This window comes from Phenylobacterium sp. (assembly GCF_036677185.1).
Classification (GTDB): Bacteria; Pseudomonadota; Alphaproteobacteria; order Caulobacterales; family Caulobacteraceae; genus Phenylobacterium.
On record NZ_JAKFEN010000040.1, the window covers coordinates 1 to 55,232 of the forward strand.

Here is a 55,232-nt window from a genome sequence, read left to right on the forward strand (position 1 = left end):
CCCGGCCGCATGGCCGGGTGAGGGGGACTAAAATGCCCTTCAGCGGAGGTTCGACGGCTCCGAACAGGAGTCAAAGTCCCCCTCAGGCCCTTCGGGCCAGCTCCCCCAGAGGGGGAGCATCTTGTCGCATCGCGGCCCGCGGGACGGGGTGGAACCTCAGCCGCGCCGGGCCGCCTCGATCGCGGCGACGTCGATTTTCTTCATGGTCATCATGGCGTCGAAGGCGCGCTTGGCCTCGGCGCCGCCCGCCGCCATCGCCTCGGTCAAGACGCGCGGCGTGATCTGCCAGGAGATCCCCCACCGATCCTTGCACCAGCCGCATGCGCTCTCCTGGCCGCCATTGCCGACGATGGCGTTCCAGTAGCGGTCGGTCTCGGCCTGATCGTCGGTGGCGATCTGAAACGAGAAGGCTTCGTCGGGCTTGAACGCCGGACCGCCGTTCAGGCCGATGCAGGCGACGCCCGCGACGGTGAACTCCACGACCAGCACATCGCCCGCCTTGCCGGACGGGAAATCTCCGGGCGCCCGGCGTACGGCGGTCACCGCGCTGTCGGGAAAGGTCTCGGCGTAGAAGCGGGCGGCCGCCTCGGCGTCCTTATCGTACCAGAGACAAATCGTGTTCTTCGCCATTGGATGGTCCCTTCCCTTCGAAGTCTTCCTAACGAGATGGCCAGCCACTTTGCTCCGCGCGGAAGCATCTCCGTGGAGCCGACCTACTGCGACGCGATCTCCGCGAGGCGCCGGGCGTCCGCCTCGGTCAGACCCCGCGGCCTGTAGCTGGAATGGGCGGCGCTTCGGCCGGTGAAGAAACGATAGAAGCTGGCGGCGGAGAGGTAGGCGCCCGACACGCTGGGGTGATGCCGATCGGCGGCGAACAGGTCCTGAGAAAGCGCGTTCTGGGCGCGGAAGAAGCGCTGGCCCACCGCCACGACGGACATGGATTGCACCCGCGCGAGGTCGGCCGTCTCTTCGGATATCTTCGTCTGGCACATGGCCGGCGTGACATTCTGCAACACGCCGCCCGCGGCATAGACGGAACTGCCGACGCCGTCGGACCAGGTCTCGTACAGGACGGGCTGCGCGCCGTTGCGCCGGATCAATTCGGCCCAGTAGGCGACGTCCGCGCTGGTTTCGGCGACCCAATCCGGGCTGTAGGCCCAGAAGCTCTGCTGGTTGAGCACCACATAGTCGAAGGATCGCGACGCAAGCACCTTCGCGGCCCTGCCGTCCGCGCGATGATCGGCCAGCGAGGTCCCGCCGCGGGTCACGGTCCAAACCCTCAGCCGCACGGGGTTGGCGGGATCGGTCGAGGCCAGGTTGACCAGCATGGCGGGCATCGCGTGGCTGGAGGTGAAGCTGTTGCCGATGAAGAGGACATCGACCGTCCGCTCCGTCGCCGAAACCGGTCGCGACACCAGCCCCAGCGAATGGTCCCAGGGTTCAAGCCGATAGATCCCGGTCAAGCTGGGATAGGCGAGCCACCCCACAAGCGCCGCGAGCACGAGGCTGAGAAAAACGATTCTCGGGCGCATCAGGCTGGGCGGGCCAGCGCGAAGTTCCGTTTCATGAACGCGGTCATTCTCAAGGTCGGGATTTCGGGGGGATTTCGGGGACACTATACTAATTACGGCCCCTCTCTGTCTCGATCGCCACGGCGGCCCAGGCGTCGGGCTCGGAGCCAAATAAGTATAGCGTCCCCAAATTTCCCGGGGATTGTCGCCGCCGACGCGACTGAACGGGCGGACCAACGTCCCAGGCAAGGAGAAGCCCATGATCAAGGCGGCCTGTCACTGCACCGCGGTCCGTTTCGAGATCGCCAAGGCGCCGGACTGGGTGCTGGACTGCAACTGCACGCTCTGCCGGCGCTATGGCGCCCTGTGGAGCTACTATCACCGCGATGGGGGCCAGGCCCTGCTGGTTCGCAAGCCGGATTCCGGGACGACCGAGACCTATCTCTGGCTGGACGAGGATCTCGCCTTTCACCGGTGCCGGAGCTGCGGCTGCGTCACACATACGGAGGCGGTGAAGCTGGATCCCCCGCTGATCTATGGGGTCAATGCGCGCATGATGGTCGGGCTGGATCCCTCCGGCGTGAGGGTGATTCAGGTGGACAACGGCCACACCGGCCATTTCTGGACCCGGTCCGACGAGCCGAGGCGCGAGAGCCGCCATCCGCCCATGCCGCCCCCCGGGCCCGACGACTGGCGCTAGACGAGAATCCGCCGCTCGGCCGCCCGCAGACCCGCGTTATCCCTAAGATTGACAGGCCCGGGTTGCGGCGCCCGTATGGCGATGGACGGGGTTCCAGAGCCCCGCGGAAGGGGAGGCATCGATGCCCAGGATCGCAAAGGCGCTGGTTGTGCTCGCGGGCGCGGGCCTGATCGCCACTCAGGCGCGTGGCCAGGCAGTGACCGTCATTGGCGAAGGTCTCGCGCGGCAATGCTCGCAGGCCGCGCTCGCCGGCGAGTCCGACCACCGATCCGAACAGCTTTGCTCTAACGCCTTGACGTTTGAGCCCCTGGACCGCCTCGACCGCGCCGGCACCCTGGTCAATCGCGGGGTCATGAAGCTGCGGCGCAAAGAGTTCGCCTCGGCCCAACTCGACTTCGACAGCGCCATCCGCGCCATGCCCGAGTTCGGCGAGGCCTATATGAACCGCGGAGCGGCGCGCCTCGGGGCGCGGAAATTCACCGACAGCCTGGTCGATATCAACCGGGCGCTCGAGCTGGGGGTGAGGGAGCCGGAGAAGGCCTTCTACAACCGCGCCCTGGCCTATGAGGGGCTCGGCCTGCAGGAAATCGCCCGGCAGGACTACCAGCAGGCCCTCACCCTGAAGCCCGAATGGGAGCAGCCGCGGCGCGAGCTCACCCGCTTCACGCCGGACCCCCGCTAGCCCTTGCCGCGGAGCAAACCCGCCGAACGAACCTCGGTTCGCAAGCTGTGGAGAGCGAATGACGGTTCTGACAGGCAGCTGCCTCTGTGGTGCGAGGGCCTATGAGATCGACGGCGAGATCGATGGCGTCTGGGTCTGCCACTGTTCGCTGTGCCGCAAGGTCTCCGGCTCCAACGGCAACGCGATCCTGATTGTGCCCAAGGACCGCTTTCGCTGGGTCCGGGGCGAGGACCACGGCGTCACCTTCGCCCTGCGCGAGACCTACACCATCACTCGCTGCAAGACCTGCGGCACGCCGCTTCCGGCCGAAACCGACGCGCGGAATGTCTATGTCACGGCGGGGACGCTCGATGCGCCGCTCGGCAGCGGCGTCCGCACCCACCTGTTCTGCGCCTCGAGGGCGGACTGGGATCGTGACGAACCCGACACGCGCTTCTTCGATGAGCGTTCGAGTTGACGACAGGGTCCGCTACGGTCCCTCAGTCACACAAGGAAAGGGCCGGCGCATGATCACCGTTTGGGGCGGACAGACCTCGCGATCGATCCGGGTCGTCTGGGTGCTGGAGGAGATGGGCCTTCCCTACCGCGTGCGGCAGGTGGACATGCTGGCCGCCGAGCAGGATCCCGAGTTCCTGGCGCTCAACCCCGCCGACTACATCCCGGCGATCCAGGACGGCGACGTTGTCATGGTCGAGTCGATCGCGATCATGGAGTACCTGATGGCCCGCTACGGGCCGACGCCGCTGGCGCCCGCGCCACACGATCCGACCTTCCCCGCCTACCAGCAGTTTCTGCACCTGGGCGAAGCCGGCCTCGCGACCCTGATGATGCCCGTCGTCGTCAGCCGCTTCATCGCGCCCGAGGCCGAGCGGGAGAACTGGGGCGCGACCTGGTGTCTGCGGTCGTTCCAGAAGCGGCTGAAGCTGGTCAGCCAACGGCTTGCCAGCTCGCCCTACCTCGCCGGCGAGGCCTTCACTGCCGCTGACATCTCGGTGACTTACGCTCTGAACCTGGGCCAACGGAACTGCGGCATCACCCTCGGCGACGCCGAACAGGCCTACCTCGCCCGCACCACCGGCCGCGACGCCTACAAGCGCGCCATGGAGCGTTCGCACGAGGGGGTGAACGCCTAAACCCCCGTCTCCTCCGTGAATCGAGATAGGAGAGGGCGGCACTCAACATCCGGAACGGGTCGGAAGGCGACGCGCCCGATCTCCACGCTCGCAAGCCAATTGGATAGGGTGGCGCGCCCCTCATCCGACGTTGCTCCGCAAGGCCACCTTCTCCCGCAGGGGGAGAAGGATCATGACGTCATGCTGCTGGTTCTGACCTAGCTGCGCACGGCCAACTGCCCATCGCCAGACCCGGCTGTTCGACGAAGGCCGAGCTCAGCGGGCGCCAGGTCGCACCGCCTCCTAGAACGAATACCGCAACGTCACCCGGGCGTTCCGCGGCTCGCCGAAGACGTAGCCCGCGAACCAGGCGTTGTTGTTGAAGTAGGTCTTGTCGAACAGGTTGTTGACGTTGACCTGGGCCGACACCCGCTCATTGAGCTGGTACTCCGCCATCAGGTTGACGACCGTGTAGGCCGGCTGTCCCACGCGCTCGGTGACGCCGGAGCCAGGGTTGACCGCCGTCTGCGGCGGCCGGCTCTCCCAGCGCAGCGACCCGCCGACGCGCAGGCCCTCGACCCAGTCGTGCAGGTCGTAGACCGTGGCCAGCTTCAGCATCCGCCGGGGGTGGTGCGCCACCACGTCGGCGCCCTGGGCGTCGCGGGCCGAGTAGTCGGTCCAGCCGAGGTTCACGTCCCAGTTCGGCGTGATCTTGCCGGACACTTCGAGCTCGTAGCCCTTGGCGACCGTGCCCTTGGCGGGGCGGGACGCCGGATCCAGCGTGCCGGGGACGAGGAAGCCGGGATCGGGCTCGGCGACATTGTCCTGCTCGACGCGGAACACGGCCAGGGACGCGAACAGCCGCCCGTCCAGGAAGTCGGCCTTCAGACCGGCCTCGTAGGCGTCGCCGGTGACCGGATCCAGATAGTCGCCGTTCCGGTCGCGCGCGGTCTGCGGCTGGAAGATGCTGGTGTAGCTGGCATAGGCCGACAGATTGCCGGTGATGTCGTAGATCGCGCCGGCGTAGGGCGTGAAGATCCCGTCGTGCCTTATGGTGTAGGCGGCGGGCGTATAGGTCGCGACCTGCTCGTTGCGTTCCCAATAGCTCAGGCGCCCGCCCAGGATCACGTTCAGATTGTCGGCGAGGTTCAGCCGCGCCGCCGCATAGCCCGCATATTGCTCCGTCACGCCCTGGTCCGACAGGTCGTAGCGCGGACCCCAGGTCGGCTCAGGGTAGGAGCCGTCCCAGTCGAAGAAGTCGCCCACGGCCGCCACGGGCGAGATGGGGTCCCTGTTGGTCCAGCCGCCTTTCAGGTGGTTGTACATCGCCCCCGCCACCAGTTCGTGCTCGCGTCCGAACAGGTTGACCGGCCCCTGAGCCATCAGGCCGGCGTTCCACTGCCGGGGCCGGGAGTCATACCAATAGGGATAGGCGGACATGCCCTGGCCGGTGACCGGGTCGGGCAGGTCGTAGGTCCAGATCAGCTTCGAGTTCTCGATCTGTCGGTGATAGCCGACGTCGCCCCGCAGCTTCCAACCGCTCTCGAACTCATGATTGAGCATGACGAAGGCGGTCTGGTCGGAGGTGTCCCACTGATTCCACCTGGCCGCGGTGGTCGTCGACCGGTCCCAGTTCGTGCGGCTGCCGTCGCTGAACCAGTAGGGCAGCTGGCCCCAAAGCACGCCGCTGCGCTCGTCCTTCTGGTACGCGCCGCCGACGCTCAGCCGCGTCCGCTCTCCCAGGTCGGCATCGACGATGCCGTAAAGGACATAGCCCTGGGTCTCTTCCAGGGCGACGAAGGCGTCCTGGCGGTAGGCCTGGGCGACCACACGGCCGCGGACCGAACCGTCCGCATTGAGCGGGGTCGATACATCCAGGGTCCCGGCCAGACGGTTCCAAGTTCCGCCTTCCAGGCTCAGTTCGCCGCGTCTCGCCATGCTGTCCGCGTGCTTGCGGATCAGGTTGACCGAGGCCGACGGTTGGCCCGCGCCGTTGAGCAGCCCCGTCGAGCCGCGCACGATCTCGACCCGCTCGTAGATCGCGGTCGAGGTCTCGTCGAAGCCGATGTTCCCAGTCTGGAACGGGGCGCCGTCGATCTGGAAGTTGGTGATCTCGAATCCGCGCGCCGAGAGCGTGTTGCGTCCCCGATCCACCGCCTTGGCCGAAATGCCCGTGGCGAAGGCCAGCACGTCGGAGACGTTGGACAGCGCCTGGTCCTCGATCTGCTGTTCGGTGATGGCGGTGATCGACTGCGGCGTCTCGCGCGGGGTCAGGTCGAAGCCGATGGCCGCGTTGGTCGGCTTGTCCGCGTGGCCATAGATGACCAGCTCCGCAACCGCGGCGGCCTGCTGGTCCGTCTCGGACTGCTGCGCCGTTTGGGCGGCGGATGGCGAAACCAGAGCCAAACCGACGCCGCTCGCAAGCAGCCATGCCTTGAATGTCATAGCGGTATCCCCCAACGCCGAACCCATCGCTTTCCGGCCATCACCGACGCGGCGATCACGCGCCTCGACACCCGGCAAGGTGGGCGGATAACAACCCCTCCGGTTATTTGCAAATCATTTTCAATCGCATTAAAAGCGCGTGGCCGCCTGGAAATCGAGGGTCGGCGCCGTCTCGCAACACCTTGAGGCCCGACGCATGAGCCTGCGCCCCTTCCTCGGCTTCCTTCACCGTTGGGTCGGCCTGACCATTGCGGGGTTCCTGGTCATGTCGGGGCTGACGGGGGCGGTGATCTCGTGGGACCACGAGCTCGACGACCTGCTCAACCCGCACCTGATGCAAGCGACGTCGCAGCGGCCCGCCCTGCCGCCTTTGGAGTTGGCGCGGAAGGTGGAGGCGCGGGATCCCAGGGTGCAGGTCACCTTCGTCCCGCTGGTGACCGAGCCCGGCGAATCCGCCGCGCTCGGCGTCACGGGGCGCGTGGATTCAAGGACCGCGCGGCAGATCGAACCCGGCTACAATCAGGTCTTCCTCGATCCGGCGACGGGCGAGGAGCTTGGCCGGCGCGACTGGGGGGCGGTCTGGCCGATCACCACAGAGAACTTCGTCTCGTTCCTCTATGTGCTGCACTACAGCCTGCATATCCCGGAGATGTGGGGCATTGACCGGTGGGGGGTCTGGCTGATGGGCGTCATCGCCCTGGCCTGGACCATCGACTGCTTCGTCGGCTTCTACCTCACCCTGCCCTCGCGCGGCGCGGCCGGCGCCAAGGGCAAGGGACTCGGCGGCTTCTGGACCCGCTGGAAGCCGGCCTGGAAGATCAAGACCAAGGGCAGCCCCTACCGGATCAACTTCGACATCCACCGCGCCTTCAGCCTGTGGCTCTGGGGCGTGCTGTTCACCGTGGCCTTCACGGCCTTCTCGCTGAACCTCTACAGCGAGGTCTTCTTCCCGGCGATGTCGAAGGTCAGCCAGGTCACGCCCAACCCCTTCGACCAGCGAACGCCGCGGAGCGACGACGAGCCGGTGATCGCCAGGGTCGGCTACGCTCAGGTCATCGAGACAGCCACGGCCGAGGCGCAGCGGCGCGGCTGGACGGACCCTGCCGGCGGAGTCTTCTACTCGCCCGCGTTCGGCATCTACGGCGTGGCCTTCCATCAGCCGGGCGGCGACCATGGCGCGGGCGGCGTGGGCGTTCCCGAGCTCTACTATGATGGCCTGGACGGCCGGCTGCTCGGCGATCGCCAGCCCTGGAAGGGCACGGCGGCGGACATCTTCGTCCAGGCCCAGTTCCCGCTGCACTCCGGCCGCATCCTCGGCATTCCCGGGCGCATCCTGATGTCCCTCACGGGGCTCGTGGTCGCAACGCTCAGCGTCACCGGCGTCGTCATCTGGCTGAAGAAGCGCAAGGCCCGGGTCTATCGCCGGCGTCGCGCCGTCGGCTCGCCCCCTCCCGGCTCCCGTACGCCCCTGCCCGCCGAATAGCGTTCCCGCGCGATCCCGAACGCCGGCCTCAGACGCCGGCGTCCAGCTGCCCGATCAGCAGGCCCATGTTCTTGATGAAGGCCGAGGTCGAGATGCCCATGACGGGCCTGTCCGTCGGATAGGGCGAGGTGTCGTAGGCGTCGCCGACGTGGGTGGTCGCATAGTCGCCCGGCGTCGGCGTGGCGAGTCCCGGGCCCTTGTAGCGATGACTGGTCGCCACCAGCGGCGTCGGCCACCAGCCCTGCGCGTTCAGGCTCGCCACCAGCCGCGCCGCCTCGTCGGGCGAGGCCTTCAGCGGGGCCAGGGACTGGCCGCCATTGAGATCTGACGTCGCCAGGTCCTGGTTGGCGAAATAGCGCGGCAGCGGGCCCTTGTGGACCAGGGGCGAGCTGGCGGCGACCTTCTCCGGCGGCGTGGCCTTGAGTGTCTCGTAGCGCCGGCGCAGGGCGTCGACCTTCACCGCCCGGAAGGCGCCGTAGTGGCCCAGCGTCTTCTCCGGGCCGCCGTCCACATAGTAGGCGCCGTTGACGACATTGGACCCGCGGCGGTGGACATAGAGCGGCCGGTCGGTCCCGATCTCGATGAAGGTCGGATGGGTGCGGCCGTTCCGGGGTTCCGGCAGGGCGACCCTGGCCAGCCAGTCCAGGGCCTCGGGGACGCGGGCCAGGTATTTCGGATCGCCGGTCAGCTCGTAGAAATTCATCAGCTGCTCGACATTGGTCGCCGTGGTGTGGGTGGCGAGCGCCCTCGGCTCATAGCTGCGCGCGGCGACGGGCTTGAGGTCGGGCAGGCTGTGCTGCAGGCCCCAGCCGGCCTGGGGCGCGGGCTGCTGGGTGATCAGGAACACGTCCATGGCCCGGCGGATGGCGTCGGCGGCGCGCGGGTCGCCCAGGGTCTGGTTCAGCATGACCAGGAACTTGATGTTCTCCCCGGCCACGTCGTCATTGAAGGTGATGTGGCCGGTATAGTCCGCGCCGTGGACGGTGAACGGCCGCCCCGCCGGCCAGCGCTGCGGCCAGCCGCCGTTGGGATATTGGCTGTTCAGGACGAAACCGACCGCCCGGTCCAGGGCCGGCTTGAAGCGGGGATCGCGCTTCTCGAGATAGAGCCGCAGCAGGAACTGCATGGCCTCCGAGGTCCCAGCGTCGTCGAAGGTGCCGTTGCCCCAGTCGTGCTGGAATTCCTCCATCCGCCAGGCGTTGGCGCCCGTGGTGGCGTACCAGTCGGCCTTGGAGGCCTCGCCACCGAAATCGATCAGGTAGTTCCAGCCGCCGGAGGGAAGCTGGCCGTCCATCAGGGCCTGGGCCGCCTGGGTCGCGGCGGCGTAGTAAAATTCGTCGCCGGTGGCGTGATAGGCGTCGAGGAACAGGTGGCCCATGGTCCCGGTCCCTGGCGGCTGGACCCAGACCATGGTCGGCTTGGCCTCCAGTTCGCCCCAGCGGCGCGAGAAGTCCGGCAGGTAGGACCAGACATAGCCGCCGTGGACGGCGGCCTTCTCCGTCATGAAGGCGGTCGCGCGCTTCATGGTCGCCAGCACCTCGGCTCGGGAAGGACCGTCCGCCGCCCGCGCCGGCAGGGCCAGGCCGGCGGCCAGGGACGCGAGGATGAGCCGTCTGGTCGCGTGCATGGACCCTCCCTGGCCTTTTGGTTGGCCGCATAATGACACCGGTGTCAGTCCTGGCAAGCGCGGCAACTTGATTTACCCGTGGGAATTATAGGCTCTCTCCTCGAGAGAGTTCGTCAGGGAGGCGGCCAATGATCGATCCGCAGGCGCGCGAGCGCTTCGAGGACCAGGCCGTCCGAGGCGACGACGCCGCCGAGGCCCAGCGCCTGGCCATGTCCCTGAGGGCCGGCGAAGGCCCGGCCGGCCTGCAGCTTGCCGCCTTGTGCCTGCATGTGGCCGCCATCGCGCCGGAACGGCTCGCCGCAGTCTACGACGGGGCGGCCGAGGGCTGGCTGGGCTGGCAGCCCCGCGGCCCGATCGTCGAGGCGCCGGCCGGGACCGAAACGCCGGCCCCTGAATTCTGGACAGAGTTCTGGGCGCTCGCCCTGGAACCCGCGACCGGCCAGGACGCGCTGGAGATCACCGCCCGCACCGCCGCCCTGTCGGGCCGGCTCGCGCCGGCGTTCAAGCTGCGCGTCGCCGCCATGGCCCGCGCCTATCCGGGCGTCGCCCAGGCCGCGGCGGCGGGCTATCCCAGCAAGTTCAGCCTGGAGCGCCTGGCGCTCTGCCCGACGGAGTCGCTTGGCGGGGCGTTCCATTCGCTGATCGTCGACAACGGCTTCGACCTGGAGGTGCTGGACCGCGAGGCCCTGGGCCTGGCCGACCTGCCGCCCCCGCTCGACTACCTCAACGCCCGCATCCTGCAGTGCCACGACCTCTGGCACCTGCTGGCCGGCTACCAAACCACCGCCCTGCATGAGGTGGCGATCTCGGCCTTCCAGATGGCCCAGTTCGGGCACCACTATTCCTCGATGTTCCTGGCCATGGTCCTGACCAAGACAGCCGTGACCCAGGCGGAGGCCCTGCCCCTGTTCCTCGACACCATCCTCACCGCCTGGATCCACGGCCGCGAGACCCCGCCGCTGATCGGGCTGGACTGGGAGTCGATCTGGGACCGGCCGCTGGACGTCCTGCGCACGGAACTGGGCGTCACAGCCTATAGCTCGCCCTACCCCGCCGACCTGTTCGAGCAGTTGCGCGCGGCGTGAGCGCTCACCAGCGCCTCAGCTCTCCGGCGTCCCCAGGAACTCGGTGATCGCCTCGATCGTCTCGACCAGACCCAGGCGATCCACCCGCACGCCCTCGGGCAGGCCGGTGAACAGGCGGCTCGGAGACGAGGCGTCCAGCATCACGAACACGCCCTTGTCGTCGGCGCGGCGGATCAGGCGGCCGAAGGCCTGGCTGATGCGGTTGCGGGCCACGCTGTCGTCATAGGTCTTGCCGCCGAACCGCACGCGGCGGGCCTTGTGCAGGATGTCGGGCCGGGGCCACGGCACCCGGTCGAAGACCAGCAGGCGCAGGGAGCGGCCCGGCACGTCGACACCATCCCTGACGGCGTCCGTGCCCAGCAGGCAGGAGTCCTGCTCGGCCCGGAAGATGTCGACCAGGGCGCCGACCTCCAGCGGGTCCACATGCTGGGCGTAGAGGGCCAGGCCCTTGTCGGCCAGGGGGGCTGCGATCCGCTCATGCACCGCGCGCAGGCGGCGGATGGCGGTGAACAGGCCCACGCCCCCGCCCCCGGCCGCCAGGAACAGCTCGCGCATGGCCGCGGCCACCTGGCGCGGGTCGTCGCGACCGACATCGGTGACCACATAGGCCCGGCTGTTGGCGGCATAGTCGAAGGGCGAGGCGAGCTTGAGCGTCTTGGGCCGGTCGGGCAGGCGCGCGGCGCCGGTGCGCATCTCGGCGAGCGCGAAGGGGTCGTCCAGGGCGGAGTCCGACAGGGTGGCGCTGGTCACCAGCACCCCGTGGGCCGGGGCGATGACGGCGTTGGTCAGGGGCTCGGTGGGGTCGACCCAGTGGCGGCGGCAGGCGGCGTCCACCACCCGGCCATAGAGGAAGGTGGCGTCGAACCAGTCGACGAAGTCGGGGTCGTCCTCACTGTTCTCGTCGATGGCCTGCAGCATGGAGCGCCAGGCCGGCAGGGTCATGCGGCACCGGCGGTCGAGGCCGCGCAGGGCGCCCTCGATCCGGCCCCGGTCACTGGTGACGATCTGGGCGGCCTCGTCGTCCAGCAGGTCTTCAAGGCAGCGGGCCAGGGCCAGAAGCGGCGCCTCGATCTTGGCGAGCGCGACGGCGGCGTCGCGGGCCGTGACCCGCACCAGGTCGAGCGCCGGGCGCGCGGCGCATTCCATGCCGATCTCCGAGGCCGCCGAGCGGGCGCGGAGCTGTTCGATCATCGCCACCAGGAAGGACTCGATCGGCCCGATGGGATTGACCTCGCCATTGGGCGGGGCGATGCGGCCCGACCAGCCCTCGCCCGGCAGGGCGGCGGCGGCGTTGAGCGTGTCGGTGAGCGCCCGGCGCGCGTCCTCGCGGTCGCCCAGCATGTCCATCAGCCGCGCCTCGAGCCCCCGGCCCCGGCGGCCCCGACCTTCGGGGCCACGGATCCAACGCCGCATCTCGGCGGACTCCGCCCCGGAGAGCGCGGCGGAGAAGGCCGCGTCGGCGGCGTCGAACAGGTGGTGGCCCTCGTCGAAGACGATGCGCTTGAGCTGGGTGGTCTCCTCGTCGCCCTTTGAGCCCCGCGCCGCGCGGGCGCCGTCGAAGGCCGCCTGGGTCAGGACCAGGGCGTGGTTGGCGATCACCAGGTCGGCCTTGCGCGAGCCGCGGATCGCCTTCTCCACGAAGCAGGTGCGGTAGTGGGAGCAGCCGGCGTGGATGCACTCGCCGCGGCGGTCCACCAGGTTGGCGGCGCTGGCCTGGGCGGCGGGCGGCACGGCGAACAGGGTCGGCAGCCAGGCCGGGAAGTCGCCGCCGGTCATGTCGCCGTCGCGGGTGGCCCGCGCCCAGCGGGCGGCCAGGCCCATGCCGATCAGGTCGGCCCCGCCCATCTGGGCGGTGTTGGCCACGTCCTGGAAGTTCAGCAGGCAGAGATAGTTCTCACGCCCCTTGCGGACCACGGCCTTCTTCGCCCGCACCTTGGGATCCGGATAGATGGCGTGGCTCTCGCGCTCGATCTGCCGCTGTAGGGCCCGCGTATAGGTCGAGACCCAGACCGCCGGCCCATTGGCCTCGGCCCAGAGCGAGGCCGGCGCCAGGTAGCCCAGGGTCTTGCCGATCCCAGTGCCCGCCTCGGCCAGCATCATCCGCGGCTCTCCCTCCCGCTCGCGGGGCTGGAAGGCGAAGGCGGCCTCGGCGGCGAACTCGGATTGGGCGGGACGCGCCTCGTCCAAGCCGGCGCGCTGCAGCAGCTCGGCCAGGCGGGCGGACGATTGCTCGGGGGTGAAGGGCTTGGAGGTGGCCTCGCCGGGCGGGGCGGAGTCCTCCCACTCGGCGATCCGGCTCCAGACGTCGAGGCCAGAGGTGCGGAACTGGTTGCCCACCGGCGCCGAGCGCAGGGCCGCGACCACCGCCGGCCCCCAGGCCCAGCCGGCTCGCGCCAGGGTCTCGGCCACCGCCAGGGCCTCCTCGCGGCTGGGCTCGGGCGAGGCGGCGAGCTCGGCCAGCAGCAGGCGACAGGTCTCCAGCAGGGCGCCGGCCTGGGCCGCCGCGCCCTTGGGCTCGGGGAGGCCAAGCGCCAGGGCCATGCCCGCCGCCGAGGGCGCGCAGAACCTGGCCGGTCGGGTGAAGGCGAACAGCTCCAGGGCGTCGAACAAGCCCGGCGAACGCCCCGGCGCGTGCAGCCCAAGCCGCTTGGCGGTCATCGAGGCGTGGGCCACCAGCACCGGCCCGTGCTCGAAGAGGTCGCGGGCCTCCGGCGCCCGGATCATCTCGGCCCGCGTCGCGTCGGCCGCCGCGGCGCGCGGGCCGGGCAGGACCACGAGGGCCGGCGCCAGGTCGAGACTCGGGGAGAGAGCGTTCACCCGCCAGGATTAGCCGGTTTGGGCGGGGGAGTCAGCGGCCCGTTCTGGTTTTGATCCCACATGTCGCGCCAACCGTCGCGCCATGGTCCTGGCCAGTTCGTCCGGCGCCTCGTCGGGGATGGGGAACACCGAGCTGACATTGATCTCGCACAGCACATAGGTGTCCTCGCCGGCCGCGTCCTGCGGCCCGTAGAGGAAGTCGGCGTCCCAGATCACCGGCAGGGCGTCGATCCCCAGCAGCCGGGCCATGGCCGGTGTCCAGTCGCCCTCCATCTTGGCGCGCAGGGCCTGGAACGGCGGATGGTCGGGGCCTGACATGATGCGTGGCCCGGGAGGACCGGCGTCGGCGGGCATCAGGCCCCGGATGATCTGGCGTCCGAAACCGACCACGCGCCCTTCCGACATGTAACAGCGGATCATCCCCTCCGGCAGGCGGGGCTGGAAGGCCTGGTCGATCAGCTTCCCACCACCGTCGAAATAGGTCCGGCATTCGTAGAGGAAGGCGCGGAGCGGCAGGACCCGTGGCTCGGCGTCGCCCCTGCCCTCCTGCACGCGGACCATCCCCGCGTCGAGGGATTCGACCTTCCACACCCCGATGCCGCCATTGCCGCGGTTCTGCTTCAGCACCCGCGGACCGGAGGCGTCCAATCGCCCGGGGAACTCGGCCTCGAAGGCGGCGCGGCTCGCATAGAGATGGGTGTCGGCGCCCCAGCCCAGGTCGCGGGTCGCGTAGAGCACCTCCTTGACCCCCATCTTGAGGACGAGGTCGGGATGGGTGCTGACCACAACGCCGGCTGCGGCGACCGCGCGAAGGATCTCATCCAGCACGTCGCGCCGCAGACCTCCTGAGATCGGATCGACCCAGACCAGGACGCCGTCCATCCGCAGTAATTGCTCGCGGACCTCGTGCGCCAACTCTTCGCAGAAGACGCAGGGTTCGGCGGCCACGCCTTGGCGGGCCAGGGCCTCGAACACCGCCTTCTGGCGGCTGGTCTCGGGCGTGGCGTCGCGCCGGGCCTGGGCGTCGCCGCGCCAGACGATCGCCACCTTGGGGGCCATATCAGGGGATTGGGCCTTCGCCATCTCACACGCTCCCGCCCGGCGCGGAGCCGGGCCTTCAGGAGCGGGTCTTGGACGGCGAGCCGTCTGCCCGGGCGCCCGCGTCGGCCCGGAGCGCTCAGGATAGTCCTCCGGCCGGCCGGTTCAAGCCTTGCGACGGTCAGCGATGCCGTCCGCGACGGTCCAGGCCGCCCCGGTCAGGCTCAGCGCGATGGCGAGCATGGTCCATTCCAGCCGGCTGTCGGGATCTGCGAACACCCGGGGCGCGTGCAACAGAATCACGAAGCCGGCGAACATCACACTGAGCAGCCGCGCGGCGAGCCTGGCTTGGACGCCGGAGAGGATGCCGAGCCCCGCCGCCACATGGAAGGTTCCCGTGGCGTAGGCCCAGAACAGCTGGTTCGGCGGGATCCAGGCCGGCACCATCGAGGCGGTGAAATCGGCATAGGTGAAGTGGGCCAGGCCGAACACCAGAGGACACAGGCCGAAAATCAGTTGTCCGGCCCGGGAAAGCCCGGCGGCGCGCGCGCCGTTCCAGAGCGAGGCGAAGCCCACCAGCCCAGCCGCGGCGAGCGCCGAGATCTCTGCGATGCCGTTCCAGGCGCCGATATTGGTGGGATGGCCCGCCACCCGCGGCCCATGCAGCAGGACCACCCAGGCCAGGTACATCATCGCCAGCGCCGCTGCGCCGAACACGGCCGAGCGGCGCGCCTGGACCGCCGCCCCGGCTAGCAGAAGAGCGGCGGCGCTGAGATAGGCCAGCGGCAGGCGCAGAGGAATGTCCTTGGGAACCGGCTGCCACTGCAGGGCGAAGTCGGACCAGACGAGCCCGACGAGCCCCAGGAGAATGGCTCCCAGCCCGTAGATGCGAACGCCGAACCTTCCCATGGCCTGCCCCCAGACGCCGCGCACGACGCGCTGGGGCAAGCTTCAGGACGATTGCGGTGCGATCGTGGCCGTTGCTCAATCATTACCGGAGCTTAGTGGGTCGCCTCCGGGGTCGGCTCGCTGATCTCCTCGAGGGTCTTGCCGACCTGCTTGGCGCCGTAGTCGAGGGCGATGTCGCCCAGGGACAGGATGCCGACCAGCTTGCCCTTGTCGCCGGTGACGACCAGGCGGCGGATCTGGTGGCTGGCCATCTGGGCCGCGGCGTCGGCGACATTGTCCTCTTCGCTGCAGGACTGGACGTCGGGGGTCATCACCTCCGAAATCGGGGTGTCGAGATTTCCTCCGGCGGCGATTACCCGCAGGACGATATCCCGGTCGGTGACCAGGCCGATCACCCGGTCTTCTTCGACCACCGGCACGGCGCCGGAATCGACATTGGCCATCACGCCGGCGACCTTGCGCACCGTGTCGGTGGGGCGGGCGGTGGCGACCTGAGCAGTCATGACATCGGCGACTTTCATGGGGCGTCCTCACGGTTGGAGAGCCCCTTAAACCCCCCGCCACGGGTCTCGTTCCGGTGATCGCCGACCCGACCTGGTCGGGAACAGGCGCATTCGCCGCGAATTGCTCTATGAGTCGCTATCCGCCGATGCCGCCGTCCGGAGACGGCCCGCATCGCCGAGACCCTCAAGCTCGATTGGCATCTCCACCGTGCGGCGGCCTACGGGGTTCCCCGGACTGACGGACGGCGTCCTGAAAGGACTGAACAAGATGAAACCCAACGCCGCCCCCGAGCCCTATCGCTCCACCTCGGTCTTCGACGAGGCCACCCTGCCCGCCGCCCTGCGCCGCGCCCACCGCACCAAGGCCGGCGTCTGGGGGGTCATCCGCGTGTTGCAGGGCGAATTGAAGCTCTGCTTCACCGAGCCGCCGGAGACCAAGGTCCTGTCGCCGGGCGCGGACGGCGTGCTGGAGCCGGACCAGTCGCACTTCGTGGAGACCGAAGGGCCCATGCGGATGCAGATCGACTTCTACACCCAGGCCCCGCAGCTGGCCGCGTCGGAGGAGGCCTAGTACCGCGGGATCGGCTTGCAGATGGTGACGTCGCGGTCGTCGACGCAGGCCATGCCCCGGTCCCGGCGGCCGCGACCATCGCGGAACAGCAGAACCCGCGGCGGACTGGCCTTGGCCGCGGGAACCGCCGGACGCTCCGGCGCCGAGGGCGCCTTGGGCGCGGCGGCGAGGACCGCGGCCTCGGGCCGGCAGCGCGCACCATCGTACAGCTTGCCCGCCGGGCACTCGCCGGCCGGGGTCGGCCGCGAACTCTGCTGCAGGGTGCGGCCTGTGGCCCGCGCCCGGCCGTCGTCGCCCCGGCACCAGAGTTCAAGTGTAGCCGGCGCCTCGGGCATGGCGACCCAGTGGCAGTTGGGCGGGGTGTCGACCTGCGCGACCGCGCCGCCTCCGCCTCCGACCGCCAGGGTCAGGACCGCCAATCCCAGAGCATACCGCATCGCCGACTCCATCGATCAGACTGAAAACCTACTCCGGAATCGCCTCGCCGGAACCGCCGAACTCGGCGGGGAAATCCTTCAGCTTGGGCAGGCCGTCCTTCATCGGCAATACCGTCTCGGCGTAGTTCACGTGCACGCCCGGCTTGAAGTCCAGGCCCGGCAGGGTGGCGACGAACACGTCGATCAGGCTGAGCGGCGGATGATTGGTCATCAGGTGGCCGCCGCACTTGGAACAGTACTGGCGCTGGCTGAGGTCGGTCTTCGAATAGGTCGCCACATATTCCGCGCCTGACGTCACCCTCACCGCCTCGGGCTTCCACAGGCTGAAGGCGTTGACCGGCCCGCCGGACCAGGATCGGCATGATCGGCAATGGCAGTAACCCATGGCTTCGGGCTCGCCCGTCGCCTCGATCTTCACCGCGCCGCAAAAGCACTCGCCCGTCTGGGTCATGGCCAGCCTCCCTATGTCGTCTCCCACAATGCACTCTACCCCTGGGCCAGCCGGAGGCCATTAGGTAGTGTTCGAGTGAAACGTAACGGGAACATGTTATAGGCGACGGGATGGCTGACGCAGCGGCGACCCTGCCGGACCTCCTGCCCGAACGTTTCGCCGCCTGGTTCGAGAACCGCGGCTGGAGCCCGCGCGCCCATCAGCTCGACATGGTGGCCAAGGCCCGGGAGGGCCGCGACGCCCTGTTGATCGCCCCCACCGGCGGCGGCAAGACCCTGGCCGGTTTCCTCCCCAGCCTGATCGAGCTTTCCGAGCGACCGCCGCCCAACACGCCCCAGGGCATCCACACCCTCTACATCTCGCCGCTGAAGGCGCTCGCCGTCGACGTCGAGCGCAACCTGATGGCGCCGATCCTCCAGATGGGCCTGCCCATCGTCGCCGAGAGCCGCACCGGCGACACCGGCCAGGCGCGAAAGCAGCGCCAGCGGGTCAAGCCTCCCGACATCCTGCTGACCACCCCCGAACAGCTCGCCCTGTTCTGCGCCTGGGAGGGCGCCCGGCTCTATTTCGAGAACCTGAAGTGCGTGATCGTCGACGAGATCCACGCCATCCATGCCTCCAAGCGCGGCGACCTGCTGGCGCTGGACCTGGCGCGCCTGCAGCTGTTCGCGCCGGGCCTGCGCCGGGTGGGACTGTCGGCCACGGTGGACGATCCTGACGTCATCCGCCGCTGGCTGGCGTGCGCCCCGCCCGCGAACCAGGTCCTCCCCCAGCGCGCAGCGCGATTTGGGGGAGGTGGATCGTCGCCTCTTCGCGACGAGACGGAGGGGGCTGAAGCCCTGGAAAGCGAGTCAAAGTCCCCCTCAGTCGGCTTCGCCGACAGCTCCCCCAGTGGGGGAGCATCTGGGAGCCCGCGCCCCGAAGACACCATCGACCTGGTCCGCGGGCCGGCCGGGGCGGCGCCCATCGTCGACATGCTGCTGTCCGAGGGCCGGGTGCCCTGGGCCGGCCACACCGCCCAGCACGCCATGGCCGAGGTCTACGAAACGATCAAAACCGCGAAGACCGCCCTGGTCTTCGTCAACACCCGCTTCCAGGCCGAGTTCGCCTTCCAGGAGCTGTGGCGGCTGAACGACGACAACCTGCCCATCGCCCTGCATCACGGTTCGCTCGCCGCCGAGCAGCGGCGCAAGGTCGAGGCGGCCATGGCGCGGGGTGAACTGAAGGCGGTGGTCTGCACCTCCACCCTCGACCTCGGCATCGACTGGGGCGACGTGGACCTGGTGATCCAGCTCGCCTCGCCCAAGGGCGCCAGCCGCATGGTCCAGCGGATCGGCCGGGCCAACCACCGGCTGGACGAGCCGTCACGCGCCCTGTTCGTGCCGGCCAACCGCTTCGAGATGCTGGAATGCCAGGCCGCCCGCGAGGCCATCGCCGAGAACCGCTTCGATGGCGACCCCGCCCGGGTCGGCGCCCTGGACGTCCTGGCCCAGCACATAATGGGCTGCGCCTGTTCCGAGCCCTTCGACCTGCTCGCCCTCTATGACGAGGTCTGCCGCGCCGGCCCCTACCGCGACCTGTCGTGGGAGGACTTCGAGCAGGTCGTCGATTTCGTCTCCACCGGCGGCTATGCGCTGAAGACCTACGACCGGTTCCGGCGGATCGTGAAGGGTCAGGACGGGCTCTGGCGCGTACGCAATCCCCAGACCGCCCAGCGCCACCGGCTGAACGTCGGGGCCATCCTGTCGCCCGCCATGCTCGCGGTGCGGATCGCCATGGGCAAGTCCCTGCGCGGCGGGCGCAAGGTCGGCGAGGTCGAGGAAGGCATGCTGGAGATGTTGGATCCCGGCGACACCTTCGTCTTCGCCGGCCAGGTCTGGTCGCTGGTGGCGGTGACCGGCATGGAAGTCCTGGTCCGGCCCGCCACGCACAAGGACCCCAAGATGCCCTCCTGGGGCGGCTCGAAGTTCGCCCTCTCCACCTTCCTGGCCAAGCGGGTGCGCGAGCTGATGTTCGACCAGGAGCACTGGAAGGTGTTGCCCACCGACGTCCGCGAATGGCTGGAGATCCAGCGCGACCGCTCCCTGATCCCCAAGGACGAGGAGATGCTGCTGGAGACCTTCCCGCGCGGGAAGCGCCACTTCATGGTGGTCTATCCGTTCGAGGGGCGGTTGGCCCACACGACGCTCGCCATGCTGCTGACCCGGCGGCTGGAGCGTCTGGGCGCCGAGCCGCTGGGCTTCGTCTGCAACGACTATGCGATGGCGGTCTGGGCGCAGCAGCCGCTGGACGGACTCGATTTCGACGAACTCTTCGACCAGGACATGCTGGGCGACGACCTGGAATCCTGGCTCGCCGAGAGCTTCATGATGAAGCGCGCCTTCAAGGGTTGTGCGATCATCTCCGGGCTCATCGAGCGGCGATTCCCGGGCGAGGAGAAAACCGGGCGTCAGATAACCTTCTCAACGGACCTGATCTACGACGTGCTTCGCCGCCACCAGCCCGACCACCTGCTGCTCCGCTGCGCGCGGGACGACGCGGCCACCGGCCTGATCGACGTGGCGCGCCTGGGCCTGATGCTGGCGCGGATCAAGGGCCGCATCCGCCACGCGGCGCTGGACCACCTGTCGCCCTTCTCGGTGCCGATCCTGCTGGAGATCGGCAAGGAGCGCTCCCCTGGCCAGACCGGCGAGCGGATCCTGGCGGAGGCCGAGGGGGACCTGATCGCGGAGGCCCTGGCATGAGCGCCCTGGCCCACGCCCGAGCGGCCTACGCCTTCACGCCCAGTCCTTGCGGCGGCCTGCGCACCACCCTGCTCGGCGTCGACGTGATCCTGCGCGCCAGCGGGGCGCTGTGGATCGAGCCGGCCCGCATGCTGGTGGTGGCCGATCTGCACCTGGAAAAGGGTTCGGCCTTCGCCATGCGCGGCCAGATGCTGCCGCCCTACGACACCCGCGACACCCTGGCCCGCCTGGCCGCCGAGGTCGCCGCCACGGCGCCGCAGGCTGTGGTCCTGCTGGGCGACACCTTCCATGATCGCAGCTCAGAGGCGCGGCTGGCGGAGGACGACGCCCAGCGCCTGCGCGACCTGGCGGGGCTGACCCGGCTGATCTGGGTGATCGGCAATCACGACGCCGACGGCCCTAAGGCCCTGCCGGGCGAGGTGGCCGACGAACTCACGATCGCCGGGCTGACCCTGCGCCACGAACCACAGGCCGGCCTGCAGCCCGGCGAGGTCGCGGGCCACCTGCATCCGTGCGCCCGGGTGACATCCTCCCGCGGCAGCGTGCGGCGGCGGTGCTTCGTCACGGACGGAGAGCGGATGGTGGTCCCGGCCTTCGGCGCCTATGCCGGCGGTCTCAGCATCCGCGACCAGGCCTTCGCGGGCTTTTTCTCGCGCGACCCCCTCTGCGGCGCCCTGGGCGCGGACCGGGTCCACGCGGTCGGCTGGCGGTCGGTGGCTGGAGACTAAAGCGTCAGCGCCTTTTCCAGGGCCACGGCCAGGGAGAGGCCCGCCCCCAGGGTCAGGACCGTCATCAGCTTCGGATAGCGGGCCGGCACATCCGGAGCGGTGTGGTCGAACAGCCATTGCAGGATGAAGGCGACCAGGAAACCGCACAGCAGCCAGGGCGTGTCGATGGCCCCGCGGGTGAACAGCAGCGCCCAGCCGGCGATGGGTGAGATCAGCGAATGGACCAGCCGCGTCCAGCGCGGCTCAGTCCGCGCGCTCTCCAGGCCCCAGCGGATGCCGCCCAGGAACCCCATCACCACCGCCGACCAGGTCAGCATCACCGTCAGGGCCGGCCCCGCGACGTCGGCCGGTCCATAGGCGTAGGCCAGGGCCGAGACCGGAAACGGGACCATGCAGACCAGGGCGATGATCCAGAGCGGAAGCGGCGCGGCGGCGGCTTCGAGCTCGACTTCGGCGCGAATGTCCAAGCGGTCAGTTCCTCCGGAAGGCGACCGAGGCGGCCCAGCCGGCCGCCAAGGCGATGACGACCGACGCCAAGCCGTATGACCATGGCCTCTGGTGGGCGAAAAGGTAAAGAGCCCGCTCGACGCCGACCTTCTCCACCGTCAGGCCCCGCAGGCGCCGCGAGACGGGTTGGCCGTCCTGGAAGAGGATGATCTCGGCGGTGTAGACCCCGATCGGGGCGGCGGTCGGCAGGTCGATCTCAGCCTTGAACAGCCCCCGGTCCACGAAGGTCACCCCCCGGTCGTCGGCGGCGTAGAGGCCGGCGTTCTGCTTCAGCCGCACGACGGCGCGGCGCCAGTCGAGATAGTCAGCGCCCAGGCGGCTGACCACGACGTCGCGAACGCCGTAGCGGGTCTCCACCCGCTGCTCGAAGGGGGCGTTGATGGCCAGGTGATCGATGCCCGCCCCCAGCCGCCGCAGCGGGCCGAAGCCCGCGATCTGGTCCAGCGGCCGGGTCGAGGCGGTCATGTAGAATCCGGGAGCGCCCTCGAACACCACTGGCCGCGAATTGACCCAGATGCCGGCCACCTTGGTCTTGCGCGCCATGCGCAGCGGGGCGTCGGGACCGCGCACGATCACCACCACGTCGCTCGCCCGCGCGGCCGGATCGAACACCGCCCCGTAGAGGACGATGCGCGCGCCGCGGAAGCTGGAGGTGACCTTGACGCTGGTGGTGGTCAGGGCGGCCGAGACGGCGGCGGCCGGGGCCAGGGATGGAGATGGCGGTGGAAGGGCGTCGACCATCAGCCGTTCCCCGCCATCAGGACAAAGGGCTCGTCGGGCGTGAAGAACAGGCCGAGCCCCATGCGCAGGCCCACCGCCAAGACGATGATCGCCAACAGGGCGCGCAGTTCCTCGGCCCGGAAGCGCGACGACGCGCGCGCGCCGACCTGGGCTCCCAACACGCCGCCGATCAGCAGCAGGGTGGCGAGCACCACGTCCACGGTCTGGTTGCGGCCGGCCTGCAGGACGCTGGTCAGCGAGGTGGTGATGATGATCTGGAACAGGCTGGTGCCGACCACCACCCCGGCCGGCATGCGCAGCACATAGACCATGGCCGGCACCAGGATGAAGCCGCCGCCCACCCCCATGATCGCCGACAGCACGCCCACGAAGACCCCCAGCAGGACCGGGGGAATGACGCTGATATAGAGCCGCGAGCGCGGGAAGCGCATCTTCAGCGGCAGGCCGTAGAGCCAGGGCGGGCGGCGGTCGCGGCGGGGGCCGGCGCCTCCGCCACGGCGGCGGCGCAGGATCGATCCCAGCGACTCCCACAGCATCAGCGCGCCGATGACGCCGAGGAAGACCAGGTAGGACAGCGACACCACCAGGTCGGCCTGGCCCAGCAGCCGCAGCCAGCGGAACACCTCGACTCCCAGGAAGGACCCCACGGCCCCGCCCGCGGCCAGCACCCCGCCCATCCGGAAATCCACCGCCTTGCGCCGGGTATAGGAGATCACGCTCGAGGTCGAAGAGGCGGCGACGTGGTTGGCCTCGCTGGCCACCGCCACGACCGGCGGAATGCCGAGGAAGACCAGGACCGGGGTCATCAGGAAGCCGCCGCCGATGCCGAACAGGCCCGAGATAAACCCCACCGCCGCGCCGAGCGCCACCAGCAGGGGGGCGTTCACCGAGACCTCGGCTATGGGCAGGTAAAGGTCCAAGCAGTCACGCCTTCGGGCGGAGTTGGTTGCGGCCCGACCGCCTTACGCGGCCAGGGTCATCGCGTGAAGACCTGCAGGCGCGAGACCGTGGCCGGATCCAGGGTCCCGGTGGGCGGCAGGGTCTCGTAGCGCTGGTAGGCCACGATCGCCATCTTGAGCGCCGGCGAGGGTACGCCGTCGACAGGGCCTTCGTAGTAGCCGAGCTTCGAAAGGGCCCGCTGAGCGGTGGCCACGGTCGGCGCCGGGGCCACGATCGAGGCCGTGCCCAGGGACGGGTTCGGCGTCGCGGGGCGATAGCTGCGGGCGGCGTTCTCGGCGATGCTGCGCGCCTCGCTCGACAGGCCGGAGCGGACCCGCGCGGCGCTCTTCAGCGCGCCCTCGTCGCCGGCCTTCGCCGCGATCAGGTACCACTTGTAGGCCTCGGCGGCGTTCTGGCTGACGCCCAGGCCCTGTTCGTAGAGGGCTCCCAGATTGAACTGGCTATCGACCAGGCCGAGGTCGGCCGCGCGGCGGAACCACTGGGCCGCGGTGGTCGAGTTTTTCGGTCCGCCGTCACCGTTGATGAAGGCGATGCCCAGATTGTGCATGGCGTGCCGGTTGCCGCCCTGGGCCGCGCGTTCGGTCCAGCGCCGCGCCTCGACGGGATCGACCTTCAGGCCCGCTTCGCCCTTCTCATAGAGCTTGGCGAGATAGAACTGGGCCGGCGAGTGGCCGAGATTGGCGGCCTTGCGCAGGTTTTCCAGACCGCCGGCCTGCTTGGTCTCGATGGCGCTGACGGCGTCGGCGTAAAGCGTTGCAAGTTCGGCGCTGACCTCGGGCGTGGCCGGCAGGGCGGTGATCACCGTAGGCGCCAGGGCGACCGCGGCGCGGCTGTCCGGGAAAGGGGTGGTGTCGGCTTCAGCGCCCGCGATCTCGCCGTTCTGGCTCTTCAGGGTGGCCAGGGCGTCGGCCACGCGTTGGGGCGGGTCGCCGCCGGGCTGGCCGTCCATGACGATAATGCCGGCCGCGCCCAGGCTGAGGAAGGCCGCGCCGCCAGCCACCAGCAGGGCGCTATAGAGGGCCGAGCCGGCCGCCCGCTTGGGCGGGCGGGCGCCGAAGCCGGAGAATAGCGACTTGCCCGCGGGCTTGCCGGCCTTGTCCGGCTTGGCGAGCTTGTCGGAGGGCTTGAGGAACTTCTCGAGCCGGCCCTTGGCTTTCTTGGCGTCGCCGGCGCTCGCCGCCGCGCGGGCCGCGGCGCGGGCCTGTTCGATGACTTCGCGGGTGGACAGCGGCCGGGGCGGCTCGTCTTCCTGGGCGGCTTCGGGTTCCTGGGCCAGGACCTGGAGCGGCGCGTCGTGGAGGGTCTCGTCCTCCAACTCCGGAAAGTCGTGTTGGGTGGCGTCGAGGTCGATCTCTTCGGCGGCCGAAGCGGTCGGCGCGGTGTCGAACACAAGTTGCTCGGGCTCGGGCTCGGGCTCGACCGAAGGCTCCGGCTGCCGGTCCTCGATCTGCTCGGCGGAGGCCTCGGCCTCTTTGGAGACGGTCTCGATGGGGGCGAAGCCGTCGGCGGCTTCAAAATCGGCGGCGTCGAAGGCCGGGCGCTCCGGCTCGCTGGGGAACGGGGCGGCGGGCTCGATGCGCGCCTCGGACGCCGCGCCCGGCGCCGCGAAGGCTTGCAAAGCCAGGGGATCGGCGGCCGGCTCAGCCGGACCGAAATCGGCGAAGGGATCAGAGTCGAAGGGTGAGGGCGGCTCAGCGGCGCGCGGCGGCGTGGCGGCGGCCATCTGCTCGGCCAGCCGGCGCTGGGACTCGGCCAGGCTGCGGTCGATCTTCTCGCGGGCCTCGTCCAGCAGACGCGCCGTGCGCTCCTCGCTGAGGCGGATGCGTTCGGACAGGTCCTCGGAGCTGCGATCGTGGCGTTGCTGGATCCGCTCGCTGACGCGGGCGACCTGTTCGCCGACGTCGTCGATGGCCTGGGCCGCGCGGCGCTCGGAGCTGCCGATCCGCTCAGCCAGGCGTTCGGTGATCTTGCCGATCTCGGAGCCGAGCCGCTCGAGGGCCTCGGCGTGGACGCCCTCGCTGCGGCCCAGCCGGGTCTCCATGGCCTGGGCGATGCGCGCGACCTCGCCGCCGACCTGGTCGATGGCGTCGGCGCTGCGTTGTTCGGTGGCCTGGACGCGCCGGTTCAGCGTGTCGGCCATGGTCAGGACCTCGCGGCCCATCTTCTCGATGGCCTGGCCAGAGGCGGTCTCGGCCTTGCGCACGGTCTCGGCCATCTCGCCGAGCTTGGACTCCATGCGGTCGAAGCGGCCGTCGGCGGCGGCCTGCAGCTTCTGGGCGATCTCGCCGCGAACCTGCTCCACGCGCTGCGACAGGGTGGTCGAGAGGGCGGTCAGCCGTTCCTCGATCGCCGGGCCGGCGCCCTTCTCGATGGTCTCGACCCGGTCGTCCAGGTTGGCGAAGGCCTTGCCGAGGTCGATCAGGGCCTCGGCCGTACGGGTCTCGGCGTCGCTCAGCCGGGCGTCGACCCGGGAGGCGACCTCCTCGATCAGACTGGCCGGGTCGCCCCAGCCGCTGTTCGAGAGCTCCTCGATCCGCTGCTCCATGACCTCAAGGGTTTCGCGGGTGCGGCCCTCGCCTTCATAGAGGTGGGTGGCGACCTTGCCCAAGGCGGCTTCCAGGGAGCGCAGGGCCTCGGCCGAGCGGGGTCCGGAGGCCTCTAGCTCGATCCGGCGCAAGCGTTCGGCCAGCCGCGCCTGCTCGCCGCGGGCTTCCTGGACCGCGCCCTCGAAACGGGCGGCCACGGCGATGTTCTCACGCTCGGCGACTTCCAGGCGGACCAAGGCTTCGCGGACAGCGAGCTCGGTGGCGGTCGGCGCCGGGTCGATTCGGGGGTGGCCGCCGCCCTGCTCGAGCTTGCCCGACAGGCGATCCAGCGCCATGCCGATACGGCCGATCTCGTCGGCGGGGTGCTGCGGGGCCTCGAAGCGGCTGGGCGGAGCCCGGGGCGCGGGTTCCGCGGCTCTCGGGGTCTCGAAATAGGCCCGCTCCGGGCGCTGGGTGAAATAGGCCTGGGAGGTGATCTCCTCGGGGCCGCCGTCCTCGACATCCTCGAGGATCATGCGGTTGAGCCATTCACCGAGCGTCATTCCGGAGCGACGGGCCAGGTCCTTTGCGACCTCCCGAGCCTTGGGATCGATCCCCTTGACGCTCCAAGGCGTCGCCGACGTCATCGAATCGTTCTCCCCGCCTAACCCTGACGCTAACTACCGATCCTTGGGGTGTAAACGCGCCTAGGCCACTATATGTAGCGTACGGCGCGATTGCCTGTGGACGACGGCAGAAGGTCGCGGGCCTGTGGGAATCCAAGCGCGCCTTGGGTTAAGAGGTCATTAAGGTTTTAGATTTGGTTCATCTTTGCCGGAACTTCGCGGCTGCGCTACGCGGTCGCAGATGACCTTGACGCTCTCCGCGACACTCTGCGCCGCCCTGCTGGGCCTGGCGGCCTTCGCCGGCTGGCGCGGCGCCCGGCCTCCGAACTTCGCCAAGGGCCCGCGCCTGGCGCCCTGGCGTTTCATCATGGTCACCGCCACGGCGCTCGCCCTGTTCCTGCTGGTTCACATCGTCAACCTGCTGGGCGTGACGACGGGCCGTTAGGTTGAGGATGCGGCCTTCGCTCCCGCTCATCCCGGCGAAGGCCGGGACCCAGATGGATTGGCTCTGAAGCGGGTTCTAGGGACTCTGCGCCTCTCCAACCCACCGCTGATCCTTGAGATCTGGGTCCCGGCTTTCGCCGGGATGAGCGGTGTTTGAGCTAGGCCGCCTGGGCCTCTTCCCGCCTCGGGCGCTTGGCGAGGCTGGCCATGCCGCCGGAGGTGAGCAGCCCCATGTCGGCCAGGATCAGCGGGATCGCCCACTTGTTGGGGGCGGCGATGTAGCGAGGCCGCCAGACCGGGTCGTACTTGCCCTTGTACGAGCGCACGCCCTGGAAGTTGTAGATCTCCTCGCCTCGCTCGAAGATCAGCGCGCCCACGCGCGACAGCACCGGGGCCAACGGCCGGTCGTCCAGGCCCGACAAGGGCGCCATGCCGAAGTCGATGGCTTGGTAGCCCTGGGATCGGCCCCACTCGATCAACTCAACGAACAGATAGTCCATGATCCGCTTGGGGCCATCCTCGACGTATCGCATCAGGTCCATGGAGAATGAGGTCTTGTCGGCGGTCACCCACAGGGTCGCGAAGGCCACGATCCGCCCCTCGAAGCGTACGACCCCCACCGGGAACTCCGCCACGTAGTTGGGATAGAAGCCGCCCATGGAGAAGCTCTTGTCGCCGCCGGCATGGTGGACCAGCCAGGCGTCGGAGATCGCCTGCAGCTGGGGCATGATCTCCCAGACGCCCCGCGGCGGCACGACCTCGAAGCTCGCTCCGGCCTCACAGGCCTGACGCCAGGCGCGCCGAAGGTTGCCGCGCTTGGTGCCTTCGATGGTGAAGCTGTCCAGGGTGACGGCGGCGGATTCGCCGACCTTGGAGATCGAGAAGCCGAGTTCGACGATGTCGGGCAGGTCCTCGGCGTCCAGGCCGTAGAAGCCTGGGCGGGCGGCATGGGCGTCAGCCAGCTCGCGGAATCGCCAGAACAGCTCCATGCGCTCGTCGGGGTGCCCGACCGGCGCGCCCAGCGCGATCCAGGAACGGCCGCGCGCGCCGAACATCAGGAAGCTCTCGCCCGTGGCGGAGAAGATGAAACGCTTGTCCCCCAGCAGGGCGAGGTTGGCGCCCGGCTCGGCCTCCTCCGCCTTGGCCAGGATCGCGCGCACCCGGGCGAGTTCAGGATCGGACTCCCCCACCACCTTGGGCGTGGCCGCCGAGGCGATCAGCCGCCAGATCCCGAAGGCGAACAGCAGCACCGCCGCCCCGGCCCAGGCGCGCGCCGCGCGCGCCGCGTCCGCGTCGGCCATCACCTTCCAGAACGGCATGTCGCCATAGTCGGCGTGCTGGAAAGACCACAGGCCCAGCAGGCCCGCCCCCGCCACCACGGCGAAGGCCGAGAACAACCACCCCGGCGTCACCTCCATGCTGGAGAGCCGCGCCTTGCGCGGGAAGGCGCCGTGCAACGGGATCAGGACCGTCGCCATCACCGCCAGGGTCGCGGCTTCCTCCCAGGCGAAGGCCTTGAGGAGGGCCAGCGGGGCTGCGATCAGCAGGGCGGCTACCGCCGCGGCCCAGGCCGCGTCCAGCCGCGCCTTCAGGCCGAAGGCCAGCAGGACCAGCATCAGGCCCACGATGCTGGAGAGGAAGTGGCTGACCTCGATCAGCACCACCGGGGTGACCTTGTAGAGCGCGACGAAGCGGTCGGGGATGGAGGGCGTGGCCCCGGAGGCCAGGAGCATGACCCCGGCGGTGAGGCTGAGCGCCGCCGCCGTGATCGGGGCCGCGGCATAGGCCGTCGGCTTCAGTTCCTGCCAAAATCGCATACGCCCGCCAGAGATCGCCTCGGTCGCGCGAACCTATAGCGCGATTTGTCCGCGACGCAGCCCGGCGCAAGATCAAACAACTGTTTCGTCTCCCTTGCTCCCGCCAGTCCCGACGCTAATGTGGCCTGGAAAATCCAGGGAGGATCCCATGGCCGATTTCGGCTCCGGCGAACTCGACGCATTCCGCATCGAAGTCCGCGAATGGCTGGAAGCCAACTACCCGGCCGAGCTGCGCGATCCCAAGGCCGAGACCGATCCGGAAGCCGTCTGGGGCGGCCGCGCCTTCGCCGGCTCCTCCGATCCCCAGCGCGTCTGGATGACCCGCATGGCGCAGAAGGGCTGGACGGCGCCCGGCTGGCCGGCGGCGTATGGCGGCGGCGGCCTGACCCCCGCCCAGGCTCGCGTGCTGGACCAGGAGATGTCCGCCGGACGCTACCGCGCCCCGCTAGCCTCCTTCGGCGTCTGGATGCTGGGTCCGGTCCTGCTGGAATACGCCACCGAAGAACAGAAAAAAGAACACCTTCCAAAGATCATCAATGGCGATATCCGATGGTGCCAGGGCTATTCCGAGCCGGGAGCAGGTTCCGATCTGGCGTCCCTAGCAACCCGGTGTGAAGATAAGGGCGATCACTGGATAATTAACGGCCAAAAAATTTGGACATCTTACGCCAATAAGGCGGACTGGTGTTTCTGCTTGGTTCGTACAGACACGACCAAGAAACACGAGGGCATTTCCTTCGTGCTGATCGACATGGCCACGCCCGGCGTCGAGACCCGGCCGATCCAGCTGATCTCCGGCGAGAGCCCGTTCTGCGAAACCTTCTTCACCGACGTGAAGATCCCGAAGAACCACCTAGTGGGCAAGGTCAACGGCGGCTGGGAGATCGCCAAGCGGCTGCTGCAGTACGAGCGGCAGAACATCTCGGGCGGCTTCGGCAGCGGCGGCGGGGCCGGCGGCTCGGCCGGGGACCTCGGCCAGATCGCCAAGACCTATCTCGGCCAGGACGCCCGCGGTGCGGTGGCTGACCGCGACCTGCGGATGCGGATCACCAAGAACAAGATGGATTTCGACTGTCTTTACAAAACCATAGCCCGGACGGCGGCCGAGGCTCGGGCCTCCAACGGTCCGTCTGCGGCGACCTCGATCATCAAGTATGCGGCGGCCACCTTCGCCCAGGAACGCTCCGAGCTCATGGTCGAGGCCCTGGGCCATCAGGGCCTGGGCTGGGAGGGCGAGGGCTTCAGCCCGGCTGAGCTCATCGCCACCCACGGCTGGCTGCGCTCGAAGGGCAATTCCATCGAGGGCGGCACCTCCGAGGTGAACATCAACGTGGTGTCCAAGCGGGTTCTGGGCCTGCCCGATCCGAAGTAACTTTCCCGGCGGCGTCCTATTTTCGGGCGGCGGCGATCTTTTCGAACGACCATTTTTTGAAGGCGAATTTCCATGGCTGACTTCGGCGGCGACGACACGCAGGCCTTCCGCGCGGACGCGAAGGCGTGGCTCGAAGCGAACTTTCCGGCCGAGCTGAAGGCCGATCCGGCCGCCCAGTTGGCCGCGGCCCAGGGCGGCAAGGAAACCCCCGCCGCCAAGCAGTGGCGCGAGGCGATGGGCTCGCGCGGCTGGGGCACGCCCACCTGGCCAGCCCAGTACGGCGGCGGCGGCCTCTCCCGCGCCGAGGCCCGGGTCCTGGCCGAGGAGATGGCCAAGGTCGGCGCCCGCAACCCGATCGGCGGCATGGGCGTGATGATGTTCGGGCCAACCCTGATCGAGTACGGGACCGAGGAGCTGAAGCGCCAGCACCTGCCCGGCATCGTCACGGGCTCGGTCCGCTGGTGCCAGGGCTATTCGGAGCCGGGCGCCGGGTCGGACCTGGCGGGCCTGCAGACCCGGGCGGAAGATAAAGGTGACCATTACCTCGTCTCGGGATCCAAAATTTGGACGAGCGGCGCCAACCTCGCCGACTGGTGCTTCTGCCTGGTGCGCACCGACACCGCCAAGAAGCACGAGGGCATCTCCTTCCTGTTGATCGACATGAGGTCGCCGGGGGTCGAGGTACGGCCGATCCGGCTGATCAACGGGACCTCGCCGTTCTGCGAGACCTTCTTCACCGAGGTGAAGGTGCCTAAGGACCAGCTGTTCGGGCCGCTGAACGGCGGCTGGACGGTGGCCAAGCGGCTGCTGCAGTTCGAGCGCGACAACATCTCGGCGGGGCTGGGCGGCGGTTCGATCGGGGCGCCGGTCGCGGCGCTGACCGTGCTGCACGCGGCCAAGGACTATGTCGGCGTCGACGAGGCCGGGCGGCTGGCCGATCCCGACCTGCGCCGGCGCGTGACCGAACACCTGATGGAGGTCAGGGCCTTCCAGCTCACCGTGCGCCGCGCGGCCGACGAGGCGAAGGCCGGCAACGGGCCATCGGCGGCCACTTCGATCATGAAGTATGCCGGCGCCAAGGTCGCCATGGACCGCAACGAGCTGATCGTCGAGGCCCTGGGCTCCAACGGCCTGGGCTGGGAAGGCGACGGGTTCGACGGGCCGGAGCTGGCCGCGGTGCGGACCTGGCTGCGTTCCAAGGGCAACTCCATCGAGGGCGGCACCTCGGAGATCAACCTCAACGTGGTGGCCAAGCGGGTGCTCGGCCTGCCCGATCCGAAGTAGACGGGGGCTCTCCCGGCGGTCTAGGCTTCATGCTATAGTGATTGCTAAGATAATGAATATTAGGGAGAATTTTCATGGCTGACTTTGGCGGCTCCGATTTGGAAGCCTTCCGCGCCGACGCGCGCGCCTGGCTCGAGGCCAATTTTCCGAAATCCCTGCGCGGCGACCCCGAGGCGCTTCAGGCCCTGGCCATGAGCCCGGCCGAGGCCACCGGCGACTGGGCGGTCTGGAAGGAGCGCATGGGCGCGCGGGGCTGGGGTGTGCCCACCTGGCCGGCGGCCTATGGCGGCGGCGGACTTTCGCCTGCCGAGGCTCGGGTATTGCAGCAGGAGATGGCCGCCATCGGGGCGGTCAACCCGATCGGCGGCATGGGCGTGGGCATGTTCGGCCCGACCCTGCTGGAATACGGCACCGAAGAGCAGAAGAAGAAGTGGATCCCGGACATCGTCACCGCCAAGGTCCGCTGGTGCCAGGGCTTCAGCGAGCCGGGCGCCGGATCGGACCTGGCAAGTCTTCAGACCCGCGCCGAAGACAAGGGCGACCACTTCTTAGTCAATGGATCCAAGATTTGGACGAGCGGCGCCCAGTACGCCGATATGATCTTCTGCTTGGTCCGCACCGATACGACCAAGAAGCACGAAGGCATTTCTTTCGTGGTCTTCGAGATGCACCAGCCGGGCGTCGAGGTTCGACCCATTCTGCTTATAGCAGGTAACTCGCCGTTCTGCGAAACCTTCATCACCGATGTGAAGGTGCCCAAGGAAAACCTGATCGGCCCGCTGAACGGCGGCTGGAGCGTGGCCAAGCGGCTGCTGCAGCACGAGCGCTCGGGCATGAACGGCTCGCGCGGCGCCAGCGTGAAGCCCGACGCGCTGGGCGTGATCGCCAAGAAGTATGTCGGCGAGGACGAGCAGGGCCGGCTGGCGGACTCCGACCTGCGCACCCGCATCGTCATGAACGAGATCGACCAGAAGGCCCTGCAGCAGACGGTTCGCCGCGCGGCGCTGGAGGCCAAGGGCAATTCCGGGCCCTCGGCGGCCACCTCGATCATGAAGAACGCCAATATGAAGATCGCCCAGGACCGGGCCGAGCTGACCCTGGAGTTCATGGGCCACCAAGGGCTCGGCTGGGACGGCGAGGGCTTCAGCGACGAGGAGCGGACCGCGGTGCGCGCCTGGCTCTCCGGCAAGGCCGGCTCGATCTATGGCGGCTCCAACGAAGTGCAGAACAACATCATCTCCAAGCGGATCCTGGGACTCCCGGACCTGACCCAGAGCCACTAGGGTGATGCGCGTATCGAGTGAGCCTTCTGCGTCCTTCTCCCCCTGTGGGAGAAGGTGGCCCCGCGAGAGCGGGGTCGGATGAGGGGTCTCTCAGGACTATCCGGCTGGGCCGGCGCGGGACTCGCGGAGAGGGCTTTCGACCCCTCATCCGTCGGGCTCCCCGCCCGACACCTTCTCCCGCAAGGGGAGAAGGACCGTCACCCAGACACCCGAGTTTCGAACGACCCTATTTTCAAGGAGACTTTTTAGATGGCTGATTTTGGCGGCGATCTCGACACCTTCCGGGCGGAAGCCCGCGAGTGGATCGAGGCGAACTTCCCGGCGTCCCTGAAGGGGCGGCCGAACCCGATGATGCGCGAGGAGCGCTCGAAGCCCAGCGAGGACCAGGAAGCCTGGCGCAAGGCCATGGGCGCCAAGGGGTGGGGCGTGCCCACCTGGCCGGCGGCCTATGGCGGCGGCGGGCTGTCGCCGGCCGAGGGCCGGGTCATCCAGCAGGAGCTGGGCCGGGCCGGGGCCTATAACCCCATCGGCGGCATGGGCGTGATGATGTTCGGCCCGACGCTGCTGGAATACGGCACCGAGGACCAGAAGAAGGAACACATCCCGCCGATCGTCCGGGGCGACCTGCAATGGTGCCAGGGCTTCAGCGAGCCGGGCGCCGGGTCCGATCTGGCAAGTCTTCAGTGCAAGGCCGAAGACAAGGGCGACCACTTCGTCATCAACGGACAAAAAATTTGGACGTCAGGCGCACAATTCGCCGACTGGTGCTTCTGTCTCGTGCGGACGGATACTTCGAAGAAACACGAAGGCATCTCGTTCGTCCTGTTCACGATGCATCAGCCGGGCGTCGAAGTCCGCCCGATTCCTCTGATCGCCGGCAATTCACCTTTCTGCGAGACCTTCTTCACCGACGCGATCGCCGACAAGAAGAACCTGGTCGGCCCGCTGAACGGCGGCTGGACCATCGCCAAGCGGCTCCTGCAGCATGAGCGCTCCGGCCTCAGCGGCGCGGGCGGCAGCGGCGGGTTCGGCATGGCGGCCAAGCCGCTGCCGAAGCTGGCCAAGGACTATGTGGGCACCGACGAGAAGGGCCGCATCAGCGACTCAGACCTGCGCACCCGCATCATCATGAACGAGATCGACGGCCGCGCCTTCCAGCAGACCGCCGTGCGCGCCATGCTGGAATCCAAGGGCAATTCCGGCCCCAGCGCCGCCACCTCGATCATGAAGAACGCCGGCACCCGCTGGATGCAGGACAAGGCCGAACTGACCCTGGAGATCATGGGTCACCAGGGCCTCGGCTGGGAAGGCGACGACTTCAAGCCCGAGGAGCTGATGGCCGTGCGCGGCTGGCTGGGCGGCAAGGCCACCACGATCTATGGCGGCTCCCAGGAGGTGCAGAACAACATCATCTCCAAGCGGATCCTCGGCCTGCCGGACCTGACCCAGAACAACTAGGCCCCTCTTCCTCCCCCGTTCACGGGGGAGGGGGACCGCCGCCAGGCGGTGGAGGGGGCGGCCGCGGACGCAGAGCCCGGCCCCGCCCCCTCCACCATCCTTCGGATGGTCCCCCTCCCCCGCTTCGCAGGGGAGGAAAAGTGGCCCTCGACCAACAACAGAATTTTCGAAGATCGATTTAGGGAAACACTAGAAATGGCCGTTCTGAACGAAGAACAGAGCATGCTCCGCGACGCCGCGAAGAGCTGGACCCAGGAGAAGAGCCCGGTCACCGCCTTCCGCAAGATGCGCGATAGCGGCGCCGAGCTGGGCTACGACGCCGACGCCTGGAACGAGATGGCCGAGATGGGCTGGGCCGGGGTGATCATCCCCGAGGAATACGGCGGGTCCGACTTCGGCTACCTGTCGCTGGGCCTGATCCTCGAGGAGACCGGCCGCACGCTCACCGCCTCGCCGCTGCTGGCCTCGGGCCTCGGCGCCGCCAGCGCCCTGGTGCTGGGCGGCAGCGACGCCCAGAAGAGCGAGTGGCTGCCGAAGATCGCCGCCGGCGAAACGGTCGGCACGCTCGCCGTCGACGAAGGCGCCCACCACGCCCCGGAAAAGACCGCGCTGAAGGCCGAGAAGTCCGGCGCGGGCTACAAGCTCTCGGGGACCAAGACCTTCGTGCTGGAAGGCATGGCCGCAGGCGTGTTCATCGTCTCGGCCCGCACCTCGGGAACGCCCGGCGACACCAAGGGGATCACCCTCTTCGTCGTCCCCGCCGACGCCAAGGGGATCAGCCGCAAGCGCCTGGCCCTGGCCGACAGCCGCGGCGCGGCCAATGTCAGCTTCGACGGTGTCGAGGTCGGCGCCGACGCCGTGCTGGGCGAGGCCGACAACGGCTGGGACCTGCTGGAAAAGACCCTCGACCGCGCCCGCGCGGGCGTGGCCGCCGAGATGCTGGGCGCCGCGGTCCAGGCCTTCGAGGTCACCCTCGACTACCTCAAGGTCCGCGTGCAGTTCGGCCAGGTGATCGGCTCCTTCCAGGCCCTGCAGCACCGCGCGGCCAAGATGTTCACCGACCTGGAACTGGCCCGCTCGGCCGTCGAAGCCGCCCTTCAGGCGATCGACGCCGGCAGCCCCGACGTGCCGGAGCTGGTCTCCCTGGCCAAGGCCAAGATGGGCGACACCTTCCACTTGGTGAGCAACGAAATGGTCCAGATGCACGGCGGCATCGGCATGACCGACGCCCACGACGCGGGCTTCTACCTCAAGCGCGCCCGGGCCTGCGAAGCCGCCTTCGGCAGCCAGAGCTACCACCGGGATCGCTACGCGAAGATCCAGGGATATTGACGCTTCGCTTCGACCCCCGGCTTGCCGGGGGTCGGGGTGCTAGCTGTGAGATTGGGGAGCCCCGTTGGCGTGAGCCGGCGGGGTTTCTTTATTGGCGGACACGAAAGTGAGTTCAGTTCCCGAGCCGTTGGCGAGCGAACTTGATGAACCCGTCCATCGAATCAATCAAATCCGTTGAAAGCTCGTTGAATCCATCGACTCGCTTTCTTGTTGAAGGTCGCCAGTCGACGCCCTGTCGATCAGCTTCCGTAATGGCAGACGCCCACTGTTGGGATCGATCGATCATCCATGTTCCCAACGATAAGTCGTGTAAGAACTGTCGAGATTTCTGAAGAATTTCCGCGAATTTTATTTGAACATCCGGATCGTCGAACTCGTATTCGGCTCCTTGCCAATCAGCCGCGAAATTTTGAAGCCCCTCGAGTTTCTTCCAATTAAACGCGCCACCGAAATCGTGTTCTCGGAGAAATCGCTTCTCTTCCTCGCTGAAGCACGCTCGAAATTCGCCAAGCAACTTCTTGTCGTGCCCAGAAAATGTTCCCTCATCTTGCGGCCCGCCGGCAATGTCATCATTTGAGTTTGAATAGGCCCAGAGCAGGAACGCGCCGAGAAACGCAAAAAGGGGCTCAGGCTCCACCCGCCATGCAGACGTGGGCCAAAGAAACCAGGCCAACATCGACATTGATGCCAAACCAGACAGTGCACGACCTAGCGTCGTATGAAGACGCCTGGATATCTTTCTCAGCATTTCAATGAAATACCGTCCAATTCATACTCACCGAAGACAATGACCACATAGCTTTGCATCTCGAGCCCGGAATTTGACCATCGCAGCTTGTGCTTCGGCAACGGAATCATAGGCTTTGGACCACCCAGTAGCGCCCGACCCAGTCTTGTGCTGATTTGCCTGCCCCTGTCCGCTGCGACAATGAGAACAGGTCGCGCGGTGCACTCTCGCGCGCCTATGCGGCTTCGCATACCAAACGTAGAATTGTTCACTCATGTCAGTTTCGCCACGTCCGGTGAGGGTTTAACTTCAGATGTTTGGTAGAAACTAGGACAAACCACCTTCATCCAACTCTCGAAGCCGCTGCTCTATCTGTGTGCCGAACTGGTAGATGTCCGTCATATCGGCGATCAGGTGGCGCTCCTCGTCCTTGCCGGTGAAGGTGCCGAGATACTTGGTCGTCATGCCGTTGAAATGCAGCCGCGCGACGGTCTTGCGATTGTTGTCGTCCAGCAGGATCGCGCAGTAAGACTTGGCGTCCCGCATGATGATCCGTTTGGGGTGCACGAGCTTCGACGCGATGGCCTGCACGATGTGGAAACCGGAGATCTCCTCGGCCGTCGTGACGACTTCCATGACGCCTTCGGCCTCGGCCGGGTCGTCCCCGGCGGCGCCGGGGTTCGAGGCCTTGAGGGCCGATGATAGCCGCTCATTGACCAAATCGCGGACCAGGGTGGAGATCGACCCGACCAGAAGGCGACCGAAGCTCTCCTTCACGGCGGAGGTCAGCCGGCCATCATAGACGCGGTTCGCCATGATGCGGATGAACTCTTCGGAGGGCTCGGCGAACTCCTTCTCAAGCTCCTTCCGCAGCAGCGATTGGAGCTTCAGATTGCCGGCCTCCTGGATGATCTTCTCGATGTCGAAGCCGGTCTTGCCGAACCGCTCAAGAGTCTTCACGTCGGTGGGCTTGATGGCGTCCATGCTGAAGGTGAAGAACGGCTTGTCGTCCATTCGATTGGGACGCTCGACGTCTGTGTAGAACTGGTAGTTCACGCCGTTGGTCAGAATGGCGAGCCGGGCGTCGGTAACGCTGAAATAGCGGAAGAGCTGACCGGCGTGGTTGATGTTGAGCTCGGACGAGGACGGCTTGCACTCGACGAGGATCATCACCTTCTTGCCGTCGCAGATCGCGTAATCGACCTTCTCGCCCTTCTTGGTGCCGACGTCGGCAGTGTATTCGGGCACGACCTCGGACGGGTTGAAGACGTCGTAGCCCAGGGCCTGGATGAAGGGCATGACGAGGGCGGTCTTCGCGGCCTCTTCGGTGAGCAACACCTCGCGGTGTTCCAAGGTGCGCTTCTGGAGTTCAGCCAGCCGTGTCGCTAAGTCCATGATAAGCCCCCAACATTCACGTCCAAGGCGTAGAGTGCACGGTCACTCGCTATAGTCCACAACCTTCACCTTGCTGCGGCGTTCGGAGGCATCATGTCCATCACGTCGCCCAGCTAGGCGTGGGCCAGCGCGCCGAATCTCCATATGCGGAAATCCCGTAGACAGCCATACTGTAATTCCGTATAGTCCGATATGAACTCGGGGCGGCAGTTCGAGTGGGATGACGCCAAGGCGCGGAGCAATCTCGCCAAGCACGGTGTTCCGTTCGCCTATGCCGCTCGCGTGTTCCTCGACCCTGATGTGGTCGACTTCGACGCCTCCAAGCCGGAGGACGGCGAGGTTCGACGCAAGGCGGTCGGAGTGATCGAAGGACGGCTGTTCGCGCTGGTCTATACGGCGCGGGACGACGTCATTCGCATCATCTCCGCACGCCGCTGCAATGCCGCGGAGGCAAGGCGCTATGGCCCGGTTCACGCTTGATCCGAACGCCCCACCGGAGCTGACGGCCGCCGAACGGGCGCGGCTGGAGGCCCTGTCGGATTCTGAGATCACGGCCGGGGCGCTGGCTGATGCGGACAACCCGCCGCTGTCGGCCGAAGAGCTTCGCAGGCTGGAGGCGGTGCGTCGGGTGCGGGCGGTGCGAGCGCGCACCGGGTTGAGCCAGACCCGCTTCGCCCAGGCCTATCGGATCAATGTCGCGCGGCTGCGGGACCTGGAGCAGGGACGCACCCAGGCCGACAGCGCGATGATGGCCTATCTGACCGTGATCGAGCGGGAGCCGGAGGCGGTGCGTCGGGCATTGGCGAAGGGCTGAGGGGCGGATCAACCCGCGAGGCCTACCAGTCCCCCCGCCTCATCACCGCCTCGCCGTCCCTGAGCGTGCGGTGGGCTATCCCCTCCCCCGTCATCCAGGCTGCGGCGCGGGTGGCGGCTTCGGACTCGGCGTGGGCCGAGGCGAAGTGGGGGACGATGGCGAAGTCGACCAGGCCCAGGCCCTCCCAGATCGGCGCCGGGTCGTAGCCGGGGGCGACGGGGTCGGGATCGTCCATCAGGTGGAGGCCGCGCAGGGTCGCGCCGGCCACGCAGGCGCCGGCGCTCCAGCCGCCATAGACGAGGCTGTCTTCCGCCAGGCGCCGGGTGAGGATCTGGTCGAGGCCGCTCTGGGCCATGGCGCGGCGGAGCAGGAAGGCGTTACCGCCGACGGCCCAGACCAGGCCGACGCCCGCCAGGGCGCGGTCGAGCTCGGCGGGCTTCCCGAAATAGCCGCGCAGGTCGAGGGGCTCGGCGGCCATGCCCGCGTCGCGGAGGTCGGCTACGGGATCGTGCACCCGGGCGGCGTAGGCGCGGCGGTCGGTGTCGGGGATCAGGTCCAGGGCGTTGGAGACCACCGCCGCCCGCGCGCCGGGGCCCGCGAGGTCGAGCAGGGGCTGGACCGTGTCCGTGCGGTAGGAGGCGAGGTAGAGGCGCATGGGGGTCCGGCTGGAGTGGGGTTCTCTTCCTCCCCCGTTCACGGGGGAGGGGGACCGCCGTAGGCGGTGGAGGGGGCGGCCGCAAGCTCAGAGCCCAGTCTCGCCCCCTCCACCACGCCTGCGGCGCGGTCCCCCTCCACCATTCGCTGCGCGACGGGGGAGGAAAGGGACGTCGATGTTCTTCTTTTGTTCTAGCGTTTTTCGGTCGCTTCGGCTAAGCTTCCGCTCATGAGCTACAACTTCGCCGACCGATGGATCCCGCCGCGTGACCGGCGCGTGCCGCCGATGGACCATCGGAGCGGGGCGGTGGGCTCACAGTACCGGCGCGAGATCGGCGAGGTGATCTGCGCGCGGATGGAGGTGGTCGAGACCATTCGCTCGATCGCCGCCGATCCGGACATGCCGTCCTACGCCACCATCTTCCACTGGCGGAAGGTGCAGCCGGAGTTCGCCGCCATGTACGATCGGGTGCGGGCGCACCTGGCCGAAGGGCGGGTGCAGAACCGGCGGCTGAAGCATGTGAGCGACGCCTGGCGGATACCCCACGAGATCCGGTTGGGGCTGCGGCGCCATTGGGTGTCGGGCAAGAAGAGCACCTATGACCGGGCCTGGGCCAAGCGGTTCTGCAAGCGGGTGGCGAACGGCGAGGCGGTGAGCGCCATCGTCAAGGACCCAAAGATGCCGTCCTCCAAGCAAGTCTATTCTTGGCTGAAGCGGAAGGAGGAGTTCCTGGACATGTACATCGCCGCCAAGGCCGAGCACCGGGACTGGACGGAGTTCGAGATCGAGAACCTGGTGATGAGCGTGGAGCCCCACACCCTGAAGGAGACCCAGGAAGAGGTGGCGCGGCTGGAGGCCTGGATCGGGCGGTTGACGCCGAAGACCTATCGGGCGCGCTGAGGGGTTGGGGTGCTGTTACATGTCGGTGAATGGCACGGCCGTCAGATGCTCCCCCGCTGGGGGAGCTCCCGGCCGAATGGCCGGGTGAGGGGGACTAAGGTGTCCTTCGTCAGCAACTCGCCGTCCCTCAGCAAGAGTCAAAGTCCCCCTCAGGCCCTTCGGGCCAGCTCCCCCAGAGGGGGCGCATCTTTGGTCCCTGCGCGCCCAGCGGCGGCTGACGGGCGTGGAGCGGCGGGCTAGGGTCGGGACATTGGGGCCTTGCGCCCGCCGATTCATTTCACCCGAGAGCGCTTCATGCAGATCATCGATTTCGAATGCGACACCCCGACCAAAGAAGCCGTCGAGGACACCGTGCGGCTGATCCAGTCGGGGCGCGGCTTCGACAAGGAGGGCTACGCCCAGCTCATGGCGCCCGGCTGGGCCGCCCAGATCGGCATGAGCCTGGAGGAGTTCAACGAGGCCAAGGCGACGCAGGGGCTGACGGCGCTCGCCCTGAAACTCTGCGAGGTCGACATGGGCCGGGCCATGAGCCACGCCCAGGTGATCGCCATGCTGGACGAGGCCGGCGTCGCGCGGGCCTGCATCGGCAATGCCGGACGCCGGGCCAGCAATGAGGACGTGGCCAGGTTCGCCGCGGAATATCCCGACCGGCTGATCCCCTGGTTCCGCATCTGGGGCGAGGAGGGCGAGGCCGGGGTGGCGGCCCTGGAGCACGGGGTTCGCGAGCTAGGGGTCAAGGGCTTCGAGGTCTCGTCCTATCGCGAGGGGCGCTACATCAACGACCCCGCCTATTGGCCCTTCCTGGCCAAGTGCGTGGAGCTGGGGATCCCGGCGCGGATCACCGCGGGGCTGCACCTGCTGTCGGACCGGCCCTACGACTATGCGCACCCGAAGTACCTGGACGAGGTGGCGGTGCGGTTCCCGGACCTGAAGATCGTGGCGGGGCTGTCGGGCTGGCCCTGGGTGGCGGAGACCTGCGCCATCGCCTCGCGCCACCGGCACCTCTATATCGACTTCGCCTGCCGACGGGTGAAGCACATGCTGGCGCCGGGGGCCGGCTACGAGGCCCTGGTCTATTACGGAGCCCGCAATCTGCAGGACAAGGTGATCTTCGGCTCCGGCTGGGGGACCCACATGATCCCGCTGGCCCAGCTGGTGGCCGAGACCGACGAGCTGCCGCTGAAGGACAGCGTCCGCGCCAAGTGGATGGGCGGCAACGCGGCCCGGCTGCTGGGCCTGGACTAGGGCCGGCTTGACTCTTGAAATTACGTACGTAGTCTCAGTTGACTACAGACGTAATCCTTGGAGGACCCCCGATGGCTCGACCCCTTGTCACCGTATCCCTGGCGCTCGCCGCCGCGCCGGCCGCGGCCCAGGCCGCGCCGCTCACCGTGGGGGCTGTGTTCGCCAACGCCCATCCGATCGTCCAGGGAGTGATGGCGGTGCTGATCGCCTGCAGCGTCGCCGCGGTGATCGTCGGCGCGCGCAAGGTGGCCTCGGGACCGCACCTGGCCGGCGGCTCGGCCTTCCTCTCGGGCCTGAGGCTGGGCGGGCCGCTGATCGGCTGCCTGGGGGCGGCCTATACGGCGCTGATGATCTTCCTCGGCATCTCCAATGTGCCGTCGCCGGCGCCGATGAAGGTGATCGCCCCCGGCCTGGCGGAGGTGACCCTGATGCTGGGCCTGGGCCTGCTCTGCGGGGTGGTGGCGGTGATCGCCAACTGGGCGGTGGAGGCGCGCATCGACCGCGCGGTGCTGCGATCCTGACCAAGCCCAGGCCCCCTGGCCGGCTGCACGTCACCGAGGCCGAGAGCGAGGTGCTGGGGGCCCTGTGGCGGCGGGGGCCGATGTCCTTCGCCAGCCTGATCGACGAGGTGACCACGGTCCAGGCCTGGGGCGGGGCGACGGTGAAGACCCTGCTCGGCCGGCTGATGCGCAAGGGGCTGATCGCCTCGGAGCGCACGGACGGCCGCCAGTCCTACCGGCCGACCATCACCCGCGACGACTATGTGGCCTCGGAGATCCAGGCCCTGGCCGACCGGCTGTTCGACGGCGATGTGGAAGCCTTGGCGCGGCGGCTGACGGCGCGCCCCTAGCACGGCGGACCCCGACGCTCATCAACAACGGTCTGGAAACCCTATTGCCGAATACTGTCCGCCGACGGAGCGGAGAGACGGACGTGGGCCACTACCATTTCTGGCTGCTGAACGAGGTCGACGAACGCACGGAAGGGCTGGACCTGCCCTGCGAGGCCGACCGGGAGGCGTGGCTGGTGGCCGACCGCCTGCTGGCCGAGTGCCGGTCCGTGGAGATCTGGAACGAGCGCGAACTGATCGGCCGGATCGGCGCCGCCCCGGTGGCCGTTGTGGACGGCCTGGACTTCGTCTGGCCTGCCAAGCCGGTCAAGCGCCGGGGCCGCGCCCAGGCGCCCGCCAAGCCCCGGCGCCGGCCCGCCCCCGACCGCAAACGCCACCAGCGGGCCTGACCCTCCGGCCGCGGGCGGCGGATTTCGGCGACTGCTGAATTCGACCCCCTCCCCAACAGCGAATAGTGTTCGATCGGCGGCGAAACACCACCGGTGGACGCTCGACCACCGTATCCGCGCCATCGACAACTCAGCGGCGCGCGCCGTCAGCCCACTCCCTCGAGACGGACATTTCTAGCAACGAGCGAATCTCGGACGACGACTCACGAAAATGTGCCGCCAACTGATGCTCTACACGGCGAAAACATGGTTGCGCGGCGCCCTTAACAGTTTACTAACCATTGCCGTGGGGCTAACGATGTTATCTGAGGACACCTGGGCTTTGGGTGTCTACGGCTGATAGGGGCTTTGAAATGATTAGTAAATTCAAACTGGCGGCCCTCGCCGCCACAGCGTTTGTCTCCTTCGGCGCCTCCGCGCAGGCGGCGGTGACGATCCACTCGTATGTGAGCTACCAGGCGGCGGTGAACGGCGACGAATACTTGGTCACCGACTTCGGCCTGCCGTTCACCATCGCTCCTGGCTGGGCGCTGGGCGGCACGGCTTCGTTGCTGACCGGCACCTCGGGCCTGGGCGCGGCGCCGGCCTTCGGCCCGTCCGATCCGGGCGACGACGACCCGACGCAGTATCTCAGCGTGCAGGGCGCCCAGGTCGCGACTTTCACGGCGCCGAACGTCTCCCGGGTGAGCATGTATATCGGCTCGCTCGACGACTATAACTCGATCACCTTCTATCTGAAGGGCGGCGGCAGCCAGGTCATCACCGGCCTGCAGCTGGGCGCGGTCTCCGGCGCCAATGACGGGGATCGTCAGCAGGCCGACACCAACGGCCGGTTCACCTTCTACTCGACCGACAACATCATCGGCTTCGACCTGAACTCGACGACCAACTCATTCGAGCTCAGCAATATCGGCGCGGCGGTTCCGGAACCGGCCACCTGGGCGATGATGATCATCGGCTTCGGCGCGGTCGGCTCCATGGTCCGCAGCAATCGCCGCAAGCAAGCGCTCGCGCTCGCCTAGCAGCAGCCTCTCCCGGCCGGGCCTCCGCGCCTGGCCGTTGCTCCACCACATGTGCGCCGCGGCCTCCCCTCCGGAGCCGCGGCGTTCTTTATTCGGGATGGGCCGCCGTGGGCTGGGTCCTGTCCCGGGCCATCTGCGGTTCCACCCGCGGGAGCTCCATCCCGGCCGCGAAATCCGGTCCCGTGAACACCTTGTCGGCCCGCGCTTCAGCCCCTAAAGCAGGCGCCGGCATGGAGCGCTAGGCATGGACGTCAGGGACAGCAACGGTACGATCCTGGTCGACGGCGACTCCGTCACCCTGATCAAGGACCTCAAGGTGAAGGGAACCTCGGTGACCCTGAAGCGCGGAACCCTGGTCAGGAACATCCGCCTGACCGGCGACGAGGGCGAGATCGAGGCCCGGGTCGAGAAGATCCGCGACCTAGTGCTGAAGACCGAGTTCGTGAAGAAGGCCTAGGGGCGCCACCGGAAGAAAAGGCGCTGCGGCGCATAAGCACCCTTACGGGGAGCTTCGACCCAATGTCCGAATGGGGCCGGTGGTGGCGCGCCAATGGGCCGTCGTAGACCGCCGCAGCCCGGACAATCTGACCCCGCACCGATCGGCGATCAATGGGTTTGGGTCTGGGCGGCTTGGCCGCTAGCATCGCCGCGCACAATCGGAGAGCCCAGCCCATGACGACGTCCGCCCTCGACCTCCACGCCGCGCTCGGCCAGCAGAGGGTGGTGTCGCTGGAGCCCGGACGGGCGGTGATCGAATACCTGGTCGGGCCGCACATGTGCCATTCGGGCGGGGTGGCGCAGGGCGGCTTCGTCTGCGGCTGGATCGACGCGGCCATGGCGCACGCCACCATGGCCCAGGACGGCGACATGACGCCGATGTCCCTGGAGCTGAAGGTCAGCTTCTTCGCCCCGGTGCGGCCGGGCCTGGTGATCGCCGAAGGCTGGGTGGAGCGGCGCGGACGTTCCAGCGCCTTCCTGGAGGGGCGGCTGCTGAACACGGCCGGCGAGGTGCTGGCCAAGGGCAGTTCCACCGCCCGGCTGATGCCCCGCGCCCAGGTCGAGGCCAGCGCCCGCCGCGCGGTGGAATAGGCCCGCAGGCTTGACTCCGTCAGGCTGGAAGGGTGGCATCGCCGCCCAACAGGGAGGACGACCCATGAGCCTGACCGGCGGATGCTATTGCGGAGCGGTGCGCTACGAGGCCGGCGGCGAGCCGCGGTTCAAGGGCCAGTGCCATTGCCGCGAGTGCCAGTACATCACCGGCGGGGCCGAGAACCTGTTCATGGTCATGCCGTCCGCCGACTTCGCCTATGTGAAGGGTGAGCCGGCGCGATTCACCCGCAGCGACCTCGAGGGGCCCGCCACGCGCGAGTTCTGCGCCACCTGCGGCACGCACATCCTGACCCGCACGCCGCGAGACACCAGCATGGTGATCCTGAAGGTCGGCACCCTGGACGATCCGAGCCAGTACCAGGGGCCGCAGGCGGCGATCTGGACGGCCGATGCTCCGAGCTTCCACATGATCCCCGAAGGCATCGCAACCTTCGCGGGCTTCCCGGGGCGCTGAGGCGGGGAGCCGGCTTGGCCGTCAAGGCTCCTCCTCTCCCCTTTCGAGGGGAGAGGGTAGGGTGAGGGGCTGCGGCGCGAAGCGGCGCCCTGCGGTCCATCAACCTACTCGGTGCGGCGGAAACGCCCCCCTCACCCTACCCTCTCCCCCCGGAAGACGGGTGGAGAGGAGGAGGTTGTCCGCCAACTTGGCTGACTAGGCCCCGGCGGTGGTTTCCAGCGGACGGGGCGGCGGGGCGCCTGGAGGGCGGCCGATCCAGATCTGGCCGGAGCGGGCCATGGTCTCGCCCGCGGCGTCGAATAGGGCGACGCCGGCGAAATGCTTGCGGCCCTCGACCTCGCGGGTCCAGGCGACCACCACATAGGTCTCGCCGGCCCGGGGCTTCTTCAGCACCTCGCCGGCCATGGTGCCCAGCAGGCCCACCGGCGCGCCGGTCTTGATCCACCAGGCCATGGAGCCCGAGCAGTCCAGCGCGCCCCAGGTGATCTCGTCGGGAATGGTCCCATCGGGATCGGCGAAGTTGGCATGCGGGGTCCAGAGGCCGGCGCAATGTCCGGCGGGCGCGCCCTCGAGCTGGCCCACATGGACGCCCAGGCCCTCGCCCTCATCGCGTTCGATACAGCAGGAGAAGCAGCCGCGGTGCAGGGAGCGCGCGGCGAAGGGCGATACGGCCTGGGCCGCGCGCGCCTCCTCGATGCCGGGCGGCGCCGGGGGTGTCGGCGGAATGGCGTCGTCCGTGGCCGGACGGGCCGTGCCCAGCAAGGCGCCTTCGGAGTTCGACAGGATCACGCCGCCGTCCTCGCCGGGCGACAGGGTGACGACCACGTCCAGGGGCACGCCAGCGCGCAGCATGGCCGCGCCGCGACCACCGACGGCGTTCGACAGCACGCCGCAGATATAGCCGCCATTGGCCGTGTAGGGAGGCCCGCGGAATTGGCGGGGCACAACGATCTCGGTCATTGAAATTCTGGTCTCGGAATTAGGAAGTGGAATCGAAGTCGGCGTCTTTGAATGCCGCCATCATGACCATCCGGGACCGGCGGTGGAAGCCCCCTAGACCATCCGCGTGACGATACGTCCGACCTCGGCCAGGACGGCGTTGCGGGCGTCCGAGCCGCCCTTCGCCCCCGTGAGGTAGGCCGCGACCACGATCGGGCGGCGGTTCGGCGGCCAGAGGACGGCGATGTCGTTGGTCGTGCCGTGGCCGCCGGAGCCGGTCTTGTCGCCCACCGTCCAGGTCCTGGGGAGGCCGGCGCGCAGGCGTGCGTCGCCGGTCTGGTTGGCCACGAGCCAGCCGGTGAGACGCGCGCGGGAGGCCGGCGTCAGGACGTCGCCGAGGGTCAGCTTGCGGAGGGTCTCGACCATGGCCGAGGGGCTGGTGGTGTCGCGCGGATCGCCGGGGGCGGATTCGCTCATCGCGGTCTCCCAGCGGTCGAGACGGGTGACCGGATCGCCGATGGATCGGCACCAGGCGGTGAACCCCTTGGGGCCGCCAAGACCGTTCAGCATCAGGTTGGCGGCGGTGTTGTCGCTGAGGGTGACGGCGGCCTCGCAGAGGGCCGCCAGGGTCATGCCCGGCGCCCCGACCAGGGGCTTGGTCGCCGGGGAGTACTCGACCAGGTCGGCGGCGGAGAAGACAACGCGTCGCCCTAGCTGATCTTTACCCTCATCGACCCGGGCCAGCACCTGAGCGGCCGCCAGGGCCTTGAAGGTGCTGCACATCGGGAACCGCTCCTCACCGCGCCAGGCCAGGCGCGCGCCGGTCTGGGTGTCGAGGATGGCGACACCGAGTCGCCCCTGGCTGTGGGCCTCCAGGGTCTCGAATTCCTTTGTGAACCTGGCCTGGGCGCGGGTGAGCGCGGGCCATGCCGCGACCGCTCCCGCCAGGGCCAAGGTGAAATCCCGACGTTTCATGCCCGCTCTCTCTCCTGTTGGTGAGGCGAGATTGAAAGCTGGCGCGGGCCGGCGCAAACGATGATAGATCGGCGCTCACCCTAGAATAATTTGGGAATCCGACTCGTGTCGCGCAGCCAATTGCCGCTCAATGCGCTCCGCGCGTTCGAGGCCTCGGCCCGGCATCTGAGCTTCACCCGGGCCGGGCTGGAGCTCTCCGTCACCCAGGCGGCGGTGAGCCACCAGGTGAAGGGGCTGGAGGCGCGGCTGGGGGTGGCCCTGTTCCGTCGCCTGCCGCGCGGCCTTGCGCTCACCGACGAGGGCCAGTTCCTGCTGCCGGTGCTGCGCGACAGCTTCGACCGGGTGGGCGAGGTCATGGATCGGTTCGAGGCCGGGCGGGTGCGCCAGGTGCTGACCCTGGGCGTGGTGGGCACGTTCGCCGTCGGCTGGCTGCTGCCGCGGCTGCCGCGGTTCCAGGAGGCCCACCCGTTCGTCGACCTGCGGATATCCACCAACAACAACCGGGTCGACTTGGCCGGCGAGGGGCTGGACTGCGCGATCCGGTTCGGCGACGGCGCCTGGCACGGGACGGAGGCCGTGCGGCTCATGCCGGCGCCGCTGACCGCGCTATGCGCGCCCGCGGTGGCCCAGCGGTTGGAGGGGCCGGCCTCATTGGCGGCGGAGATCCTGCTTCGCTCCTATCGCGCCGACGACTGGCCGGCCTGGTTCGCCGCCGCCGGCCTTCCCTGCCCACCGATCCGCGGGCCGGTGTTCGACTCTTCCTTCTTGATGGCCGAAGCCGCCGCCCAGGGGCTGGGGGTGGCGCTCGCCCCAGCCGCGATGTTCGAGCGCGATCTGGCCTCGGGACGCCTGGCGCGGCCGTTCATCCAGGAGTCAGGTTCCGGCCACTACTGGTTAAGCTGGTTGAAGTCGAAAGAGCCGACGGGCGCCATGCGCGCGTTGGAGGGATGGCTTGGGGTCAACATGCCGGCGATCGAGGGTCGCTGAGCGCGCGATATACCTAAGCGGCCCTCGACAATACGTGAGACGAGGCAAGCTCAACCGATTGATCGGCGATACCTGGGGGACTAGGCTCGCCCGAACGTAAGAATCCATGAGGGGCAAGATGCGCAAGACCTTTACGACAACCTTGGCCATGAGCCTCGTCGCCACGCTCGCGATTTCGACCCCCGCGAGCGCCCAGTTCGGCATGGACAAGAAGCAGCCCAAGAACGCAGCGACCCCCGAGCTGCCGCGCTGCGACCGTCCGCTGGGCACGGCGGCGGTGCAAGAACCGGCCAACCGCTGGTGGACCGAGCTGGGGCTCTCCAATCCGGAAGCCCTGCTGAAGTTGTTCGCCGCCCGCTCCAACTGCCTGCGGATCGTCGACCGCAACGCGGGACTGGCCATGCGCAACAGCGAGGCGGCGCTGGGCGCCTCGGGCGATCTGCGCCGCGGCTCGAACATCGGCAAGGGCCAGGTGGCCTCGGCCGACTACTTCATCATCCCCGACATCGCCAATTCGGACTCCAACACCGGCGGGGCGGCCATCGGGGCCATCGCCGGCTCGCTGCTGCCGGGCGGCTTCGGCTCGCTGGCCGGCGGCCTGCGCACCAAGAAGGCCCAGGCCCAGGCGCTGATCACCCTGGTCGACGCGCGGACCACCGAGCAGGTCTATGTGGCCGAGGGCGTGGCCCAGAAGACCGACATCAGCTTCGGCGGCGGCGGCGGCGGTTTCGGCACCACCGGCTTTGCCGCGGCGGCCGGCGGCGGCTACGCCAACACCGACATCGGCAAGGTGATCACGGCGGCCTATTTCAACGCCTTCATCGACCTGGTCCGCTACATGCAGCAGGGCCAGGTGGCCACCGGCGCCCAGGCCTCGGCCAACGCCGGCATCCAGGCCTACACCGCCAAGTCGGCGGTGGTGCTGCGCAAGTCGCCCTCGCCGCAGGCCGGAGCCGTCCGTTCCTTCGCGGTCGGCGAGCTGGTCTATCCCACCGGCCAGAAGAACGGCATCTGGTGGGAAGTCGATGACGAGAACGGCAATCGCGGCTGGGTCTCCTCGGCCTTCATCACGCCGCGCAACTAGGCCTACGGTCCAGCTCGGAACTCCATGGCGGCTCAAGGGTTGAGGTGTTAGCGCACCTAACCCAGGAGCCGTCATGAGCATCGATATGAACGACCGCGTCGCCATAGAGCGCCGGTTGTGGGAAGAGATCGAACGCCATCAGGTCGGGATGTTGGGCGTGGTCGGCCGATTGGCCCACCACACCCAGCCGATGACCGCCTTCGTCGAACGCGAGACCGAGGAGATCTGGTTCTTCACCAGGTCCGACAGCGACCTGGCCCAGCACGTAGGCGCGGGTCACAAGGCGATGTTCGTCTTCCAGCAGCGCGACGTGCAGGCCTGCATCTGCGGCCAGCTGACCGTGCAGCACGACCAGGCCCGGATCGACAAGTACTGGAACGCCGTCGTCGCCGCCTGGTACCCACAGGGTAAGTCCGATCCGAAGCTCACCCTGCTGAAGATGGCCTGCGAGGACGCCGATGTCTGGATCTCCCGGGGCGGGCCGGTGAAGTTCGTCTGGGAGATCGCCCTGGCCAACGCGACCCGCCACGAACCACACCTGGGCGGACGCGCGAACCTGCACTTCCACTGAGGCGCCAGCCCCCACCCGCGCTGGATTGAGGCGATTCTGCGACGCATCGTCGCGCTCGAAGTCGTAAGATCACCGCCTCAAGGTCAGCAGTGGAATCTCACGCCGGGAATTTCGGCGCCGCAGATATACTTGCGTCGACTTGTCGAGAATATTTGCCCGCCGGGACCATGGGCAAGGTCTTCGCTGCTTTTGGTGAGCCAATTCTGCTTTTGCGGAGCAGACATCGCATTTGTGTCGAGTTCTCGACAGTCTTTGCGGAGCAGCGTCGATAACTTGCAACCCAAGCCATATGGCTGCGTTCCGATTCCCCGATGCAAAGGCCCCTGATCTCGGTGCAAAATCGCTTGCTCTCGGCCCTGCCCCCTGAAGACTACAGGCTGGTGGCGCCGCATCTTACCCAGGTGGATCTGGAACGAGGACGTCTGCTGTACGAGCCGGGAGACCGGGTCGATACGGCCTATTTCCCGCACGACGGCGTCATCTCGCTGATGACCCTGATGGAGAACGGCGCGGCCATCGAGAGCGCAACCATCGGGCGCGAAGGAGCCCTGGGATTGATGGGAGCGGTGTCGCCCCGCCAGTCGCTGTCGCGGGCCATCGTCCAGACCCCGACCCGGGCCGCCCGCATCGGGGCGAGCCAGTTGCACGAAGCCTGGCAGAAGAGCGCCAAGATCCGCGAGATGGTGGACATGCACACCGAGGCCCTGTTCGGCCATGCCGTGCAGTCGGTGGCCTGCAACGCCCTGCACTCGGTCGAGGCGCGGTTCTGCCGCTGGCTGCTGACCTGCCACGATCGCATCACCAGCGACACGGTGGCCCTGACCCAGGAGTTCCTGGCCGACATGCTGGGGGTGCAGAGGACCACGGTCACCGCCGTCGCCCGCGCCTTGCAGGAGAAGGGTTACATCCGCTATCGCCGTGGGGTTGTGGACATCATCAGCCGCGAAGGCCTCGAGGCCGTGTCATGCGAGTGCTACGAGGTGGTGCGGCGCAACTATGAGCGCCTGCTGCCGCAGCCGTCCGTCGACCGGGTCCGCGGCTAGAGCGAGAAGACCAGGCGGGCGACGACGCCGGCCCGGCAATCCAGCGCGAACTCACCGCGCACCTGGGCCGCCAGGCTGCGCACGAACCACAGGCCGAACCGCTCGCGGGCGCCGGGCGCGGCCGGATCGAAACCCTGGCCGTCGTCCGCCACGGTGAGCTCGCAACGATCGTCGTCCAGGCGCCTGAGGCCGACCTTGACCACCCCGGCGCGGGCGTCCGGATAGCCGTGAGCCAGGGCGTTGGCGACCAGCTCCTGGGCGATGAGCGCGAGCGTCGAGGCCGCCTGGTCGGAGACGTGCAACTGGGCGCAGGACAGCTGGATCTCGGCGGGCCGCGTCCCCTGCCGCCGCTGCCAGACCGGGGTCATGTCGGCGAGATAGGCGGCGAAGTCGACCCCCGCCTCCTGCCGGTGGCGCTCCAGGGCGCCGAGCGAGCCGATGGCGTCGGCCATCCAGACGAGTTGGCGTCGCGCCTCGGGTTCGCTGGCCCTCTGGCCGCGCATTCGCGCCAAGGCGGACATCAACTGAAACGTGTTTGCCATGCGGTGGCGTAATTCCGCCGCCGTGCGCGTATCGGCCTGCTCGTCGCTCATTGCGGTCAACGCCCCCCAGCGTTTGAAAGCAGGCCTAGTAATACGCGTTCCGCGGCGCGCGTCCGTCGCCGAGGTAACAGTTATCGCAGGAATTGGCGCCCATCGCCCGTTTTTTATATGGTGAAGGTTGAATAACTCGCGTCTCACGCGAATTTTTCACCCCCCGGTGCGTGGAGCGGCGGCCAGGGCGAAGGCCGCCGAGACCCCCAGCAGGAAGCCGATTTCGAAGACCTGCTCGACCGCTCCCAACACGTCTCCCGTGTATCCGCCGAGCAGGCGACGGGCGATGAGCGCCAGGCCCAGGGCGAGCAGCGAGGCCAGCAGGAGGCCCTGGACCACCACCCCGTCCGGCGAAAGCGCCAGGGGCAGGCCGGCGAAGACCAGCGCGATCAACATCTCGCCGAGCGAGAGGCCGACGGGCGCCGCCTTCCATTTCGACGCTCTGGGCGCGCCGACATAGGGCAGCAGGCGCATGACGATCACGGACGCGCCGCGCCCGGTCCCGTGGGCGGCGATCAGCGCCCAGGCGCCCAGGCCCGCCGGCAGGGTGGCCAGCGCCGCGGCCTTCAGGGCCAGGCCAAGACCGAGGGCCAGGGCGCCGTAGGTCCCGATCCGGCTGTCCTTCATGATCGCCAGCCGTTTGGCGGGGTCGGCCCCGCCGCCCAGGCCGTCGGCGGTGTCGGCCAGGCCGTCCTCGTGGAAGGCGCCGGTGATCAACACGCCGGTGGTGATCGCCAGGATCGCGGGAAGCCAGCCGCTCCAGACCTGGGAGGCGGCCCAGAAGACGAGGGCGCAGGCGCCGCCGACCAGCAGACCGACCAGGGGGAAGTAGCGGGCGCCGCGCGAGACCCAGTCGGGCTCGAAGCCCTTCAGCCGGGGCGTGGGCAGCCGGGTGAGGAACTGGACGGCGCAGAGGAAGAGCTGCAGCTCGCGGCTCATCTCACAGCCTTCCGGCCAGGACGTCTTCGAGGCTGGCCACTTCCCTGAGCAGGGCCGCGGCGGCGCGGACCAGGGGTAGGGCCAGCAGGCTGCCGGTCCCCTCCCCCAGCCGCAGGCCGAGGTCGAGCAACGGCCGGGCGTCCGTCGCCGCCAGCATGGCGATGTGACCGGGCTCGGCGGAACGATGGGCCCAGACGCAGTAGTCGGCGGCGGCGGGAACCAGGCGGATGGCGGCGAGGGCCGCGGCCCCGCAGATGAAGCCGTCGATCAGCACCGGACGGCGGGCCGCCGCCGCGCCGAGGACAGCGCCGGCCATCATGACGATCTCCAACCCGCCGAACTGAGCCAGGATCTCGCGGGGGGCGACGGCGTCGGTCCGGGCGGCGGCCTGTTCCAGGACAGCGAGCTTGCGCGCCAGGCCCGCGGCGTCGTGACCGGCGCCGGGCCCCACGCAAGCGGCCAGGGGCGCCGGCGCCAGGCGGTGGACCAGCAGGGCGGCGGAGGCCGAGTTGCCTATGCCCATCTCGCCCAGCGCCAGCACGTCGAAGCCCTCGGCGGCGGCCTCGCGGGCGATGGCCGCGCCCCGGGCCAGGGCGGAGTCCACCTCGTCGGCGGAGAGCGCGGGCCCCAGGGCGGCGTTGCGCGAGCCCTTGCGGACCTTGGCGAAGATCAGGGCCGGATGCGGAGCGAGGTCGGCGGCGACTCCGGCGTCCACCACCCGCAGCTCCGCGCCCGCCACCCGGGCGAAGGCGTTGGCGGTGGCTCGGCCGGCCAGCAGGGTGGCGACCATGGCCACGGTCACCGCCGAGGGATAGGCCGAGACCCCGGACTCCGTCAGGCCGTGGTCGCCGGCGAAGACCAGCAGCAGGGCGCGGTCGGTCGGAGGGTCGGCCCGGCCGGCGATCAACGCCAGCTGGACGGCCAGATCCTCAATGCGACCCAGCGCGCCGAGCGGCTTGGCCTTGCCGTCCAGCAGGGCGCGCAGGACGCCCTCCTGGCCGCGATCGAGGGGGGCGATGTCGGGCAACAGGGTCACGGTCGGGGCTCCAGGCCGGCGATGGCCGCCAGACGGTCGATATCGAAGGCCTGCTCCAGGGCCAAGGCGATCTCGTCGAGGGCGGCGTCGACCCTGGCGGTTTCGTCGACGCCGTCGGAGGTCGCGCCCAGGGGCGCCAGCAGGGCCGTCCTGGCCTCGCCCAGGCCGAACAGGCCATGGACGTAGGCGCCCATGATCCGGCCGTCGGGGGAGATCGCGCCGTCGCACGTCCCGTCGTCGCGGACCAGCAGGGGGCGGGCGAGGTCGGCGCCCGACGTCCGGCCCACATGGATCTCGTAGCCCTCGAAGCGGCCGCCGGCGGCGAGGCGCCCCGCGGTGGGGGTCAGAACCTTGTCGTCGGTCAGGGTGGTGGCGACGTCCAGCAGACCCAGGCCCGCGGCCTCGCCCGGCGGCCCCTCGACGCCCAGGGGGTCGGCGATCGAGCGTCCCAGCATCTGGAAGCCGCCGCAGACCCCCAGCACCCGGCCGCCGCGCCGGACATGGGCGGCGAGGTCGATGTCCCAGCCCTGGGCGCGCAGGAAGGCGAGATCGCCCAGGGTCGCCTTGGTCCCGGGCAGGATCACCAGATCGGCGTCCCCCGGCAGGGGCGTGCCCGGCGGCACGAAGGCGAAGTCCACCTCAGGCTCGGTGCGCAGGGGGTCGAACTCGTCGAAATTGGCGATACGCGAGAACATGGGGGCGACGATCTTGACCCGGCGTCTTGCGCCGGGCGCCAGATGGTCCAGGACCACGGCGTCCTCGGCAGGCAGGCGCCGGGCGGCGGCCAGCCAGGGGGCCATGCCACAGTCGGCCCAGCCGGTGCGGCGGACGATCTCGGCGCGGCCGTCGGCGAACAGGCTGGGATCGCCGCGGAACTTGTTGATCAGGAAGCCGGCGATCATGTCGCGGTCCTCCGCATCGAGCACGGCGTGGGCGCCGACCAGGGCGGCGATGACATGGCCCCGGTCGATGTCGCCCACCAGCACAACGGGAACCTGGGCGGCGCGGGCGAAGCCCATGTTTGCAATGTCGCCGGCTCTGAGGTTGGTCTCCGCCGGGCTGCCGGCGCCTTCGATTATGACCAGGTCACACTCGGCCTCGAGGCTGCGGAAGCTCTCCAGCACCACGTCCAGCAGGCCGGCCTTGCGGTCCTGATAGGCGCGGGCCTGCCACGTGCCCGCCATCTTGCCGCGCACCACCAGCTGGGCGCCGACGTCGCTCTGGGGCTTCAGCAGCACCGGGTTCATGTGGATGGTGGCCGGGGTGCGGCAGGCTGCGGCCTGCAGCGCCTGGGCGCGGCCGATCTCGCCGCCGTCGACGGTGACGGCGGCGTTGTTGGACATGTTCTGCGGCTTGAAAGGCCGCACGGTCAGGCCGCGATTGCAAAACAGCCGGCAGAGGCCGGCCACCAGCACGGACTTGCCCACGTCGGAGCCGCAGCCCTGGATCATCAGCGCGGCCATGCGAAGCCTCCCAGGGCGAGACCAGCGGCCAAGAGGCCGCAGGCGCGCAGATAGAGCCCAAGCCCGCGGGTCAGGTCCAGCGGCAAGGGCGGTGGACCGTCGCCGAAGGTCGGGCGCTGGTGGAGGACGCCGTCATAGGTCGCCGGTCCGCCCAGCCGGATGCGGAGGGCGCCGGCCATGGCGGCCTCGGGCCAGCCGGCGTTGGGCGAGGCGTGCTTAGGCGCGTCGCGGAGCATGGTCACCCCGCCCCGCCCGGCGACCAGGGCGATCAGGGCGCCGGCGAGGCGGGCCGGGATCAGGTTCATCAGGTCGTCGGTGCGCGCCGCGGCCCAGCCAAAGCAACGGTAGGGTTCCTCGCGGTGGCCGATGACGCTGTCGGCGGTGTTGACGGCCTTGTAGGCGAAGAGGCCCGCCAGGCCGCCGACCAGGAACCAGAACAGCGGCGCGACCACCCCGTCGTTGAAGCTCTCGGCCAGGCTCTCCAGGGCCGCGGCGGCCGTCCCCTCGCGGTCGAGGCCGACGGTGTCGCGGCCGACGATCATGCCGACGGCGGCGCGGGCGGCTTCCAGGTCGTCGGCGTCGAGAGCGTTACGCACGGCGGCGACATGATCGTGGAGGCTGCGGGCGGCGAGGCCGAGGCTGCCAATCAGGGCCGCGAGGACCAGGCCCCAGCCGGTCATGACCCGGTCGAGGGCGAAGCCGGCAGCGCCCGCCGCGCCCGCCACGATCAGCAGGGTGGCGATCCCGGCCAGCCGGCGTCGGACCTCCCCGCCCCGGTTCAGCGTCCGGTCGAGGCTGCTCAGCGCCCCGCCGATCCAGGCGACCGGATGGGGGATCACCGCGTGCAGG

Annotated in this window: 55 protein-coding genes (1 of these 55 running past the window's edge); 30 read left to right on the forward strand and 25 right to left on the reverse strand. The window is 68.8% G+C overall.

Features of this window, described 5'->3' with window-relative positions; all coding sequences use genetic code 11:
- Positions 1-156 precede the first annotated feature (156 nt).
- Together V6M51_RS20430 and V6M51_RS20435 are read right to left on the reverse strand one after the other, a co-directional pair.
- On the reverse strand, positions 157-630 hold the full coding sequence (locus V6M51_RS20430; RefSeq protein ID WP_332770084.1) for a VOC family protein: 474 nt from the start codon (positions 628-630) through the stop codon (positions 157-159).
- An 83-nt stretch (positions 631-713) separates the two neighbouring features.
- Positions 714-1,616 carry a DUF4886 domain-containing protein gene (locus V6M51_RS20435; protein ID WP_332770085.1) on the reverse strand — a complete coding sequence of 301 codons (903 nt, stop codon included), beginning with the start codon at positions 1,614-1,616 and terminating at the stop codon, positions 714-716.
- A 154-nt stretch (positions 1,617-1,770) separates the two neighbouring features.
- Between V6M51_RS20435 and V6M51_RS20440 the strand changes: the two genes are divergently transcribed.
- From V6M51_RS20440 to V6M51_RS20455, 4 genes are all read left to right on the forward strand, one after another.
- A complete protein-coding gene (locus tag V6M51_RS20440) occupies positions 1,771-2,211 on the forward strand; it encodes a GFA family protein (RefSeq protein ID WP_332770086.1) in 441 nt (146 codons plus the stop codon).
- 121 nt (positions 2,212-2,332) lie between these two features.
- Positions 2,333-2,893: a tetratricopeptide repeat protein gene (locus V6M51_RS20445; RefSeq protein WP_332770087.1), complete on the forward strand. Its 561-nt coding sequence runs from the start codon at positions 2,333-2,335 to the stop codon at positions 2,891-2,893.
- A gap of 58 nt (positions 2,894-2,951) precedes the next feature.
- The gene (locus V6M51_RS20450) at positions 2,952-3,350 is read left to right on the forward strand and encodes a GFA family protein (protein ID WP_332770088.1); all 399 of its coding nucleotides are present in this window, start codon (positions 2,952-2,954) and stop codon (positions 3,348-3,350) included.
- A 49-nt stretch (positions 3,351-3,399) separates the two neighbouring features.
- The gene (locus tag V6M51_RS20455; RefSeq protein WP_332770089.1) at positions 3,400-4,026 is read left to right on the forward strand and encodes a glutathione S-transferase family protein; all 627 of its coding nucleotides are present in this window, start codon (positions 3,400-3,402) and stop codon (positions 4,024-4,026) included.
- A gap of 282 nt (positions 4,027-4,308) precedes the next feature.
- Here the strand turns inward: V6M51_RS20455 and V6M51_RS20460 are convergent, their stop codons facing one another.
- Positions 4,309-6,450, reverse strand: a complete 2,142-nt coding sequence (locus V6M51_RS20460) for a TonB-dependent siderophore receptor (RefSeq protein ID WP_332770090.1) — start codon at positions 6,448-6,450, stop codon at positions 4,309-4,311.
- Between the two features lie 196 nt (positions 6,451-6,646).
- Between V6M51_RS20460 and V6M51_RS20465 the strand changes: the two genes are divergently transcribed.
- Positions 6,647-7,933 (forward strand): PepSY-associated TM helix domain-containing protein, encoded by a 1,287-nt coding sequence (locus V6M51_RS20465; protein WP_332770091.1) that lies wholly within the window; start codon positions 6,647-6,649, stop codon positions 7,931-7,933.
- A 28-nt stretch (positions 7,934-7,961) separates the two neighbouring features.
- On the opposite strand, the gene V6M51_RS20470 is transcribed toward V6M51_RS20465, so the two are convergent.
- Positions 7,962-9,560, reverse strand: a complete 1,599-nt coding sequence (locus tag V6M51_RS20470) for a pectate lyase (RefSeq protein ID WP_332770092.1) — start codon at positions 9,558-9,560, stop codon at positions 7,962-7,964.
- 128 nt (positions 9,561-9,688) lie between these two features.
- Between V6M51_RS20470 and V6M51_RS20475 the strand changes: the two genes are divergently transcribed.
- Positions 9,689-10,645, forward strand: a complete 957-nt coding sequence (locus V6M51_RS20475) for a Coq4 family protein (protein ID WP_332770093.1) — start codon at positions 9,689-9,691, stop codon at positions 10,643-10,645.
- Between the two features lie 15 nt (positions 10,646-10,660).
- Here the strand turns inward: V6M51_RS20475 and V6M51_RS20480 are convergent, their stop codons facing one another.
- From V6M51_RS20480 to V6M51_RS20495, 4 genes are all read right to left on the reverse strand, one after another.
- Positions 10,661-13,369, reverse strand: coding sequence for an ATP-dependent DNA helicase (locus tag V6M51_RS20480; protein ID WP_442957667.1), 2,709 nt, complete (start codon positions 13,367-13,369; stop codon positions 10,661-10,663).
- 102 nt (positions 13,370-13,471) lie between these two features.
- Positions 13,472-14,545: a Cj0069 family protein gene (locus tag V6M51_RS20485; RefSeq protein WP_332770095.1), complete on the reverse strand. Its 1,074-nt coding sequence runs from the start codon at positions 14,543-14,545 to the stop codon at positions 13,472-13,474.
- Between the two features lie 120 nt (positions 14,546-14,665).
- Complete coding sequence (locus V6M51_RS20490; RefSeq protein WP_332770096.1) at positions 14,666-15,409, reverse strand: DoxX family membrane protein; 744 nt, start codon at positions 15,407-15,409, stop codon at positions 14,666-14,668.
- A gap of 92 nt (positions 15,410-15,501) precedes the next feature.
- Positions 15,502-15,930: a CBS domain-containing protein gene (locus V6M51_RS20495; protein WP_332770097.1), complete on the reverse strand. Its 429-nt coding sequence runs from the start codon at positions 15,928-15,930 to the stop codon at positions 15,502-15,504.
- A 250-nt stretch (positions 15,931-16,180) separates the two neighbouring features.
- Here V6M51_RS20495 and V6M51_RS20500 point away from each other — a divergent pair, with 250 nt between their 5' ends.
- Positions 16,181-16,483 (forward strand): DUF1971 domain-containing protein, encoded by a 303-nt coding sequence (locus V6M51_RS20500; RefSeq protein ID WP_332770098.1) that lies wholly within the window; start codon positions 16,181-16,183, stop codon positions 16,481-16,483.
- Here the strand turns inward: V6M51_RS20500 and V6M51_RS20505 are convergent.
- Together V6M51_RS20505 and V6M51_RS20510 are read right to left on the reverse strand one after the other, a co-directional pair.
- The gene (locus V6M51_RS20505; RefSeq protein ID WP_332770099.1) at positions 16,480-16,920 is read right to left on the reverse strand and encodes a hypothetical protein; all 441 of its coding nucleotides are present in this window, start codon (positions 16,918-16,920) and stop codon (positions 16,480-16,482) included. The two genes, V6M51_RS20500 and V6M51_RS20505, sit on opposite strands and share 4 nt — an antisense overlap.
- Positions 16,921-16,948: 28 nt before the next feature.
- The gene (locus V6M51_RS20510) at positions 16,949-17,371 is read right to left on the reverse strand and encodes a GFA family protein (protein WP_332770100.1); all 423 of its coding nucleotides are present in this window, start codon (positions 17,369-17,371) and stop codon (positions 16,949-16,951) included.
- Between the two features lie 110 nt (positions 17,372-17,481).
- Here V6M51_RS20510 and V6M51_RS20515 point away from each other — a divergent pair, with 110 nt between their 5' ends.
- Positions 17,482-20,115 (forward strand): ligase-associated DNA damage response DEXH box helicase, encoded by a 2,634-nt coding sequence (locus V6M51_RS20515; protein ID WP_332770101.1) that lies wholly within the window; start codon positions 17,482-17,484, stop codon positions 20,113-20,115.
- Positions 20,112-20,843 (forward strand): ligase-associated DNA damage response endonuclease PdeM, encoded by a 732-nt coding sequence (gene pdeM, locus V6M51_RS20520; protein ID WP_332770102.1) that lies wholly within the window; start codon positions 20,112-20,114, stop codon positions 20,841-20,843. The genes V6M51_RS20515 and pdeM overlap by 4 nt, the downstream gene beginning before the upstream one ends.
- Here pdeM and V6M51_RS20525 read toward each other — a convergent pair.
- Genes V6M51_RS20525 through V6M51_RS20540 form a run of 4 tightly spaced genes read right to left on the reverse strand, consistent with a single transcriptional unit; the run spans position 20,840 to position 26,223 of the window.
- Complete coding sequence (locus tag V6M51_RS20525; protein WP_332770103.1) at positions 20,840-21,310, reverse strand: DUF3429 domain-containing protein; 471 nt, start codon at positions 21,308-21,310, stop codon at positions 20,840-20,842. The genes pdeM and V6M51_RS20525 overlap by 4 nt on opposite strands.
- A 4-nt stretch (positions 21,311-21,314) precedes the next feature.
- Complete coding sequence (locus V6M51_RS20530) at positions 21,315-22,091, reverse strand: TIGR02186 family protein (RefSeq protein ID WP_332770104.1); 777 nt, start codon at positions 22,089-22,091, stop codon at positions 21,315-21,317.
- Complete coding sequence (locus V6M51_RS20535) at positions 22,091-23,011, reverse strand: sulfite exporter TauE/SafE family protein (protein ID WP_332770105.1); 921 nt, start codon at positions 23,009-23,011, stop codon at positions 22,091-22,093. Before V6M51_RS20535 ends, V6M51_RS20530 begins: the two co-directional genes overlap by 1 nt.
- A gap of 56 nt (positions 23,012-23,067) precedes the next feature.
- A complete protein-coding gene (locus V6M51_RS20540; protein WP_332770106.1) occupies positions 23,068-26,223 on the reverse strand; it encodes a peptidoglycan-binding protein in 3,156 nt (1,051 codons plus the stop codon).
- Between the two features lie 220 nt (positions 26,224-26,443).
- Between V6M51_RS20540 and V6M51_RS20545 the strand changes: the two genes are divergently transcribed.
- Positions 26,444-26,647 carry a hypothetical protein gene (locus V6M51_RS20545; protein WP_332770107.1) on the forward strand — a complete coding sequence of 68 codons (204 nt, stop codon included), beginning with the start codon at positions 26,444-26,446 and terminating at the stop codon, positions 26,645-26,647.
- Between the two features lie 157 nt (positions 26,648-26,804).
- On the opposite strand, the gene V6M51_RS20550 is transcribed toward V6M51_RS20545, so the two are convergent.
- On the reverse strand, positions 26,805-28,463 hold the full coding sequence (locus V6M51_RS20550; RefSeq protein ID WP_332770108.1) for a bifunctional lysylphosphatidylglycerol flippase/synthetase MprF: 1,659 nt from the start codon (positions 28,461-28,463) through the stop codon (positions 26,805-26,807).
- A gap of 148 nt (positions 28,464-28,611) precedes the next feature.
- Here V6M51_RS20550 and V6M51_RS20555 point away from each other — a divergent pair, with 148 nt between their 5' ends.
- The 5 genes from V6M51_RS20555 to V6M51_RS20575 all read left to right on the forward strand — a co-directional run bounded on the left by V6M51_RS20555 (position 28,612) and on the right by V6M51_RS20575 (position 35,192).
- Entirely contained in the window at positions 28,612-29,835 is a 1,224-nt protein-coding gene (locus V6M51_RS20555) for an acyl-CoA dehydrogenase family protein (RefSeq protein ID WP_332770109.1), read from the forward strand.
- Positions 29,836-29,907: 72 nt separating this feature from the next.
- Positions 29,908-31,119, forward strand: a complete 1,212-nt coding sequence (locus tag V6M51_RS20560; protein ID WP_332770110.1) for an acyl-CoA dehydrogenase family protein — start codon at positions 29,908-29,910, stop codon at positions 31,117-31,119.
- A gap of 74 nt (positions 31,120-31,193) precedes the next feature.
- Entirely contained in the window at positions 31,194-32,402 is a 1,209-nt protein-coding gene (locus tag V6M51_RS20565) for an acyl-CoA dehydrogenase family protein (RefSeq protein ID WP_332770111.1), read from the forward strand.
- A 249-nt stretch (positions 32,403-32,651) separates the two neighbouring features.
- A complete protein-coding gene (locus V6M51_RS20570; protein ID WP_332770112.1) occupies positions 32,652-33,860 on the forward strand; it encodes an acyl-CoA dehydrogenase family protein in 1,209 nt (402 codons plus the stop codon).
- Between the two features lie 195 nt (positions 33,861-34,055).
- The gene (locus V6M51_RS20575) at positions 34,056-35,192 is read left to right on the forward strand and encodes an acyl-CoA dehydrogenase family protein (RefSeq protein ID WP_332770113.1); all 1,137 of its coding nucleotides are present in this window, start codon (positions 34,056-34,058) and stop codon (positions 35,190-35,192) included.
- Between the two features lie 112 nt (positions 35,193-35,304).
- On the opposite strand, the gene V6M51_RS20580 is transcribed toward V6M51_RS20575, so the two are convergent.
- On the reverse strand, positions 35,305-35,874 hold the full coding sequence (locus tag V6M51_RS20580) for a hypothetical protein (protein WP_332770114.1): 570 nt from the start codon (positions 35,872-35,874) through the stop codon (positions 35,305-35,307).
- 372 nt (positions 35,875-36,246) lie between these two features.
- Positions 36,247-37,314 (reverse strand): type I restriction endonuclease, encoded by a 1,068-nt coding sequence (locus V6M51_RS20585; protein ID WP_332770115.1) that lies wholly within the window; start codon positions 37,312-37,314, stop codon positions 36,247-36,249.
- Between the two features lie 192 nt (positions 37,315-37,506).
- Between V6M51_RS20585 and V6M51_RS20590 the strand changes: the two genes are divergently transcribed.
- Positions 37,507-37,794, forward strand: a complete 288-nt coding sequence (locus tag V6M51_RS20590; RefSeq protein ID WP_332770116.1) for a BrnT family toxin — start codon at positions 37,507-37,509, stop codon at positions 37,792-37,794.
- Complete coding sequence (locus V6M51_RS20595; protein ID WP_332770117.1) at positions 37,775-38,128, forward strand: helix-turn-helix domain-containing protein; 354 nt, start codon at positions 37,775-37,777, stop codon at positions 38,126-38,128. The genes V6M51_RS20590 and V6M51_RS20595 overlap by 20 nt, the downstream gene beginning before the upstream one ends.
- Positions 38,129-38,150: 22 nt before the next feature.
- Here the strand turns inward: V6M51_RS20595 and V6M51_RS20600 are convergent, their stop codons facing one another.
- Positions 38,151-38,783: a Type 1 glutamine amidotransferase-like domain-containing protein gene (locus V6M51_RS20600; RefSeq protein ID WP_332770118.1), complete on the reverse strand. Its 633-nt coding sequence runs from the start codon at positions 38,781-38,783 to the stop codon at positions 38,151-38,153.
- Between the two features lie 228 nt (positions 38,784-39,011).
- Between V6M51_RS20600 and V6M51_RS20605 the strand changes: the two genes are divergently transcribed.
- From V6M51_RS20605 to V6M51_RS20645, 9 genes are all read left to right on the forward strand, one after another.
- Positions 39,012-39,683: a hypothetical protein gene (locus tag V6M51_RS20605; protein WP_332770119.1), complete on the forward strand. Its 672-nt coding sequence runs from the start codon at positions 39,012-39,014 to the stop codon at positions 39,681-39,683.
- Between the two features lie 294 nt (positions 39,684-39,977).
- Positions 39,978-40,928 carry an amidohydrolase family protein gene (locus V6M51_RS20610; protein WP_332770120.1) on the forward strand — a complete coding sequence of 317 codons (951 nt, stop codon included), beginning with the start codon at positions 39,978-39,980 and terminating at the stop codon, positions 40,926-40,928.
- Positions 40,929-40,999: 71 nt separating this feature from the next.
- Positions 41,000-41,449 (forward strand): hypothetical protein, encoded by a 450-nt coding sequence (locus tag V6M51_RS20615; protein WP_332770321.1) that lies wholly within the window; start codon positions 41,000-41,002, stop codon positions 41,447-41,449.
- 23 nt (positions 41,450-41,472) lie between these two features.
- Positions 41,473-41,778, forward strand: a complete 306-nt coding sequence (locus tag V6M51_RS20620) for a BlaI/MecI/CopY family transcriptional regulator (RefSeq protein WP_332770316.1) — start codon at positions 41,473-41,475, stop codon at positions 41,776-41,778.
- An 83-nt stretch (positions 41,779-41,861) separates the two neighbouring features.
- Positions 41,862-42,167, forward strand: coding sequence for a hypothetical protein (locus tag V6M51_RS20625; protein ID WP_332770121.1), 306 nt, complete (start codon positions 41,862-41,864; stop codon positions 42,165-42,167).
- 353 nt (positions 42,168-42,520) lie between these two features.
- Entirely contained in the window at positions 42,521-43,189 is a 669-nt protein-coding gene (locus tag V6M51_RS20630; RefSeq protein ID WP_332770122.1) for a PEPxxWA-CTERM sorting domain-containing protein, read from the forward strand.
- Positions 43,190-43,433: 244 nt separating this feature from the next.
- Complete coding sequence (locus V6M51_RS20635; protein WP_254835983.1) at positions 43,434-43,646, forward strand: alkylphosphonate utilization protein; 213 nt, start codon at positions 43,434-43,436, stop codon at positions 43,644-43,646.
- 215 nt (positions 43,647-43,861) lie between these two features.
- Positions 43,862-44,278 carry a PaaI family thioesterase gene (locus V6M51_RS20640; protein ID WP_332770123.1) on the forward strand — a complete coding sequence of 139 codons (417 nt, stop codon included), beginning with the start codon at positions 43,862-43,864 and terminating at the stop codon, positions 44,276-44,278.
- 64 nt (positions 44,279-44,342) lie between these two features.
- Positions 44,343-44,753 carry a GFA family protein gene (locus tag V6M51_RS20645; protein ID WP_332770124.1) on the forward strand — a complete coding sequence of 137 codons (411 nt, stop codon included), beginning with the start codon at positions 44,343-44,345 and terminating at the stop codon, positions 44,751-44,753.
- A 195-nt stretch (positions 44,754-44,948) separates the two neighbouring features.
- Here V6M51_RS20645 and V6M51_RS20650 read toward each other — a convergent pair whose 3' ends face one another.
- Complete coding sequence (locus tag V6M51_RS20650) at positions 44,949-45,713, reverse strand: hypothetical protein (protein ID WP_332770125.1); 765 nt, start codon at positions 45,711-45,713, stop codon at positions 44,949-44,951.
- Positions 45,714-45,806: 93 nt separating this feature from the next.
- Positions 45,807-46,667, reverse strand: a complete 861-nt coding sequence (gene bla / locus V6M51_RS20655) for a class A beta-lactamase (protein ID WP_332770126.1) — start codon at positions 46,665-46,667, stop codon at positions 45,807-45,809.
- Between the two features lie 105 nt (positions 46,668-46,772).
- Here bla and V6M51_RS20660 point away from each other — a divergent pair, with 105 nt between their 5' ends.
- The 4 genes from V6M51_RS20660 (at position 46,773) to V6M51_RS20675 (ending at position 50,352) form a co-directional block, all read left to right on the forward strand.
- Positions 46,773-47,654 (forward strand): LysR family transcriptional regulator, encoded by an 882-nt coding sequence (locus V6M51_RS20660; protein WP_332770127.1) that lies wholly within the window; start codon positions 46,773-46,775, stop codon positions 47,652-47,654.
- A gap of 118 nt (positions 47,655-47,772) precedes the next feature.
- Positions 47,773-48,738 (forward strand): CsgG/HfaB family protein, encoded by a 966-nt coding sequence (locus tag V6M51_RS20665; RefSeq protein ID WP_332770128.1) that lies wholly within the window; start codon positions 47,773-47,775, stop codon positions 48,736-48,738.
- 73 nt (positions 48,739-48,811) lie between these two features.
- Positions 48,812-49,309, forward strand: a complete 498-nt coding sequence (locus V6M51_RS20670; protein WP_332770129.1) for a pyridoxamine 5'-phosphate oxidase family protein — start codon at positions 48,812-48,814, stop codon at positions 49,307-49,309.
- A 311-nt stretch (positions 49,310-49,620) separates the two neighbouring features.
- Positions 49,621-50,352 carry a Crp/Fnr family transcriptional regulator gene (locus tag V6M51_RS20675; RefSeq protein WP_332770130.1) on the forward strand — a complete coding sequence of 244 codons (732 nt, stop codon included), beginning with the start codon at positions 49,621-49,623 and terminating at the stop codon, positions 50,350-50,352.
- Here V6M51_RS20675 and V6M51_RS20680 read toward each other — a convergent pair.
- From V6M51_RS20680 to cbiB, 5 genes are all read right to left on the reverse strand, one after another.
- Positions 50,349-50,945: a sensor histidine kinase gene (locus V6M51_RS20680; protein ID WP_332770131.1), complete on the reverse strand. Its 597-nt coding sequence runs from the start codon at positions 50,943-50,945 to the stop codon at positions 50,349-50,351. The genes V6M51_RS20675 and V6M51_RS20680 overlap by 4 nt on opposite strands.
- Positions 50,946-51,101: 156 nt before the next feature.
- Positions 51,102-51,884, reverse strand: a complete 783-nt coding sequence (cobS, locus tag V6M51_RS20685; protein WP_332770132.1) for an adenosylcobinamide-GDP ribazoletransferase — start codon at positions 51,882-51,884, stop codon at positions 51,102-51,104.
- Position 51,885: 1 nt separating this feature from the next.
- Positions 51,886-52,920 (reverse strand): nicotinate-nucleotide--dimethylbenzimidazole phosphoribosyltransferase, encoded by a 1,035-nt coding sequence (cobT, locus tag V6M51_RS20690; protein ID WP_332770133.1) that lies wholly within the window; start codon positions 52,918-52,920, stop codon positions 51,886-51,888.
- The gene (locus V6M51_RS20695) at positions 52,917-54,383 is read right to left on the reverse strand and encodes a cobyric acid synthase (RefSeq protein ID WP_332770134.1); all 1,467 of its coding nucleotides are present in this window, start codon (positions 54,381-54,383) and stop codon (positions 52,917-52,919) included. The genes cobT and V6M51_RS20695 overlap by 4 nt, the downstream gene beginning before the upstream one ends.
- Positions 54,371-55,232, reverse strand: the 3' portion of a protein-coding gene (gene cbiB / locus V6M51_RS20700; protein WP_332770135.1) for an adenosylcobinamide-phosphate synthase CbiB. It continues 68 nt past the right edge of the window; only the last 862 of its 930 coding nucleotides appear in the window; its start codon lies off the right edge, out of view; it ends in the stop codon at positions 54,371-54,373. The genes V6M51_RS20695 and cbiB overlap by 13 nt, the downstream gene beginning before the upstream one ends.

Excerpts from the sequence above, each read along its gene's own strand:
- V6M51_RS20595 (WP_332770117.1), top strand. The coding sequence starts at position 37,775 with ATGGCCCGGTTCACGCTTGATCCGAACGCCCCACCGGAGCTGACGGCC.
- V6M51_RS20645 (WP_332770124.1), top strand. The coding sequence starts at position 44,343 with ATGAGCCTGACCGGCGGATGCTATTGCGGAGCGGTGCGCTACGAGGCC.
- V6M51_RS20480 (WP_442957667.1), bottom strand. The coding sequence starts at position 13,369 with ATGATCCGGGCGCCGGAGGCCCGCGACCTCTTCGAGCACGGGCCGGTG.
- V6M51_RS20460 (WP_332770090.1), bottom strand. The coding sequence starts at position 6,450 with ATGACATTCAAGGCATGGCTGCTTGCGAGCGGCGTCGGTTTGGCTCTG.
- V6M51_RS20635 (WP_254835983.1), top strand. The coding sequence starts at position 43,434 with ATGGACGTCAGGGACAGCAACGGTACGATCCTGGTCGACGGCGACTCC.
- V6M51_RS20515 (WP_332770101.1), top strand. The coding sequence starts at position 17,482 with ATGGCTGACGCAGCGGCGACCCTGCCGGACCTCCTGCCCGAACGTTTC.
- V6M51_RS20545 (WP_332770107.1), top strand. The coding sequence starts at position 26,444 with ATGACCTTGACGCTCTCCGCGACACTCTGCGCCGCCCTGCTGGGCCTG.
- V6M51_RS20650 (WP_332770125.1), bottom strand. The coding sequence starts at position 45,713 with ATGACCGAGATCGTTGTGCCCCGCCAATTCCGCGGGCCTCCCTACACG.
- V6M51_RS20640 (WP_332770123.1), top strand. The coding sequence starts at position 43,862 with ATGACGACGTCCGCCCTCGACCTCCACGCCGCGCTCGGCCAGCAGAGG.
- V6M51_RS20555 (WP_332770109.1), top strand. The coding sequence starts at position 28,612 with ATGGCCGATTTCGGCTCCGGCGAACTCGACGCATTCCGCATCGAAGTC.
- V6M51_RS20565 (WP_332770111.1), top strand. The coding sequence starts at position 31,194 with ATGGCTGACTTTGGCGGCTCCGATTTGGAAGCCTTCCGCGCCGACGCG.
- V6M51_RS20630 (WP_332770122.1), top strand. The coding sequence starts at position 42,521 with ATGATTAGTAAATTCAAACTGGCGGCCCTCGCCGCCACAGCGTTTGTC.
- V6M51_RS20600 (WP_332770118.1), bottom strand. The coding sequence starts at position 38,783 with ATGCGCCTCTACCTCGCCTCCTACCGCACGGACACGGTCCAGCCCCTG.
- bla (WP_332770126.1), bottom strand. The coding sequence starts at position 46,667 with ATGAAACGTCGGGATTTCACCTTGGCCCTGGCGGGAGCGGTCGCGGCA.
- V6M51_RS20610 (WP_332770120.1), top strand. The coding sequence starts at position 39,978 with ATGCAGATCATCGATTTCGAATGCGACACCCCGACCAAAGAAGCCGTC.
- V6M51_RS20500 (WP_332770098.1), top strand. The coding sequence starts at position 16,181 with ATGAAACCCAACGCCGCCCCCGAGCCCTATCGCTCCACCTCGGTCTTC.
- V6M51_RS20465 (WP_332770091.1), top strand. The coding sequence starts at position 6,647 with ATGAGCCTGCGCCCCTTCCTCGGCTTCCTTCACCGTTGGGTCGGCCTG.
- V6M51_RS20505 (WP_332770099.1), bottom strand. The coding sequence starts at position 16,920 with ATGCGGTATGCTCTGGGATTGGCGGTCCTGACCCTGGCGGTCGGAGGC.
- V6M51_RS20490 (WP_332770096.1), bottom strand. The coding sequence starts at position 15,409 with ATGGGAAGGTTCGGCGTTCGCATCTACGGGCTGGGAGCCATTCTCCTG.
- V6M51_RS20585 (WP_332770115.1), bottom strand. The coding sequence starts at position 37,314 with ATGGACTTAGCGACACGGCTGGCTGAACTCCAGAAGCGCACCTTGGAA.
- V6M51_RS20470 (WP_332770092.1), bottom strand. The coding sequence starts at position 9,560 with ATGCACGCGACCAGACGGCTCATCCTCGCGTCCCTGGCCGCCGGCCTG.
- V6M51_RS20560 (WP_332770110.1), top strand. The coding sequence starts at position 29,908 with ATGGCTGACTTCGGCGGCGACGACACGCAGGCCTTCCGCGCGGACGCG.
- V6M51_RS20495 (WP_332770097.1), bottom strand. The coding sequence starts at position 15,930 with ATGAAAGTCGCCGATGTCATGACTGCTCAGGTCGCCACCGCCCGCCCC.
- V6M51_RS20550 (WP_332770108.1), bottom strand. The coding sequence starts at position 28,463 with ATGCGATTTTGGCAGGAACTGAAGCCGACGGCCTATGCCGCGGCCCCG.
- V6M51_RS20580 (WP_332770114.1), bottom strand. The coding sequence starts at position 35,874 with ATGTCGATGTTGGCCTGGTTTCTTTGGCCCACGTCTGCATGGCGGGTG.
- pdeM (WP_332770102.1), top strand. The coding sequence starts at position 20,112 with ATGAGCGCCCTGGCCCACGCCCGAGCGGCCTACGCCTTCACGCCCAGT.
- V6M51_RS20530 (WP_332770104.1), bottom strand. The coding sequence starts at position 22,091 with ATGGTCGACGCCCTTCCACCGCCATCTCCATCCCTGGCCCCGGCCGCC.
- V6M51_RS20540 (WP_332770106.1), bottom strand. The coding sequence starts at position 26,223 with ATGACGTCGGCGACGCCTTGGAGCGTCAAGGGGATCGATCCCAAGGCT.
- V6M51_RS20575 (WP_332770113.1), top strand. The coding sequence starts at position 34,056 with ATGGCCGTTCTGAACGAAGAACAGAGCATGCTCCGCGACGCCGCGAAG.
- V6M51_RS20450 (WP_332770088.1), top strand. The coding sequence starts at position 2,952 with ATGACGGTTCTGACAGGCAGCTGCCTCTGTGGTGCGAGGGCCTATGAG.
- V6M51_RS20615 (WP_332770321.1), top strand. The coding sequence starts at position 41,000 with ATGGCTCGACCCCTTGTCACCGTATCCCTGGCGCTCGCCGCCGCGCCG.
- V6M51_RS20675 (WP_332770130.1), top strand. The coding sequence starts at position 49,621 with ATGCAAAGGCCCCTGATCTCGGTGCAAAATCGCTTGCTCTCGGCCCTG.
- V6M51_RS20590 (WP_332770116.1), top strand. The coding sequence starts at position 37,507 with ATGAACTCGGGGCGGCAGTTCGAGTGGGATGACGCCAAGGCGCGGAGC.
- V6M51_RS20695 (WP_332770134.1), bottom strand. The coding sequence starts at position 54,383 with ATGGCCGCGCTGATGATCCAGGGCTGCGGCTCCGACGTGGGCAAGTCC.
- V6M51_RS20445 (WP_332770087.1), top strand. The coding sequence starts at position 2,333 with ATGCCCAGGATCGCAAAGGCGCTGGTTGTGCTCGCGGGCGCGGGCCTG.
- cobS (WP_332770132.1), bottom strand. The coding sequence starts at position 51,884 with ATGAGCCGCGAGCTGCAGCTCTTCCTCTGCGCCGTCCAGTTCCTCACC.
- V6M51_RS20665 (WP_332770128.1), top strand. The coding sequence starts at position 47,773 with ATGCGCAAGACCTTTACGACAACCTTGGCCATGAGCCTCGTCGCCACG.
- V6M51_RS20670 (WP_332770129.1), top strand. The coding sequence starts at position 48,812 with ATGAGCATCGATATGAACGACCGCGTCGCCATAGAGCGCCGGTTGTGG.
- V6M51_RS20680 (WP_332770131.1), bottom strand. The coding sequence starts at position 50,945 with ATGAGCGACGAGCAGGCCGATACGCGCACGGCGGCGGAATTACGCCAC.
- V6M51_RS20440 (WP_332770086.1), top strand. The coding sequence starts at position 1,771 with ATGATCAAGGCGGCCTGTCACTGCACCGCGGTCCGTTTCGAGATCGCC.
- V6M51_RS20430 (WP_332770084.1), bottom strand. The coding sequence starts at position 630 with ATGGCGAAGAACACGATTTGTCTCTGGTACGATAAGGACGCCGAGGCG.
- V6M51_RS20475 (WP_332770093.1), top strand. The coding sequence starts at position 9,689 with ATGATCGATCCGCAGGCGCGCGAGCGCTTCGAGGACCAGGCCGTCCGA.
- V6M51_RS20455 (WP_332770089.1), top strand. The coding sequence starts at position 3,400 with ATGATCACCGTTTGGGGCGGACAGACCTCGCGATCGATCCGGGTCGTC.
- V6M51_RS20510 (WP_332770100.1), bottom strand. The coding sequence starts at position 17,371 with ATGACCCAGACGGGCGAGTGCTTTTGCGGCGCGGTGAAGATCGAGGCG.
- V6M51_RS20605 (WP_332770119.1), top strand. The coding sequence starts at position 39,012 with ATGAGCTACAACTTCGCCGACCGATGGATCCCGCCGCGTGACCGGCGC.
- V6M51_RS20570 (WP_332770112.1), top strand. The coding sequence starts at position 32,652 with ATGGCTGATTTTGGCGGCGATCTCGACACCTTCCGGGCGGAAGCCCGC.
- V6M51_RS20485 (WP_332770095.1), bottom strand. The coding sequence starts at position 14,545 with ATGGCGAAGGCCCAATCCCCTGATATGGCCCCCAAGGTGGCGATCGTC.